We start from the raw sequence: 55689 nt of genomic DNA on the forward strand, positions 1-55689 counted from the left end.
CCCGAAGCGCTCAAGGCTCAGTCCGTGGCTGCGCGGACCTATGGCGTGCGGTCGATCACCAGTTCGCGCTACTACGACATCTGCAGCACCACCTCGTGCCAGGTCTACGGCGGCGTGCCCCGCGAGACCTCCGCCACGGACACCGCGATCAGGGCGACCGCCGGCAAGATCCTCACCTACGGCGGCTCACCTGCGTTCACCCAGTTCTCGTCGTCCTCGGGTGGCTACACGGCGCCCGGCAGCCAGCCGTACCTCAAGGCCGTCAACGATCCGTATGACGGCTGGTCCGGGAATGGGAACCACGCGTGGACCAAGTCGGTCACCGCCGCCACGATCGAGAAGGCGTATCCCGCGATCGGCACCCTGAAGCGGCTTGAGATCCTCAAGCGGAACGGATTCGGCGACTGGGGCGGGCGGGTCGACACGATGAGTCTGGTGGGATCGAGCCGGACCGTGACGATCTCGGGCAACGACGCCCGTTGGTCGTTCGGCCTCAAGTCGAACTGGTTCCGTTTCTAGGCGCCAACCCGCGGCGTCAGCCGATGCTGTTCGAGTCGACTCGGACGCCCCGAGTGGTGTGCTGAACACCAGGCGGATCTGGGATACTCAGACCATGCCTGCACTTGTGAAGTCGGTGGTGATCTCGGCCGTGGCCAACGCCGCTTCGCTGGCGTTCGCGGCCTGGATATTCGATCGGTTCAACATTCGGTTCGGGTGGTTCGTCCTCGCGGTCGTCCTGTTCACCGCTCTGACGGTCACCCTGCGGGGGATCGTGGTCAGCACGGTCAACCGATTCGCTCGCGGCTACACGATCGTGGGCGCACTCGTGCTGACCGCGCTGGGTCTGCTGCTGACAGATCTCGTGGTGCCGACGACCGGTTTCTCGATCGAGGGCGTCGGCACCTGGATCGGTGTCATCGTGATCGTGTGGGCGGCCGGCGTCGCGTACGGCGAGGTCGACAGCTCACCGCCGGCGCACCACCGGTAGTCGCTGACCGCCCTGCCTCACTCGGAGGGCTCGGAGTCCTTGATCTCGGTGATGACCTCGCCGGACGTGACGGTCGCACCGACCTCGGCACTGAGGCCGGTGATGACGCCGGCCTTGTGCGCGTTGATGGGCTGCTCCATCTTCATGGCCTCGACGACCACGATCTGGTCACCCGCGGCGACGGTCTGACCCTCGGTGACGGTGACCTTGACGACCGTGCCCTGCATGGGTGCGGTGAGCGAGTCGCCACTGGCAGCAGCGCCGGCGGACTTGCCGGCCTTGCGCTTGGCCTTCTTGGTCGTACTCGGCGCGGCCGACGCACCCAGGCCACCGGGCAGGACCACTTCGACCCGCTTGCCGCCGACCTCGACGACGACGCGCTCACGCTCGTCTGGCTCGTCGGTCTCGGAGGAGCCGGCGTACGGCTCGAGCTCGTTGACGTAGTCGGTCTCGATCCAGGTCGTGTAGACCCCGAAGCTGCCGTCGTCGGCGGTGAAGGCCGGATCGTCCACGACCGAACGGTGGAAGGGGATGACGGTCGGCATGCCGTCGACGACGAACTCGTCGAGGGCCCGTCGCGATCGGGCGAGAACCTGTTCGCGGCTGGTTCCGCTGATGACGAGCTTGGCGACCAGGGAGTCGAACGATCCGGGGATCGTCTCACCCTGCTCGTAGCCGCCGTCCAGGCGGACGCCGGGACCCGACGGGGGAGCCCAGGTGGTCAGCGTGCCGGGGGCAGGCAGGAAGCCACGGCCGCCGTCTTCGGCGTTGATGCGGAACTCCATCGAGTGTCCACGGATCTCGGGGTCGTCGTAGCCGAGCTCTTCACCGGCGGCGATGCGGAACATCTCGCGGACCAGGTCGATGCCGGTGACCTCCTCGGAGACCGGGTGCTCGACCTGCAGTCGGGTGTTGACCTCGAGGAAGCTGATGATCCCGTCGACGCCCACCAGGAACTCGCACGTGCCGGCACCGACATAGCCGGCTTCCTTGAGGATGGCCTTGGACGAGGAGTACAGGATCTCGACCTGCTCGTCGGTCAGGAACGGCGCGGGCGCTTCTTCGACCAGCTTCTGGTGGCGACGCTGCAATGAGCAGTCGCGGGTCGAGACGACCACGACGTTGCCGTGGGAGTCCGCCAGGCACTGGGTCTCGACGTGACGCGGCTTGTCGACGAAGCGCTCGACGAAGCACTCACCGCGGCCGAAGGCACTGACGGCCTCACGAACGGCGGACTCGAATTTTTCCTCGACCTCATCGAGCGTGTAGGCGATCTTGAGGCCACGACCGCCACCGCCGAAAGCGGCCTTGATCGCGATCGGGACGCCGTGCTCCTCGGCGAACGTGCGCACCTCGGATGCGTCGGCAACGGGATCCTTGGTACCAGGGACCAGCGGTGCTCCTACGCGCTGTGCGATGTGACGGGCCTTGACCTTGTCACCGAGGTTGTCGATCGCGCTCGGCGGCGGACCGATCCAGATCAGTCCGGCGTCGATGACGGCCTGCGCGAACTCGGCGTTCTCGGCGAGAAAGCCATAGCCGGGGTGCACGCTGTCGGCGCCGGACTTCTCGGCGACCGCGAGAATCTTCTCGATCGACAGGTAGGACTCCGCGGGCGTGGAGCCCTCCAGGGAGTAAGCCTCGTCGGCGAGCCGGACGAACACGGCATCCCGGTCGGGCTCGGCATAGACGGCGACGCTGCCGATCCCGGAATCCTTGCATGCACGGACGATGCGCACCGCGATCTCACCGCGGTTGGCGATCAGGACCTTGGCCAGGGGCTTGCTCACTGGATTGCTCTCCTTGTTCAGGACACTTCTGCCTGCCGCAGTCTAGGGCCTGGGGATTTGCCAAGGAGTACGAGGTTGGTTGACGCCACCGATCGATTGTGCGGGTTGGTTAACGGTTGTTAACATCGACCCATGACTTTCGCCCTCTCCAGTGAGCACGAGACCTTCCGCCGCAGCGTGCGTGAGTTCGCCGAAGCCGAGGTCGCTCCCCACGTGGGGCAGTGGGACAGGGACCATCACTTCCCCGTCGACGTCGTGCACAAGATGGGCGATCTGGGCCTGTTCGGACTCACCGCACCGGAAGAGTTCGGCGGAGCCGACGGTGACTTCACCAGCCTGTGCGTCGCGATCGAGGAGCTTGGCCGGGTTGACCAATCGATCGGGGTCACCCTCGAGGCGGGCGTGGGCCTGGGCATCACGCCAATCCTTGAGTACGGCACCCAGGAGCAGAAGGAGCAGTGGCTGCCAGAGCTCGTCGCCGGTCGCAGGGTCGCCGGCTTCGGCCTGACCGAGCCGGGTGCGGGCTCCGATGCCAGCGCCACCAAGACCAAGGCTGTCCTCGACGGTGAGGACTGGGTCGTCAACGGATCGAAGCAGTTCATCACCAATTCCGGCAGCGAGATCACCTCGCTGGTGACGGTCACAGCACGTACCGGTACCCGCGAGAACGGCAGCCCGGAGATCTCGGCGATCGTGATTCCGGCCGGGACTCCCGGTTTCGTCGCGGAAGCGCCGTACGACAAGCTCGGTTGGCACATCTCGGACACCCACCCGCTGTCGTTCACGGACGCACGGGTCCCGGCCAACCACCTCCTCGGTGAGCGCGGCCGCGGCTACGCGCAGTTCCTTGCCACGCTCGACGACGGACGGGTCGCGATCGCCGCGCTGGCGGTCGGCTGCATCCAGGCGTGCCTCGACCTGTGCGTGGACTACGCGGGGGACCGGACGACCTTCGGGGTGCCGATCGGGACCAAGCAGGGCGTCGCGTTCCAGATCGCCGATCTCGCCGTCATGGCCCAGGCCGGTCGTGCCCTCACGTACCAGGCTGCAGCCATGAAGGACGGTGGAGCGACGTCCAAGGAGTTCAAGCAGGCCGCGTCCATCGCCAAGCTGTACACGTCGGAGGCCGCCGTCACCGCAACGCGCATCGCGACCCAGGTCTTCGGCGGCTACGGATTCATGGAGGAGTACCCAGTTGCACGCTTCTACCGCGACGCCAAGATCCTCGAGATCGGCGAGGGCACCTCCGAGGTGCAGCGCATGCTCATCGCACGGGGGCTGGGTCTGCCGGTCGAGTAGCGGCCAGCTGCACGAAGACCTAGAGGTTGGTCATCTTGGCGCAGGGCAGCGGGATGTGCTTGACCTCGTCACCGAAGTCGACCTGGGCCGACATGGTGCCCTGCAGGCTCACGATTCGACCGAGACCGAAGGTGTCGTGGGAGACGCGGGCGCCCACTTCGTACACTTCGGCTGCGATTTCCGGCTTCGCCTGGAACGGACTGGACGGGTGGTAGCGGCGTCGCCGCGGTGAGGTTGCCATCGTCTGTCCAGTGTCCCACTATTTCGCGCCCGAGACTAACGAAGTCAGCGTTCGGTCGTCCGCCAGAGGTCGGTCCACGCGATTCCCAGGTCACCCACGAGGTCGCGGAGCAAGGGCAGCGAGAGGCCCACGACGTTGTGGTGATCGCCCTCGATTCCGCTGATGAATGCGCCACCCAGCCCGTCGATCGTGAAGGCGCCGGCGACCGCGAGCGGCTCGCCGGTCGCGACGTACGCATCGATCTCTTCGTCGCTGATGTCGGCGAAGTGCACGATCGTCGAGGCCGTCTCGACGAATTCCTGCTGGCCGCGACGGACGCAGTGCCCGCTGTGAAGCACCCCGCTGCGGCCACGCATGCGACGCCACCGCCCGGCAGCCTCCACTGGTCCGGCTGGCTTGCCGAACGTCTCACCCTCGAAGGCCAGGACGGAGTCGCAACCGATCACCAGTGCGTCGCCGTCGATCTGGTCTGCAACGGTGCGGCACTTGAGCTGGGCGAGCGCGGCCGCGAGATTGGCCGCGTCGGGTGAGGTGATGCGATCCTCGTTGACCCCCGAGACGATGACCTCGGGATCGATGCCGCCGGCTTGCAGCGTCGCGAGACGTGCAGGCGAGGCGGACGCCAGAATGATCCTCATCGCAGCCCCGCCTCGTCATACCGAGCACGCACGACCTCGAGCCGTGGCTCTGCCAGCAGCTCGGCGACCAGCGCGGCGGATCCGGCGACACCGGTCCAGGTGCTGTCGATGTTGGTGGTCACGAACCAGGCGTGATCGTCCGGCCACATCAGGTTCGGGCTGTTGATGTCGCGCGGCACCCCCTGGCCGTAGGACGCGGCGCCCCACTGGCCGGCCTGGTCCAGTCGGCCGGCGAAGAGGAACTGCTCACCCAGCAGCGGCCCGTCCATGACGTACGGCGGGAACGCCGGTGGCACCGGTGGCGGTGGCTTCTCCTTGGTGAAGATCCTTCCGGGCCACCGTGGCGGTCCGGAGAAGCTGGTCAGGAAGCCGACCGCGTCGCCGCCGTGGATGTCGCCGTAGCCCTCCCACAGGCCGAAGTAGCACGCTGCGGGGGTGGTCGTGTGTCGGCCCAGCACGGAGCACAGCGCCTGGAGCAGGTCATTCCGGAGATGCCCCTCGTCGCGCTCAGCGTCGCCGGGGCTCTGCTCCGCGTGGAGCACGCGGGCGTAGGCCTCGAACCCCGACGGGCCCAAGATGGTGCGCAGTGCACGGGGAGCAAGGTCGCTGGCGAACCAGTCGGCAGCGGAATGGTCGGCCAGCGGCGTCAGCGGCATCGTCAGCCGCCGAACGCCGATCGGCGCCATAGGTCGGGGCCGAATCGGTGCGGGAGGCGAGCCTGACGGGTGGGGTGGCCCCACTGCGAGCGAGCGGCGGGCCTGGTCCGAGCGGCTGCGTGGGCTGCTGCAGCGTTGCGGGCGGCGACCACGGCGACGAGTGCCGCGAGCTCCTCGGCAGTCAGGTCACCCTTGACGACTCGCAGGATCGGCTGGTGCTCGGTCGGAGGGCTCTCGGCGCCTTCTGCCGGCTCGGGGGTCACAGCGGGATGTTCCCGTGCTTCTTGGGCGGCAGTGTCTCCCGCTTGGTCTTGAGCAGACGCAGCGCCTTGACGACTTCGGCGCGGGTCTGGCTGGGCTCGATGACTGCGTCGATGTACCCTCGCTCGGCCGCGAGGTACGGGTTGCAGAGCTCGTCCTCGTACGCGGTCATCAGCTCGGCGCGGGTCGCATCCGGATCGTCGGAGGCGGCGATCTCCTTGCGGTACAGGATGCCGACCGCACCCGATGCGCCGACGACGGCGATCTGGGCCGACGGCCAGGCAATGTTGATGTCGGCACCGAGGTGCTTGGACCCCATCACGTCGTACGCGCCGCCGTAGGCCTTGCGAGTGATCACCGTGACGAGCGGGACGGTGGCCTCGGCATAGGCATAGATCAGCTTGGCGCCGCGACGAATGATGCCGTCCCACTCTTGTCCTGTGCCGGGCAGGAACCCGGGCACGTCGACCAGGGTCAGCACCGGGATGTTGAATGCGTCGCAGGTGCGAACGAAACGAGCGGCCTTCTCCGAGGCGTCGATGTCCAGGCAGCCGGCCAGCTGCATGGGCTGGTTGGCCACGATGCCCACGCTGCGGCCCTCGACCCGGCCGTAGCCGATCAGGATGTTGGGTGCGAACAGGGGCATGACCTCGAGGAAGTCACCGTCGTCGACGACCGACTCGATCACGGTGTGCATGTCGTAGGGCTGGTTGGCCGAGTCCGGGATCAGGGTGTCCAGCGCCAGATCGGTCTCGGTGGGCTCGAGATCGGCGACCTCGTCGTACGGCTCGGGCTCCTCCATGTTGTTCTGCGGCAGGTACGAGATCAGCGCCTTGACGTACTCGAGGGCGTCTTCCTCGTCAGCGCCCATGTAGTGCGCGTTGCCGGACTTGGTGTTGTGCGTGCGCGCTCCACCCAGGTCCTCCATCGAGACGTCCTCGCCGGTCACGGTCTTGATGATGTCCGGGCCGGTGATGAACATGTTCGAGGTCTTGTCGACCATCACGACGAAATCGGTGATGGCGGGGGAGTAGACGTGTCCGCCTGCGTTGGTGCCCATGATCAGCGAGATCTGCGGGATGACGCCCGAGGCGTGGACGTTGCGGGTGAAGATCTCGCCGTAGAGGCCCAGCGAAACGACGCCCTCCTGGATACGGGCCCCGGCGCCCTCGTTGATTCCGATGATCGGGCAGCCGGACTTGATCGCCAGTTCCATGACCTTGACGATCTTCTCCCCGTAGACCTGTCCGAGGCTCCCGCCGAAGATTGAGAAGTCCTGGCTGAAGACGCACACCTGCCGGCCGTCGATCGTGCCGTAACCGGTGATCACCCCGTCGCCCAGCGGCCGACTCTTGTCCAGACCGAACGCCGTGCTGCGGTGACGCGCCAAGGCGTCGAGCTCGACGAACGAGCCCTCGTCGAGCAGTTGCTCGATCCGCTCGCGGGCGCTCTGGCGGCCCTTGGCGTGCTGCTTCTCGGCAGCGCGCTCGGCCATGTCGACCGTGGCTTCGGTGTGCCGACGCTGGAAGTCGGCCAGCTTGCCGGCGGTCGTGTGGAGCTCGGGGTGGGCTTCGATCTCGTGTTCGGTCACGGGGGCCAGCGTAACGATCGAAGTTCGGGACCGGTATGTGAGGCTGTTCTCATGGCCTACCGTGACCTGGACCGACCGCCGCTCGACGCCTCCGTCCTGCGCGCGGCCCTGGTCGGAACGGGCCGGTTCTGGACCGACATCGTCGTGTCGGCGACGACGGGTAGCACCAATGCTGACGTCGCCGATGCTGCACGAGCCGGGGCCCCGGAGGGGGTCATCCACACGACGGACCTGCAGACCGCCGGTCGTGGCCGACTCGACCGGGTATGGGAGTCGCCGGTGGGGTCGGGGGTGATCGTGTCGGTGCTGCTGCGCCCAGAGGGCGTGCCGACGGCGCGGTGGGTGTGGCTCCCTCTGCTGGTCGGTCTCGCGGTCGACGCGACGGCGCGCGAGTGCGGGGTGGTCTCTGGCCTCAAGTGGCCCAACGACGTCGAGGTCGATGGCCGCAAGCTCGCCGGGATCCTGCTGGAACGCGTCAACACCCCCACTGGGGCCGCTGCGATCGTCGGCCTGGGCCTCAACGTGTCGCTGCGACGTGACGAGCTGCCGGTCCAGAGCGCGACCTCGTTGGCGCTGGAGGGCGCCAGTGAGACGGACCGGACGGTGGTGCTACGGGTCTTCCTACGCAATCTCGAGGCGCTCTATCGGGCCTGGTCGGCGACGGGTGGCGACCCTGCCGCGGGCATCCGGGAGTCGTACGCCAGGCGATGCGTCACGCTGGGCACGCGGGTCCGGGTGAGTCTGCCCGACGGGGGCTCACTGGAGGGTCAAGCCACCGGGATCGACGATCTGGGCCGTTTGCTGGTCGACGGTACGGCGATCAGCGCGGGCGATATCACCCACGTGCGACCCATGACGTGAGAAAATCAGCACATGAGTCTTCCTCGCAAGCTGATGATCGATGGCGAACAGACCGTTGCCAACACCCGCACGCACCTGAAGGTGCTGACGATCCCGTTCCTGATCCTGCTCGTCGTGGCGGGTGCGGGAGGCTTCTTGATCCATCAGGTGAGCGACTCAGGCAGTGGGATCCCGCGGTGGATCGTCATCGCCGGCATGGCGATCCTGATCCTGTGGGGCTCGGTGCTGCCATTCCTCAAGTGGCTCACCTGGACCTACACCTTGACCAACAAGCGCATCGTCGAGCAGAAGGGGCTGCTGACCCGCTCGGGTCGGGTCATCCCGCTCAACCGCATCAACGACGTCGCCTTCGAGAAGAACCTCAACGACCGGATCCTCGGCTGCGGCACGTTGATCATCCACGATGCCAGCGAGCAGGCTGGCCTGCAGCTCCGGGACATTCCGCATATCGAGGCGTTCCACCGAACGGTGTCCAACCTCGTCTTCGAGAAGCACGACAACACGCCGAGTGATGAATCGATCTGAGCTCCGTGATGATCTCGCCCGGCTGATCCTCGGCGGCGAGCTGAACCTCACGAGCACCGAGGTGGCGGACAAGGGCGGGCTGAGCCTCGAGGACGGCAAACGACTGTGGCGGGCTCTGGGCTTCCCCGACACCGGTGACGCCGTCGCCTACGGCGCCCCGGACGTCGAAGCAGTCGCCGCGGTGGCCGCATCGATCGAGTCCGGGCTCCTCGACGAGCAGACCGTGTTCCGGATGACGCGTGCGCTCGGCACCACGATGTCGCGGCTCGCCGACTGGCAGGTCTCGACGCTGGTCGATCAGGTCGAGCACGATGTGGGGGGCGGCAAGTCCGGCAGTCGTCTGGAGGCCGCCGTCGGCCTGGCCACCGGCGTCGCGCCAGGCCTGGAGGAGCTGATGATCTACGCCTGGCGTCGTCACCTGGCCGCCGCAGCCGCCCGGGTCGAGGCCCTCGGCGCGGCCGACGAAGAGCTGCTGTCCACGGTGATGACCGTGGGATTCGCCGATCTGTCCCGCTTCACCACCTTGTCCAACGAGCTCGACGACTCCACCCTGGGAATGTTGGTCGAGAACTTCGAGACGCGGTGCACGGACATCGTCACGGCGCACGGCGGTCGGGTCATCAAGACCATGGGTGATGCGGTTCTCTTCGTGACGGCCGAGGCGCAGGAGGGCACGCGCACAGCGCTCGACCTGGTCAGACAGATCGCTTCGCGCGATGACATGCCGGACATCTGTGTGGGGTTGGCGACGGGCTCGGCGATCAGCCGCCTGGGCGATGTTTTCGGCCCGCCGGTCAACCTGGCCGCGCGGCTCTCGCATGTCGCACGGAGCAATCGGGTGCTGATCGACGAGGCCACCGCCGCTTCGCTTGACGACGAGTTCGACACCCGTGCCCTGCCGCCCAGACCGCTCCGCGGGTTCGGCGTCGTCTCACCGATCACGGTGAGCGAACGCCGCGTCTTCCGCTCCCGATAGGCTGGCGCCGTGCCCCCACCCCAGCTCGCGGTCATTGGCGGAGGCCAGCTGGCTCGCATGATGCAGCAGGCCGCTGTCGGTCTCGGCATCCATCTCAGGCTCCTCGCTGAGGCCCCTGACGTGTCTGCGGCACAGGTCATCGTGGATCACGTCGTGGGCGACTACACCGACCTAGACACCTTGCGTACCGTCGTCGCCGCGACCCCGGTCGTCACGTTCGACCACGAGCACGTTCCCCCCGAGCACCTGCGCACCCTCGAGGCCGAGGGGCATGCCTGCCGCCCCGGGCCTGATGCGCTGCTGTATGCCCAGGACAAGAGCGACATGAGGAGCCGACTCAGCGGTCTGGGCGTCCCCTGCCCACGCAGTGCCGTGATCGCCTCGCGCGCAGACCTCGAGGAATTCGGCTTGCCGGCAGTCGTCAAGACCACCCGCGGCGGCTACGACGGCAAGGGTGTCTGGGTCGTTCGCGCGATGGCTGACGCCGATGCGGCATTCGATTCGGGCCGTGGTCTGCTGGCCGAGGAGCTCGTCGACTTTCGACGCGAGCTGTCAGCGCTGGTTGCTCGCTCGCCCTCGGGCCAGGTGGTCGCCTATCCAGTCGTCGAGTCCCGCCAGGCCGACGGCGTCTGCGCCGAGGTCATCGCGCCCGCACCGGACCTCGACCCGGCCCTCGACGCGCAGGCACGCGCCATGGCCGAGCGCATCGCGACCGAGCTTGGCGTCACGGGCATCCTGGCGGTGGAGCTGTTCGAGACGACCGACGGTCGCCTGCTGGTCAACGAGCTCGCGATGCGGCCGCACAACACGGGTCACTGGACCATCGACGGCGCTCACACGAGCCAGTTCGAGAACCACCTACGGGCCGTGCTCGACCTGCCGCTGGGACCGGCCGGCGCACGTTCGCCCTGGGCGGTCATGGTCAACATCCTCGGCGGGGCGGTCGACGACCTCGACGCGCAACGAGCTGTCGCGCTCGCCGCGGTGCCGGACGTCAGGGTCCACCTCTACGGCAAGGCGGTCAAGGCCGGGCGCAAGGTTGGCCACGTGACGGCGTACGGACCAGATCTCGACGACGCGCTCTTCCGGGCACGCCACGCAGCGCACCTCTTCACAGATGGAGTGACCTCATGACTGACCAGGCTCGCGTAGGGATCGTCATGGGGTCGGACTCCGACTGGCCGACCATGGAGGCGGCCGCGACGGCGCTTGCCGAGTTCAGCATCCCCTTCGAGGCAGATGTCGTCTCGGCGCACCGAATGCCCGACGAGATGCTGGCCTACGGTCGCGAGGCCCACGGTCGCGGCATCGAGGTCATCATCGCCGGAGCCGGGGGAGCGGCGCACCTGCCGGGCATGCTGGCGGCGGTCACACCGTTGGCGGTCATCGGTGTGCCGGTCGCGCTCAAGCACCTCGACGGCATGGACTCCCTGTTGTCGATCGTGCAGATGCCCGCGGGTGTCCCGGTTGCGACGGTCTCGATCGGCAACGCCCGCAATGCCGGGCTCCTGGCGGTACGCATCCTGGCCGCGGGCGATGCCGACCTCACCCAGAGGATGCTCTCGTTCCAGACCGCTCTCGCCGACTCGGCCCGGGCCAAGGGCGAGAAGATCCGAAATCCCGCAGGCAGCGCCGGCTTCCGCTAGCCGCGTCCGGTCGCATCGCGCGTGGTGACCGTGGCGACGAACGAACGACCTATCCCCGCACGTAGGACGTCAGCTCGGTGAGGGTGGGTTCTGCCGGCGCGGACGCGAATCCGAAGCGTACGGGCGGCATGACTGGTGCGAGCGCGCCCAGCTCCTCGCCCTCCCAGGTCGCTCGTGCCGCGGCGAGCCGGTGCACGTCGCGCGCGGCGTACCACTCGGTCCGCCCGCCACCGGCGGTTCCGTAGGTCTGAACGCCCGGCATCAGCCGGCCGGCGATCGGGTTGCAGACCTTGGCCCAGGTGGCAGATCGTCGCAGCGGTGCAGGCACCATGCCGAGGAGTGGACCGACCCACAGTCGGCCCCCGGGGGTGAACCGCAGCTGGAGCGAGCGCGTGTGCACCGACCACTCGGCACCAGGCTCGACCGAGACGGGCTCGATCCGCACCTCGTCGAAGGTGTAGGTCGAGGCGACGAAGTCCGCGACCTCCTGACGGGGGGCCAGCAGGGTCCGGTGCCCGACGGCGTCCTCGACCATGACGTCTGCGAAGGATCCGAACCGGCTCTGGTTCCACACCCCGACCACGATTCGCACACCGGAGGCTGTGCCGAGACCGGCTATGTGGCCGGTGAACGTGTCGATCATGGTCCCAGTGTGTCCGATGCCACGAAAACAGATGTGGAGCGTCATCCGCGAGCGGACTCATGTCGCGTCAGGTCGGTCCGAGCTCAGTGACAAGGACCGAACCGTCTTCGGTGCCGGTCGACTCAGGAGCGTTTGCGCCGGAGAATGTCCGAGCCGTTGCGGCGCAGCATCGAGACGGTGGTCTTCCAGGACGGACGATCCAGGTCGGGCTTCTTGCCGGCTCCGACGCGATGCAGCTGATCGGTGTGCCACTGCAGGTCGATGAGCCCGTCCAGCGCCTTGGTGTCCGCGACCTTGCCGATCAGTGCGGCGCCGGTGAGCTGGCGTCGGTGTGAATCGAGCGTGTCGACGACCTCGTCGAGGATCTGCGCCGGCGCATCGGGTGTCGTGGCAGCCGGTCGCCCGAGGCCGATCATGTTGCAGTCTCCTGATTGAAGCGCCGACTCCATGGCCACGCGGGAGCGAAATCCGCCCGTGACCGCCAATGGCACGTCAGGCGCCACCTCGCGCACCGTGGCGGCGTACTCGAGGAAGTAGGCCTCGCGCGCGACTGTCGAGGCACGGGCGCCCATCATCGCCGGCGCCTCGTAGGATCCACCGCTGATCTCGATCATGTCGATACCTTCGGCCGCCAGGCGCACCACGACGTCACGCGACTCCGTCTGGCTGAATCCGCCGCGTTGGAAGTCCGCCGAGTTGAGCTTGATGCCGACAGCGAAAGTCGGGGCGACCGTCGATCGGATGCGGCGCAGCACCTCGACCACGAACCGCATGCGCTTCTCGGGCGTTCCCCCCCAGTCATCCTCGCGCTGGTTGGACAACGGGGACAGGAACTGGGCGACCAGGTAGCCGTGGGCGCCATGGATCTGCACGCCGTCGAATCCGGCTCGCTCGGCCACCGCGGCGGTGGTGGCGAAGCGCTGGATGATCTCCTCGATCTGCTCCGCAGTGAGCTCAGCCGGCATCTTCGCGCCGGGGACTTTGAGGGCGATGGGGCTCGGGGCAACCGGCTGCGTGCGTCCGAACGGGTTCGACTGGCGGCCGGGGTGGTTGATCTGCATCCAGATCGGCACGCCGGCCTTGCCGGTCGAGCTCGCCCACCGGGTGAGTGCTTCGAGGTGGCGATCGTCCTCGATGGCCACGTTCCCGGCCTCGCCGAGCTGCTGCCGGTCGATCATGACGTTGCCGGTGACGATCAGCCCGTAACCGCCATCGGCCCACGTGGTGTAGAGCTGGTCCAGCTCGCGGGTGGGCGCGTGGTCGCGATCGCCAAGCGCTTCGCTGAGCGCCGACTTCATGAATCGGTTGGGCAGCACTTGTCCGCATGGGAGGGTGAGCGGCGTGTTGAGCAACGGCATGCGGAGTCCTCGAGATTTGAGATTCCATCGGTATCTGGATTGATCCAGCCTACGGGGTGCTGCGCCAGTCGCGCTCAGCGACTGCTGAGCTCGTCGCGGACTCTCGGGTCAGATGCCCGGCCCGCAGTTGTGGCGAGAGCACGCACAGATCCCCTCGCGCTCGTCCAAGCACGGCACTAGCGTGACGGCATGCCTCTGGTGACCTATAAGGCGTTGTGCATCGATGCTGCCGACGTGTCCGCGGTACAGGGCTTCTGGGCTCGCACGCTGGGCTACGAGTCCGAGACTCTCCAGGACGGTGACGGATACCTCCGGGGGTCGGGGCCAGGGGAGGAGATCTGGATCAACCTCGTGCCGGAGCCCAAGGTCGTCAAGCAGCGCGTGCACGTCGACGTCCGCGCCGACTCGCTGGAACCGTTTGCCGGTCTGGAGCAGCTCACTGGCGACGGCGAGTTCGCATGGACCACGTTCAGCGATCCCGAGGGTGGTGAATTCTGCGTGTTCACCTACGACGAGCCCCCTGCGAGGTGCTTGAAGGCCATCGCGATCGACTCGCGCGACCAGTCGTCGATCGCCGAATGGTGGGCCGAAATCATCGGCGGCACGCTGACGCACCACGACGACGGATACTCCTCCGTCGAAGGCATCCCCGGGTCGACCTTCGAGGGGTTCGACTTCGTGCCGGTGCCCGAGCCCAAGATCGTCAAGAACCGCATCCACTGGGACGTCAGGCTGCTCGACGGTTCGACGGTCGACGACCTGGTCGACGCGGGCGCAACGATCGTGGACGTCGTGGGCGAGCCGTTGCGCTGGACTGTCATGACCGATCCCGAAGGCAACGAGTTCTGCGTCTTCCCCACAGCGTGACGCCACCGCCACCGGCGCGCGTGGTGGAATGAACCTGTGCCCGTACTCGACCTGACCGCCGATCCCGTCACCCTCGCCGCCGCGCTCGTCGACATTCCTTCGGAGAGCCTGCAGGAGCAGGTCATCGCCGACGCCGTCGAGACCGCCCTGCTTGCCCTTCCGCATCTCGAGGTGGTCCGAGATGGCCACACGATCGTCGCCCGCACGTCACTGGGCCGTTCCGAACGAGTCGTGATCGCGGGGCACCTTGACACTGTGCCCGCGAATGGCAACCTGCCGTCCCGGCTCGTGGGAGACACCCTCCACGGACTGGGCACCTGTGACATGAAGGGCGGGGTGGCGATCGCGCTTCTGCTCGCTGCCTCGGTCTCCGCACCGGTACGCGACGTGACGTACGTCTTCTACGACGCCGAGGAGATCGCCGCGAAGTTCAACGGCCTGGGTCGGCTCGCGCGCGAGCGCCCCGAGCTGCTGGCCGGTGACTTCGCAATCCTCATGGAGCCCTCGAACGCCGGTGTCGAGGCCGGCTGTCAGGGCACCATGAGGGTCGACATCCGGACCGCGGGGGAACGGGCCCACTCGGCTCGCTCCTGGATGGGCAGCAATGCGATCCACGCGCTGGCGCCGGTGCTGGACGCCCTCAACGCCTACGTTCCGCGCGAGGTCGAGATCGACGGGCTCACGTACCGCGAGGGACTCAGTGCTGTGGGGATCACCGGTGGCGTCTCGGGCAACGTCGTACCGGACGAGGCCATCGTGACGGTCAACTTCCGCTTCGCCCCCGACCGGTCGGAGGAGCAGGCGCACCAGCATCTGCAGGAGACCTTCGAAGGCTTCGGACTCACCGTCACAGACTCGGCACCCGGTGCCCTCCCCGGGCTCGGGCATCCTGCCGCAGCGGCCTTCGTCGAGGCGGTCGGTGCAGAGGTGCATCCGAAGTTCGGTTGGACCGATGTCGCGCAGTTCACCGTCCTCGGCGTCCCCGCGGTCAACTACGGCCCCGGTGACCCGCTGTTCGCCCACAAGGCCGACGAGCACGTTCCCGTCGAGCACCTGCACCGGGTGCACGACCGACTCACGAAATGGCTGACCGCATGAGCAACCCCGAAGCGCCCCGTCCTGACCTGCATCACAAGGGTCCGGTCCGACTTAAGCGGTCGCAGCGACCCGACAGCACGACCGACCAGCGCCTGCTCGACTCCCGCGGTGCCACCGACTGGGTGCACACCGATCCGTGGCGGGTGCTGCGCATCCAGTCAGAGTTCGTGGAGGGCTTCGGTGGCCTGGCCGAGCTGGGACCGGCGGTGAGCATCTTCGGCTCGGCTCGCACCAAGCCCGACGACCCGATGTATGAAGCGGCCCGGCAGATCGCCGAGAAGATCTGCCGCGAGGGATACGCGGTCATCACCGGAGGCGGGCCTGGGGCGATGGAGGCGGCCAATCGGGGCGCGAGCGAGTGCGGCGGAGTGTCGGTGGGCCTGGGCATCGAGCTCCCGCACGAACAAGGCATGAACGAGTGGGTGGACCTGGGCATCAACTTCCGCTACTTCTTCGTCCGCAAGACGATGTTCGTCAAGTACGCCCAGGGTTACGTCGTGCTCCCGGGCGGCTTCGGCACGATGGACGAGTTGTTCGAGGCTCTGACCCTCGCGCAGACCCAGAAGATCACCTCATTTCCCATCGTCCTGTTCGGCACCGAGTACTGGGGTGGCCTGATCGACTGGCTGCGCACCACGATGCTGGTCGACGGCAAGATCGGTCAGAAGGACCTGGACATGTTGCACCTGACCGACGACGTCGACGAGGCGGTCGCCTGGTTCGTGGCCAAGGACGCCTAGGCGAGCCCCCGCCGGCTCACAGCGGGCGGCCGATCGCCGCGGACGGACGCGACGAGGTCGAGCACCTGCCGAGTCTCGGCCACGTTGTGAGCACGGAACACGCGGGCCCCCTGCCACGCCGAGATCGCCGTGGCGGCCAGCGTTCCGGGGAGGCGGTGGTCCTTGTCCAGGTCAAGCGTCTCGCCGACGAAATCCTTGTTGGACAGCGCGACGAGCACGGGCCATCCGGTCGCGACAAGCTCGTCGAGCCGGCGGGTCAGCTCCAGGCTCTGCCGAGTGTTCTTGCCGAAGTCGTGCGTCGGGTCGATCAAGATGCCGTCCCTGCGCACCCCGGCGTCGACTGCACGCTCAGCGAGCGCCGTGACGGTCGCGATCACGGCGCCGACCACGTCGTCGTAGGCCGAGCGGTGTGGATCGGTGCGCGGGCCGATGCCGCCGGTGTGACTGCACACCAGGCCCGCCCCGTGCTGTGCCGCGACCGCGGCGAGCTCGGGGTCGTGGCCTGACCAGGTGTCGTTGACCAGGTCTGCCCCGAGCCGGCACAGCTCGTCGGCTACCTCGCTGCGCCAGGTGTCGACGCTGATCACGAGGTCGGGGTACCCCGACCTCGCCTCCGCGACGAGATCGGCGGTGCGGCGGAGCTCCTCGGCGGCGTCGACCTCGGGGCCGTAGCCGGCTCGTACGCCACCGATGTCGACGATGTCGGCGCCGTCCCGCACGGCCTTGGCCAGTCGATCGAGCGCCGGAGCGAGGTCGAAGGTCGCGCCGCTGTCGTAGAACGAGTCCGGTGTGCGGTTGATGATCGCCATCAGCGCCAGATCGGTGGGCAAGAACGCGCGCGTGCCCAGACGCACGGTGTCCGGAGCAGGTGGCAGAGTCACACCCGTGAGCGTAACGACTGATCACGATCGCCTCGTGCGATGCCCGTGGGGCCACGATCCAGCCATGACCGACTACCACGACACCGAGTGGGGCCGCGAGCTGCGTGGAGACCGTGAGCTGTTCGAGCGCATGTCACTCGAGGCGTTCCAGTCCGGCCTCTCCTGGGCGATCATCCTGCGCAAGCGGGACCGTTTCCGTGAGGCGTTCGCGGGTTTCGATCCGGCCGCGGTGGCGGGCTTCGGTGAGACCGAGGTGGCTCGCCTGCTCGATGACGTCGGCATCGTGCGCAACCGGCTCAAGATCGAGGCCACGATCAGCAACGCGCGCACGCTGCAGGCGCTTGACGAGTCGTTCAGCGATCTGGTCTGGTCGTTCGCGCCCCCGCCCGCCCCGGCACCGTTGACGCCCGCCGATGTCCCGGCGACGACCCCGGAGTCGATCGCGATGGCCGCGGCGCTGAAGCGGCGAGGGTTCCGGTTTGTCGGGCCGACCACGGCCTACGCCCTGATGCAGGCCACTGGGATGGTCAACGATCACCTCGCCGACTGTCTGGCCCGCGACGCCAGCTGAGTCGTCGCGATTCAACCTCATGTGTCACACCGGACCCCGCTCGGTCAGGCGTGGCTCCGACGAATCAGAGCGTGGTGCGTCTACGCTCCGGGGCATGGCATCAACTCGGAGAACGCCCCGGTCCCGCAGGGTGGTAGGAGCCTCAGGTCTGCTGATCTCGGCAGGGCTGGCGGCTGTGGTGAGCATCATCGTCTCGACAGTGCCAGTGCTGGTCACCGGGACGATCTGGTCCACCTTGGCAGGACTGGGCGCAGCCCGGTTGCTGTCGGCAGAGCTCGTCGCACGACGTCGTGCCTGGTCGCTCGAGCGGACCGGCATGGTCCAGGACAATCGGCAGCTGTCCGTCGCGCGGTCTCGCGAGCACATCGAGTTCGCCGAACGGATGGGCTCGTCCCTGCGGTTGCGCGACGCTCAGCTCGCCACCCTTCGCGACTCGCTGGTCACCGCCGAGATCGAGCTGGCCCGTGCGCGCGAACGGATGTCGCAGGAGCGTGCGCGCAGCGCGGCGCTGCAGGCCGACGTCGAATCCGCGCAGACCGACCTGGAGTCGGCGCGGCTCGATCTTCGTCACGCCAGCGATGCACTGGCGGCGAGCGAGAGCGCGGAGCTGCTGGCCCGTGCAGAGGTCCTGGCCTGGCAGGAGTCCGCTGACCAGGCAGCCCGCCTCCAGGATCGCAAGCTCGCCTGAGTCAGCTCTACCCGCCTAGCGGCCGGTGAAGCTCGGCTTCTCCTTGGCCAGGAAGGCCTGCACGGCGGCGAGGTGGTCGGCCGACGCCCCGGTGATCCCCATCTTCTGTCCCTCGTGCTCCAAGGAGGACGGCAGGTCGTGCGTCGCAGAAAAGGCGAGTGCGCGCTTGATCGAGGCGAGCGCGAGAGTGGGGCCATCGGCCAGCGACCGGGCCAACGCGGCGACCTCGCCGTTGAAGGCCTCGTCGTCGACCACCGCGGTCGCCAGACCGAGCGTGTACGCCTCGTCGGCGGGAATCGTCCGCGGCTGCATCAACAGCTCGGTGGCCTTTCCGTGCCCGACCAGGCGAGGGAGGGTCCACGATGCGCCGGTGTCGCAGGACAGCGCGATGCCGGCAAAGGCGAGGTTGAACCCGGCCGAGCGACGCAGGATGCGAAAGTCCGCCGCGAAGGCGAGCGAGGCACCAGCACCGGCCGCGATGCCGTTGACGGCGGCAATCACCGGCTTGGGCATCGTGGCGATCGCCGTCACGGCCGGGTTGTAGTGCTCCGCCACGGTGTCACCCAGCGAGTGCGAGTCTCCGGTCAGCTCGGCGACGTGCTCCTTGAGGTCCTGGCCCACGCAGAACGCCCGTCCAGCACCGGTCAGGACGACGCAGCGCACCTCGCTGTCGGCCGCCGCAGCGTGCAGGGCATCCCGGAGCGCGACCTTCGTCGACAGGGTCAGGCTGTTCATACCATCTGGCCGGTTGAATGTCACCGTGCCGATGCCGTCGGCCACCTCGTACGTGACGGGTGCTGTGCTGGGATCGCTCATGGTGCCTCCAGTGGGGACTGCGGTCGGACGCGCTCGGGCCATAGGCGATAATAGGGTGCGCGCTCCCAACCGGATCGGTGGGAGCAACAGATCGAGAGGGGTAGCGATGGCGGCCATGAAGCCACGGACCGGAGACGGCCCGATGGAGGTCACCAAGGAGGGACGCTGCATCGTGATGCGCGTTCCGCTCGAGGGCGGCGGACGACTTGTTGTCGAGCTGAACAACGAGGAAGCGGCGACGTTGGGCGACCAGCTCAAAGCGGTCTGATGTACGGCCTGACCGTTCGCTGGTCGTTGGTCGACAGCCCGAAGGGGACCCTCAAGAAGTTGCGGGCGTACGTGGAGGAGGAGTCCTTCGCGAAGTTTGCGGGCCTCGACGGCCTGCGGTTCAAGTCGTGGCGCGTCCGCAAGCACGAGTGGTTTGAGGGCAGCTACGTCTTCGTCTCGGACGAGGCGCGGGCGGCGTTCCAGGCCGACTTCGAGGAGGTCGCCGCAAGTTCGGCTGGCTCGAAGATCATCGGTAGTGCGCCGATCACGATCGAGGCATGCGAGATCGTGGCAGTGGTTCGCGGACCAGCGGGCTTCCGCTCATCGTCCAACTTCGAGCACGAAAAGGACCTTGAGGACTGAATCGGTGCGGTGACGCCGATCAGAGCAGCTGAGCGGCCAGCAGGCCGTCGCCCACCGGCAGCAGCACGCTGCGCAGGCGCTCGTCGTTCTTGACGCGCTGCGCGACTTCGCGGATCGCGACGGTCTCCGGGTCGCGCTGGGCAGGATCGGCCACCCGGTCGTGCCACAGGACGTTGTCGAAGACGATGATCCCGCCGGGTCGCACGAGACGGAGCGACTGCTCCAGGTATTCGCCGTACTCAACCTTGTCGGCGTCGAGGAACACCACGTCGTAGCCCGCGTCGGTCAGCCGCGGCATGACGTCGAGACCTGATCCGGCGATGAGGCGGAAGCGCTGCGGCACGTAGCCGGCCTCGGTGAATGTCTCGCGGGCGAGTCGCTGGTGCTCGGCCTCCAGATCGACCGACGTCAGCACACCGTCGGGCTGCATGCCGCGCAGGAGCCACAGGCCCGAGACGCCGGTGCCGGTGCCGATCTCGGCGACCGCCTTGGCCTGTACGGCCGAGGCGAGGAACGACAGCGCAGCACCCGCTCCGGGACTGACCGGCACGACACCGACCTCGTCGGCGCGCTGCCTCGCAGCAGCGAGATACTCGTCCTCGCTCAGGAAGTCCTCGGCGTACGCCAGGCTGGCTGCGGTGGTGATGGTCGGCTCCTCGATTGGGGTGGTGGAGCAAATCCTATCGGTGGACGAGCCGGGAACTCGGGAGGCTCCGCTGACGAATCTGGGGAACAGTCAGGTGATTCAGTGCGTTCTCTCAGGTACGCGGGCAACGATTCAGTCATGAAGGTAGAGGACGTGGACACGGCAATGCTCAGCTGGGACAACATCGTGGCGGAGCACTCTGCCCGGGTCTACCGGCTCGCGTACCGCCTGACTGGCAATCGTCAGGACGCCGAGGACTTGACCCAGGACGTGTTCATCCGCGTCTTCCGCTCGCTGGACAGCTACCAGCCCGGAAACTTCCAGGGCTGGCTGCACCGGATCACCACCAACCTGTTCCTGGACCGGGTCCGTCGGAAGTCGCGCCTGCGGATGGATGGTTTCCACGAGGGCGCCGAGGAAAAGCTGCTGAGCTCGGAGCTCCTGCCCGAGTCGGCGGTGCACGATGCCAACTTCGATCCCGACATCGAGCTCGCGCTGGCCTCGCTGTCTGACGAGTTCCGTGTCGCGGTGGTGCTGTGCGACATCGAAGGATTGTCCTATGAGGAGATCTCCGACGTCCTTGGCATCAAGCTCGGCACGGTCCGCTCCCGGATCCATCGCGGCCGCACCCAGCTGCGGGAGGCGCTCGCGCACCGCGCTCCCCGGCAGGGACGTACTCGATTCGTGGGACCGGTCGGGATCTGATGGCTCATCTGGGTGCCGATGTTGCCGGCTTCGTTGACGGACAGCTGTCCGAGTCCGCGACGCGCGATGCGATGTCGCACCTGCAGGGCTGCGACAGCTGTGCCAGCGCTGTGCGCCAGCAGCGCCTGCTCAAGTCGCGAATGTCGACGGTCGCCAGCCCTGAGCCGCCTCAGGCGCTGCTGGCCTCACTGTCCGGATTGGCGACCGCTCCACCGCCCCGCGACCGCCGGTGGGAGCGGATCCGGCACTCGGCGCCGTTCCGGGCCTGTGTGGTCCTGGTGAGTGCATCTGCTGCGATGGTTGGTACGGCATATGCGGTCGGTGGCCTCGAGCAACGGATTGGCGACGAGGTCGCCCCGCCCTTCCATCGCTACCTGGCCGACTTCTCCGGACCGGCGACCGTGCAGGCGGGCAACATCTTGTCCCGAACGTCGATGGAGGAGCTGGATGGCTCGGGGTGGCCGTGCCACGTGACCCTCGCCGGCGATCTGCACCGCACCTCTGGCTCGTTGGCAGACCATCGTGAGATCGTCGCCCTGAGCTATACCAACGGCACCGTCAGGCTCAATCTGTTCGAGCAGAACGGCTCGCTGGATCCCGACAGCATCAAGGGCTTCGCGCCGACCCGGATCAGCGGCTCCGACGTGTTCGTTCGCGACGGGGTACCGATGCTGGTGACCTGGGACGATGACGGTGTCGTGTACACGATCGTCACCGATGCTGACGTCGAGCGAGTCGCCCGGGCGATCGCGAAGCTGCCCAGCGGGACCTATGACCAGTCGACGACGGAGAGGATCCGCGGTGGTCTCGACCGGATGACCACGTGGGTAGGCGTGGCCTGACGGACGAGCTACGTGGACTCCGGATCGTACGGCGGCGTCTCACCCGGTCGCAGAATGCGGCTCTCCTTGATCGCGGCCGGAGTCGTGTCGTCCTCGTCGAGGAAGTTGCGACGCACGATCTCCCGCGGATCCAAATCGCGGAGATTGAGACCGGACAGGTCCTCGCCGAGCTCGCGACCGAGGTCGTCCTTGGCATTGTCGGCCATTCGGCGCAGCGTCCGCACGAATCCGGCAGCCTGCTTGGCTAGGTCCGGCAGCCGGTCAGGACCGAAGACGAGCATGGCGACGACCAGGACGACTCCGATCTCAGGCAGCCCCATGCCAAGCACGTGGGACTGCCTACAGCCGTCCGGCTGGGGCGAGCCCCAGCTGCATGCCGGCCAGACCGCGGGAGCGGCCGCTGAGCCGGTCGGCTGCTCCTTGCAGGATCTTGGCGGCCTCGGAGTCGGGGTCGGCTTCGACGATCGGATTGCCGATGTCCCCACCTTCGCGAAGCTCTTGGTCGAGCGGGATCTGTCCCAGCATCGGGACGTCGTAACCGAATCGCGCGCTGAGTGCCTCGGCGACGCGGGTCGCTCCGCCGGAACCGAAGATCTCCATCCGGTCGCCGCCGGGAAGCTGAAGGTAGGACATGTTCTCGATGACCCCGACGACGCGTTGATGCATCATCGAGGCCATTGTGCCGGCTCGTTCAGCGATGTCCGCCGCGGCGGGCTGCGGAGTCGTCACGACGAGCACTTCGGCATTGGGCAGGTGCTGACCGAGGCTGATCGCGACGTCGCCGGTACCCGGCGGGAGGTCGAGCAGCAGCGCGTCCAGGTCGCCCCAGTAGACGTCGCTCAACATCTGCACGAGGGCACGGTCGAGCATCGGTCCGCGCCACGCGACGACCTGGTCCTTGCGGGGCTTGAGCATCCCGATGCTGATGACCTTGAGACCCTTGACCGGGACGGGCATGATCATGTCCTCGACCTGGGTGGGTCGCAGGTCGCCCACGCCGAGCATGTCGGGAATCGAGTGACCGTAGATGTCGGCGTCGATGATGCCGACCTTGAGGCCGCGCTTGACCATCGCGAGCGCGAGGTTGACCGTGACGGTCGACTTGCCGACGCCACCCTTGCCCGAGGCGATCGCGTAGACCTTGGTCAACGATCCGGCCTGGGCGAACGGGATCTCCTTCTCGGTGCGTCCACCGCGCAGCATCTCCTGCATGCTCTTGCGCTGCTCGTCGGTCATGACGCCCATGTCGACGACGACGGCGTGGGCCGGAGCGACTGTGGCGACGGCTGCGGTGATGTCCCGGTTCAGGGTGTCCTTGAGGGGACATCCGGACACGGTCAGCAACAGACGCACAGTGATCTGCGCTTCTTCGATCGTGACGCCGTCCACCATTCCGAGCTCGGTGATCGGCCGTTTGATCTCAGGGTCGTTGACCGTGCTGAGGGCTTCGCGGACTTGCTCTTCGGTGACCACAGACATGCCTCCATCGTACGTGGACGCACCGCGCGCCCGTCCCCGAGTGTGACCTAAGCGCCAGGGTCGGTGGAAGGATGAACGGGTGGGACACCTCGACCTCAACTCCGTCAGCTTCACGCTGTCCGATGGGCGACCCCTGCTCGACGAGGTCAGCCTTCGCGTTGGCGAAGGCACGAAGGTCGCGTTGATCGGACCCAATGGCAGTGGGAAGACGACACTGACCCGGATTGCGACGGGAGACCTGGACCCGCACGAGGGTGCCGTCACCATCTCCGGCGGACTGGGAGTCATGCGCCAGTTCGTGGGATCGGTGCGGGACGAGTCGACGGTCCGCGACCTGGTGGTCTCGGTCGCGCCGCCCGCCGTGCGGCATGCCGCCGCGGAAGTCGACCGCACCGAGCTGCTGATGATGGAGCGCGACGACGAGGCCGACCAGATGGCGTACGCGCAGGCGCTGGTCGACTGGGGTGACGCGGGCGGCTACGAGCACGAGGCGATGTGGGACGTGTGCACCATGGCGGCCCTGGGGGTGCCGTTCCAGCAGGCGCAATGGCGAGCGGTCACGACGTTGTCGGGCGGCGAGCAGAAGCGACTCGTGCTGGAGGCGTTGTTGCGCGGGCCGGAGCAGGTGCTGCTGCTGGACGAGCCGGACAACTATCTGGACGTGCCGGCCAAGCGGTGGCTCGAGGAGCAGCTCGTCGAATCACCCAAGACGGTGCTGTTCGTGAGCCACGACCGTGAGCTGATCGAGCGGGTGGCTGGACGGATCGCAACGCTGGAGCCGGGCGCGGCCGGAAGCTCGCTGTGGGTGCACCCCGGGCGATTCTCGACCTACCTGCAGGCGCGGATCGATCGCAACGCCAAGCTCGAGGAGCGGCGGCTGCGGTGGGACGAGGAGCGGACCAAGCTCAAGGCGTTGGTGTTGATGTACCGGCAGAAGGCGGCGTACAACTCCGACATGGCGGCCCGCTACCAGGCTGCACAGACCAGGTTGGAGCGGTTCGAGCGGGAGGGTCCGCCCGAAGCGGTTCCGATCGCCCAGAGCCTGCGGATGCGGCTGGAGGGCGGTCGCACGGCCAAGCGTGCGGTGACCGCCGATCAGGTCGAGCTGACCGGATTGATGCAGCCATTTGACCTGGAGGTGTGGTTCGGCGAGCGAATCGCGGTGCTGGGTAGCAACGGCTCGGGCAAGTCCCACTTCCTTCGGCTCCTCGCGGCCGGTGGTTCCCGACCCGAGATCGAGCACGAGCCGGTCGGCGACGTGATCCCACCGCCGGTCGAGCACACCGGCAAGGCCAGGCTCGGGTCCCGCGTGCGGCCCGGCTGGTTCGCCCAGACCCACGAGCACCCGTCCCTGCTGGGTCGGACGCTGCTGGAGATCCTGCACCACGGCGATGGGCACCGCCGGGGGATGGGCCACGAGGGATCTGCCAAGGCACTGGACCGCTACGGGCTCGCGAAGGCAGGCGAGCAGGTCTTCGAGCAGCTGTCGGGCGGCCAACAGGCCCGCTTTCAGATCCTGCTGCTCGAGCTGTCCCACGCCACCCTGTTGCTGCTGGACGAGCCGACCGACAATCTTGACCTGCATTCGGCCGAGGCGCTCGAGCAGGCCCTCTCGACGTTCGAGGGGACCGTCGTCGCGGTCACTCACGATCGCTGGTTCGCCCGCGGCTTCGACAGATTCCTGGTGTTCGGGGCGGACGGTCGGGTGTACGAGTCGGACGAGCCGGTGTGGGACGAGAGCCGCGTGCGCCGCGCTCGCTGACCGCTCCACCGGGGATCAGCTGTCGGCGTCGCGTTCGTCCAGGTCGGCCATCAGCCCGCGGAGCTCTCCGCGGATGAAGTCGCGGGTCGCGACCTCGCCGAGGCCGAGCCGCAGGCTGGCGACCTCGCGGGCGAGGAACTCCATGTCGGCGTTGGCCTGGGCCGTGGCGTCGCGCTCCTGCTCCTGGGTGACCCGGTCGCGGGCCTCCTGGCGGTTCTGTGCCAACAGGATCAGCGGCGCAGCGTAGGAAGCCTGCAGCGACAGGATCAGGGTCAGGAAGATGAACGGATAGGCGTCCCAGCGATGACGATCAGGGCCGTACGGCACGTTCCACACGATCCAGATCACCACGAACACGGTCATCCAGGTGATGAACCGTGCTGTGCCGAGGAAGCGGGCAGTCGACTCGGCGAATCGTCCGAACCGCTCCGGGTCGGGGTCGCGGCGGGTCCGGAACGACCGACGGACCTCGCGGGGCTGGTCCAGGCGAACGCGCTCAGCCATGAGCGACCATCCCCGTCTCCTGGTCGTCCTGCTCGCGCCAACCCTCGGGGAGAAGGTGATCGAGAACATCGTCGATGGTCACCGCCCCGAGCAGGTGGGCATTGTCGTCGACGACCGGCAGCGCCACCATGTTGTACGCCGCCAGCAGGTTGGCGACATGCTCCAAAGAGGCCTCCGGTCGGGGCCAGTCGATGTCGTTGTCGACGATCGCGCCGACCAAAGTCGACGGCGGCTCGCGCAGCAGGGCCTGGAAGTGCACGATGCCAAGGAACTTGCCGGTCGGGGTCTCCAGTGGCGGACGGCAGATGTAGACCATCGAGGCCAGCGCCGGGATCAGGTCGGGGTTGCGAATGCGAGCGAGGGCGTCGGCAATCGTCGCGTCTGGTGGGAGGGCCACGGGCTCGGTCGTCATCATGCCGCCGGCGGTCCGCTCCTCGTACGTCAGCAGGCGACGGACGTCCTCGGCGTCGTCGGGCTCCATCCTGGCGAGCAGCTGCTCGGCCGTCGCGGGCGGCAGCTCGCCGAGCAGGTCGGCGGCATCGTCGGGGTCCATCTCCGACAGCACGTCCGACGCGCGGTCGGGATCCAGCACACCCAGAATCTCGATCTGGTACTTCTCGGGCAGCTCCTCGAGCACGTCGGCGAGCCGCTCGTCGTCCAGCTCGGTAACGACCTCCATTCGGCGTTTGGGCGAGAGGTCACGCAGGGCGTTGGCGAGGTCGGCAGCCCGCATCTCGTCCATCGTGGCAAGAAGGTGGGTCGCCCCCTGCCCGGTCTCCTCGGTCGTGAGGCCCGTGACCTCGTCCCACTCCAGCACCTGGTGCGGGCCGCGGCGACCGAAGCGCTTGCCGCCACCTTGCACCGCCACCGCGCTGATGAACCAGTCGCGGCGCGAGTCCTGTTCCATCGCGATGTCGTAGACCGTGCCGCCGGAGCCGTCCGGTAGTTCGACCGTCCGGTCGAAGAGCTCGTGGATCGCGAGGGTCTCGGTGCGGCGTTTGACGAACTTGCGGACGTTCAGCACACCGGTCGTGATGATCTGTCCGGAGTCCAGCGACGTGACCCGGGTGATCGGCAGGAAGACCCGGCGTCGCCCGAGCACCTCGATCACGATGCCAAGCACGCGCGGGCGATGCTTCGTGGACCGCACCGCGACGACGACGTCGCGCAGCTTGCCGACCTGATCGCCAGCAGGATCGAAGACCGCCTGACCCACGACGCGGGACAGGAAAATACGACCAGGGGTAGCGCTCACGCTCGAACTCTACCGGGCTGGCCGGCGTGCGAGCGGTCATGAACCGTCATACCGTGACTCCTACGTCAGAGGCCCTTGGAGGGACCATGTCACTTGCCCTACTGGATCGACAGCACACCGTGGCGAAGCCTGGCTTCAATCGCTGGCTCATTCCACCGGCGGCGCTCGCAGTGCACCTGTCCATCGGCCAGGTGTACGCGACCAGCGTGTACAAGGCGTCGTTGGTGGACCACTTCGACTCCAACCTGACCAGGATCGGCGTGATCTTCTCGATCGCGATCGTCATGCTCGGCCTGTCCGCTGCGCTCTTCGGTACCTGGGTCGACACCGGCGGTCCGCGCCGCGCGATGGCGACCGCGGCACTGTTCTGGTCTGGCGGTTTCATGGTCGGCTCGTTGGGCATCGCGACCGACCAGCTGTGGTTGGTCTATCTCGGCTACGGCTTCATCGGCGGCATCGGCCTGGGCATCGGCTACATCTCCCCCGTGTCGACCCTGATCAAGTGGTTCCCGGACCACCCCGGCCTTGCCACCGGAATGGCGATCATGGGATTCGGCGGCGGCGCCATGATCGCCAGCCCGTTGTCAGCCAAGCTGCTGGGCATCTTCGACACCTCGTACGACCCGGCGGCAGGGATCGCGACCGGAGCGGCGGTGGCGAAGCTCTTCGTGACTCTCGGGCTGCTGTATCTGGTGCTCATGTCGTTCGGTGCCTGGTTGATCCGCGTGCCGGCCGAAGGTTGGCAGCCGCAGGGCTTCGACCCGTCCAAGGTCAAGAAGAAGGCGCTGGTCTCGTCCGACGACGTGTCGGCGGACAACGCGATCAAGACCCGTCAGTTCTGGCTACTGTGGGTCGTCCTGTTCTGCAACGTGACAGCGGGAATCGGCATTCTCGAGCAGGCGTCGCCGATGATCCAGGACTTCTTCCGTGAGGGGGACAGCACCACGGTGGGGGCTGCGTCGGCCGCGGGGTTCGTCGGGCTGCTCTCCTTGTTCAACCTGGCTGGCAGGTTCGGCTGGTCATCAGCGTCGGACGTCGTCGGGCGCAAGAACATTTACGTGGTCTACCTCGGGCTCGGCATCATCCTCTACGCGCTGCTCGCCTTCCAGGGCTCGGGCTCGACCACGCTGTTCGCGCTGCTTGCGGGGATCATCGTGAGCTTCTACGGTGGCGGATTCGCCACCGCTCCGGCGTATCTGCGGGACCTGTTCGGAACATTCCAGGTCGGCGCGATCCATGGCCGGCTGCTGACCGCGTGGGCCGCCGCCGGCGTGGCGGGACCGCTGATCATCAACCGCATCCTCGATTCCCAGGGCAAACCGGGCAGCCTCACGTCCGGCGACTACCGCCCGGCGCTACTGACGATGGTCGGCGTCCTGATGGTGGGTTTCGTGGCCAACCTGCTGATCAGCCCGGTGGACGAACGCTTCCACGAGCAGAGGACCGATGCGGAGCCGAGCTCCGAGACCCAGGCGGCGACGGCGAAGCACGACGTCCCGGTGGATTCGGCCGGACCGCTGATCGTCATCGCCTGGGTGGTGGTGTCGATCCCGCTGGCGTACGGAATCTACGAGACGGTGGCGAAGGCTGCGGACCTGTTCTGACCCGCCCACGAGGACGTCGGGCGGAAGCCGGACCTGGGCAGCGCCTCGGTCAGCTCAAGTGCCTGATCTGCGGGCTTGCCTTCTGATTCTCGTCGGCTCCGGTGGCGGTCTGGCTGTCGTACGATCCCGTGATCGTCCGACCCTGGTTCGCAGGGGAGAGGCTGATGACAACTGACTTGGAGGTGGGACAGTTGCTGTCGGTCGCGGTCGAGTCCAGCGGCACGAGGGGATTGGTCTCGGGATAGTAGGCGGCGACGGATCCGCGCGGGGTGTCGTACGGGACGATGCGGAAGTCCGGCGCGACCCGGTCGATGTCGTCGTCATCCCAGTGGGTGCTGAGGTCGACCATGTCTCCGGCTTTGAAGCCCAGCCCGGCGATGTCGTCAGGGTGCATGAAGATGACCCGCCGCCCACCCTCGATGCCTCGGTAGCGGTCGCTGAAGCCGTAGATCGTGGTGTTGAACTGGTCGTGGCTGCGCAGCGTCTGCAACAGCACGTGGCCCTCCGGCACGTGCAACATGTCGATCGGTGAGCACACGAATTCCGCCGCTCCCGACTTCGTCTCGAACGTTCGCGAGTCGCGCGGCGGATGCGGCAGCACGAAGCCGCCGGGGCGATCCACCTTCGCGGTGTACTCCTCGCAGCCGGCCACGACTCGGGAGATGTGATCGCGGATGATGTCGTAGTCGTCCCGCATGCGCGCCCAGGCGATGCCGTGGCGGTCGCCCAGCGTGGCCTCGGCGATGCCGCACAGGATCGCGGTCTCGGACCGCAGGTGCGGACTGGCCGGCTTGAGCACGCCGCGCGAGGCATGCACCGCGCACACCGAGTCCTCGACCGAGATGAACTGCTCCTTGCCGCCGCGGATGTCCTTCTCGGTGCGTCCGAGGGTGGGCAGGATCAGCGCAGTCTCGCCGCACACCAGGTGGGAGCGGTTCAGCTTCGTCGAGATCTGGACGGTCAGCCGAGTACTGGCCATGGCCTTCGTCGTGACCGCGGTGTCGGGCGCGGCGTGCACGAAGTTGCCACCCAGGCCCATGAAGACGTGCGCCTTGCCGTCACGCATCGCGCGCACGCTGTTGACGGTGTCGTGGCCGTGCTCCCGCGGAGGATCGAAACCGAACTCGGCCTGCAGGGAGTCCAGGAACGACTCGGGTACGCGTTCCCAGATGCCCATCGTGCGATCGCCCTGCACGTTGGAGTGGCCACGGATCGGGAACAGGCCCGCGCCGGGCTTGCCGATGTCACCGCGGGCGAAGGCGACGTTGCAGACCTCCTTGATCGTGGCGACCGAGTTGCGGTGCTGCGTCAGACCCATGGCCCAGCAGTAGATCGTCTTGTCCGACGCGCGGATCATCTCCGCCGCTTCGCTGATCTGGGCGCGAGAGAGCCCAGTGGACTGCTGCACGGTCGTCCAGTCGACCGCGGCGACGTGTTGCGCCCACTCCGCGAAGCCAGTCGTGTGACGGTCGATGAACTCATGATCGAGTGCATCCCACTCGACCAGGAGAGAGCCGAGTGCCTGGAACAGCGCCAGGTCGCCGTTGATCTTGATCGGAAGGTGCAGATCGGCGATCTCGGTTCCCGTGCCAATGATGCCGCGGGGTACCTGCGGGTTGCGGAAGTTGTGGAGGCCCGCCTCGCGCAGGGGGTTGACCGCGATGATTTTCGCGCCGCGGCGCTTGGCGATCTCGAGAGCGGACAGCATGCGCGGGTGGTTGGTGCCCGGGTTCTGGCCTGCGATCAGGATCAGGTCCGCGTCATAGATGTCCCGCATCGTCACGCTGGCCTTGCCGATGCCGATGGACTCGGCCAACGCGATGCTGGTCGACTCGTGGCACATGTTCGAGCAGTCCGGCATGTTGTTGGTGCCCAGCGCGCGGGCGAACAGCTGGTAGGTGAAGGCGGCCTCGTTCGAGGCTCGTCCCGAGGTGTAGAACACGGCCTCGTCGGGGCTGTCCAGTCCGTTGAGCGTCTCGGCGATGATCGAGAAGGCGTCGTCCCATTCGATCGGTTCATAGTGCGAGGCGCCGGGGCGCTTGATCATCGGATGGGTGATCCGGCCCTGCTGGCCCAGCCAGTGCTCGTCGTGGCTGTCGAGCTCGGCGACACTGTGGCGGGCGAAGAAGTCGGGGGTGGCGCGCTTCTTGGTGGCTTCCTCGGCGACGGCTTTCGCGCCGTTCTCGCAGAACTCTGCGGTGTGCCGGTCCTCCGGGTCAGGGTCGGGCCACGCGCAGCTCATGCAGTCGAAGCCGTCGGCCTGATTGAGCTTCAGCAGAGTCTTGGCCGTGTTGATGACTCCCATCTGGCCGAGCGCGCGCTGCATCGACACGCGAACGGCGGTGACTCCAGCGGCCGCATCCTTCGCGTCATGGACCCGCAGGTCCTTGTCGTGATGGTCGATCGTGTCGTCGCTCATGTCGCCCCTTCGTCCCGCTCGCTTTTCGGCTTCTTCGCCCATTGTGTCCCTGTGGGTTCGACACCGCATGTTCGCCTGGTCAGGTTGACAGGTGCGGTGCGGTGCGACCGAGCGTCGACGGGATCCCGTCGGGGAGGGTGACCTGGCCGGTGGGGACCAGCCGGACGATGACGGACTCGCGGTCCCAGCGCTCGATCGCATGGTCGCTGTCGACCAGGTTGAGCCGGCCGGACTTGAGCGCCGAGGTGGCGGGGGCCCAGTGCTCTGACTCGGGGCTGAGCACCTCGACCCGTGCCTCGGCTTGTGCGACCAGCGCGCGGCTGGACTTGCTGCGCAGGCTCAGGACAACGGTCTGCTGTTCGGTGATTCCCGGCAGCGGTTGCTCGGTGCCCCCGGACACGATGCACACCGCATCACCGACCCACTCGTGCCAGACGGCGTGGGTCCGGCCGGCATACGCGACCCAGACCAGCCCGGACTTCTTGGCCAGGTCTGCGACGAGGTCGGTGTTCACACGGCTCAGCGTACGACGGCTGTTTCGGCTCCGACGGACCGAGGGACCGGCGTGGCCACCGGTCTCGTACCGGTCGCCTCCCGCTCCATCAGTCCCCGGATGAATGTGCCGATCTCCTCGATCGCGGTGCGCGCCTCCGGCAGCCATGATGCGGCGGCCTGGAACACGTGCACCTGGCGGTCCCAGACCTGCAGCTCGCAGGCGACCCCGGCAGACACCAGCCGGTTGGCCATGAGCTCGGCATCAGCCATCAGCACCTCGCGCGAACCGATGTGGATCATCGCGGGCGGCATGTCCGTCAGCGGCATGTTGACCGGGTCGACACGGGGGTTCACCACACTGTGGCGGGTGTCCATCCGCAGCGACACCTCGGTGAGTTTGGCGACGGCACGCAGTGGGAAGGTCTGGCAGCGATGGGCGTTGCGATGCCCCTGCTTGCCCGCCGGGTCGAAGTCGAGCAGGGGTGAGATAGCCACGACTCCGGCAGGCTGGCCCCAACCCTGGTCCATGACGGCCCGGGCCACGCTGAACGCGAGATACCCGCCGGCTGAGTCGCCTGCGATCGTGATGTTCTGCGGAGCGTAGCCTTGATCGAGCAACCAGCGGAACGCTGACACGCCATCGCCGATGGACTCCGTGATCGGCTGGTGCGGCATCTGCCGGTAGCCGACGTTGAGGACGGGCTGGTTCGCGGCGTACGAGATGCGGGAGACCAGACGGCGGTGCGTGTTGAGCCCGCAGCTCAGGAACGCCCCGCCGTGGAAGTACAGGATCGCGTGCTCGTTGCCACCGTGGATGTCGGTGACGCCCTTGGCCTGCAACCACTCGCTCGGACAGGCAGTCAGGTCCACAGTGCGCCACATCGTCCCCTCGTGGACCGGCAGGAGCCGGGCGACGTGGTCGACCAGGTTGGGAGGGAAGACGTCGAATGGCAGGAGCGCCCAGGCTCCCAGGACGGGCCGAACCGTGTGGCGCAGCCCCAGACCAAGGAGGCGGGACTGCACACTCGCTCCGCGGAAGAACTGCGGTTGTGCTGCAAGAGTCAGGTGCGGTGCCATCGAGTTCCCTCCAAGTTTTGTTTCGGCTGCGCTTATCCTCAGTGAGCGCGAACCATCGTTCACGAACTCTTTACCCAGAGTGACTTGTGCCACACCCGTTCGTTAGCGTACTGCCAGTACGCCCCTCCCGCCCTAAGGATCGTCGAATGTCGTTCATGCCGCCCACCGACTCGATGTTCCTGCTCGGAGAGAATCGGGATCACCCGATGCACGTCGGCGGCCTTCAGCTGTTCGTTCCACCGGATGGCGCCGGGCCCGAGTTCGTGCGCGGGCTGCTGGGCGCGTTCCGGCAGACCGACCACATCTCGCCGCTGTTCCGCAAGCGGCCGGGTGAACCGATCGGGACGCGTTGGAAGGTCGATCCGACGATCGACTACGACCACCACGTGCGCCACTCGGCAGTTCCGGGGCCAGGGCGGATCCGAGAGCTGCTCGAGCTGACCTCGCGATGGCACGGGACGCTGCTGGACCGGCGCCGTCCGCTGTGGGAGGTGCACGTTGTCGAGGGCTTGCAGGACGGGCGGGTCGCGGTCTACACCAAAGTGCACCACGCGATGGTCGACGGCGTCTCTGCGCTCCGCCTGATGCAACGTTCACTGAGCGAGGACCCGGAGGCGCTGGACTGCCTGCCCCCGTGGTCCTTGCCGGCCCGCAAGTCCTCGGGCGGCTCGGTCGGTTTCAACCCGCTCGCTCTCGCGCGCTCCGGCGTCGGCGCCGTCAGTGACCTCACCGGGCTGGTTCCAGCCGGCTTGAAGATCGCCAACCAGATCCTCCGCGACGGTGACATCACGCTTCCGGGGGCGCCCAAGACGATCCTCAACGGAAGCGTCGGAGGAGCGCGCCGGTTTGCTGCCCAGTCCTGGGAGATCGAGCGGATCCAACGAGTCGCACGATCGTCTGCGACGACGCTCAACGATGTCGTCCTCGCGATGGTGTCCGGTGCGCTGCGGCAGTACCTCAAGGAGCAGCACGCCCTGCCCGATCAGCCGATGTCGGCCATGGTGCCGGTTTCGCTGGCCCTGCGGGCGGAGTCGGCAGGCAAGGAGGCCGCGACCGGCAACGCGACCGGCGCGATCATCGTCAACCTTGCGACCGACCGTGAGCACGGCGCGACCCGGCTCGAGGAGATCGCCTACTCCTCGCGGCAGGCCAAGAAGATCCTGCGCGATCTGTCGCCGACCCAGATCCTTGCCTTGTCAGCACTGCAGATGCTGCCGCTCGCGCTGACGCCGGTCCCGGGCTTCGTCAAGTACACCAACCCGCCGTTCAACGTCGTGGTCTCCAACGTGCCGGGCCCCAAGAAGCCGATGTACTTCAACGGCTCGCGGCTCGATGGCATGTATCCGGTCTCGATCGTGACGGACGGTCAGGCGCTCAACATCACGCTCACCAGCCGCGACAAGTATCTCGACTTCGGCTTGATCGGCTGCCGCCGCAGCGTCCCTCACCTGCAACGACTGCTGATCCATCTCGAAGACGCGTTGGCGGAGCTGGAGACTGCGTGGGGATGATCGTTGCGGCGTGCTGCAACGACTGCTGATCCATCTCGAGGACGCGTTGGCGGAGCTGGAAGCTGCGTGGGGATGATCCGCTCAGGCGGCGACTCCGGCGGCACGGCAGACTGTCCGGGTGAATGCGTTCCTGGCCCTCGTCGCCATTCTCGGTGTGTCGGCCTCAGGCCCGCTCATGGCCGGCGCTTCGGCCCCCGCCCTCGCCATCGGGTTCTGGCGCAACGCGCTCGGAACGCTTGCGATCGTTCCGTTCACGGGTGCGTCCGCGCGGGCCGAACTGACCGCGATGGACCGCCGCGGTTGGCAGACCACGGCGTTTGCCGGAGTCATGCTGGCGATCCACTTCGGCACGTGGATCACGGCGCTCAAGATGACGTCCGTCGCGGCGGCGACGGCGATGGTCAGCATGCAGGTCGTCTTCGTGGTCGTCATCGACCGGCTGCGCGGTGTGCGAGCTCCGGGCGCGGTTCTGGGCGGCATGGGCCTGGCGATCATCGGTGTGCTGATCATCACCGGGGTCGACTTCCAGCTGTCGGCGCGAGCGGTCACGGGCGACCTGCTGGCTCTGGCCGGGGGGCTGACCGCGGCTCTTTACCTGATGGCGGGCAGCCGGGTGCGTGAGCGGTTGTCCACGACGTCGTACACCGTGACCTGCTACGGGATCTGCGCCGTGGTCCTGGGCTTGGCCTGCGTCGTGGCCCAGGTCGAGCTGGTCAGCTTTTCCGGACGAACCTGGGCAGCGATCATCGGTGTCACGATCACCGCCCAGCTGCTGGGGCACTCCGTGCTCAACCATCTGCTGGCGGTCATGAGCCCGGGCGTGATCTCGCTCCTCCTGCTCCTGGAGGTACCCGGCGCAGCATTGCTGGCCGGCATCTTCCTGGGGCAGACCCCGCCCTTGGGGGTCTACGCCGGCCTTGCGCTGATCCTGTCGGGCCTGGTGGTCGTGGTGCTGCGCCGACCGCAGCCCGACGTCGTGCTCGCCGAGTGAGGGCGACGCCGGGTAAGCAATGTCACCTCGGTCACGACATGACGTACGCCTGACGTCTCGGTAGAGTCAGGAGGTCACCGCCGTAAATGATGAGGAGCCCTCATGGGTCGTCTTGTGTCCACCGAAGGTCTGACCGACATCCAGGAAGAGATCCTGAAGACGGTACGCACGTTCGTCGAGAAGGAGATCTTGCCGGTCGCAACCGAGCTCGAGCACAAGGACGAGTACCCGACCGAGATCGTCGAGGGCCTCAAGGAGCTCGGCATCTTCGGCATCATGATTCCCGAGGAGTACGGCGGACTCGGCGAGTCCCTGCTGACGTACGTCCTGGTCGTCGAGGAGATCGCCCGCGGCTGGATGAGCGTGTCGGGCGTCATCAACACCCACTTCATCGTCGCCTACATGCTGATGCAGCACGGCACCGAGGAGCAGAAGCAGAAGTACCTGCCCAAGATGGCCACCGGCGAGATCCGCGGCTCGTTCTCGATGTCGGAGCCCGGGCTCGGGTCCGACGTGGCCGCGATCAAGACCAAGGCGGTCAAGGGCGACGACGGCAACTACACGATCGACGGCCAGAAGATGTGGCTGACCAACGGTGGTTCGTCCAACCTCATCGCCGTGCTGGTCAAGACCGACGAGGGCGCGGACTCGGTCTACAAGAACATGACGACGTTCCTGGTCGAGAAGGAGGTTGGCTTCGGGGAGACCGCGCCCGGCCTGACGATCCCGGGCAAGATCGACAAGATGGGCTACAAGGGCGTCGACACGACCGAGGCCATCTTCGAGGGCCACCAGATCGCGGCCGAACAGATCCTGGGTGGCGAGTCCGGCAAGGGCTTCTACCAGATGATGGACGGCGTCGAGGTCGGCCGCGTCAACGTCGCCGGACGCGCCGTGGGCGTTGCCAACCGGGCGTTCGAGCTCGGCATCGCCTATGCGCAGCAGCGGGAGACGTTCGGCAAGAAGATCGCTGAGCACCAGGCCATCTTGTTCCGCCTCGCCGAGATGGGCACCAAGGTCGAGACCGCACACGCGATGGTGGTGAAGGCGGCCCGGCTCAAGGACTCCGGCCAGCGCAACGATGTCGAGGCCGGCATGGCCAAGTACATTGCCGCGGAGTACTGCAACGAGGTCGTCGCCGACTCGTTCCGCATTCACGGCGGATACGGTTACAGCAAGGAGTACGAGATCGAGCGCCTCTACCGTGAGGCGGCTTTCCTGCTCATCGGCGAGGGCACGGCGGACATCCAGAAGATGATCATCGGCCGCAGTCTTCTCAAGGAATACAAGCTCTAGGAGCACGCATGTCAGAAGTCTTCTCGCTCGAGTACCCCCAGTCGCTGGGATTGTTCGAGCAGTACGCCGACGCGCAGAAGGCCGTCGACTTCCTGTCGGACAACAAGTTCGCGGTGGAGAACGTCCTGATCGTCGGCACCGAGCTCCGTCAGGTCGAACGCGTGACCGGACGGCTGACGTGGTCTCGCGTGCTGATGGCCGGCGCGGGGTCGGGCGTGTGGCTGGGCGTGTTCATCGGCCTGCTGGTGAGTCTGTTCAGCGACGGCAGCTCGTTCCTGTCGGCAATCCTGGGCGGCATCATGCTGGGCCTGGTCTTCGGCCTCACCTCCGCGGCGTTCGGCTATGCCGCAACTCGGGGTCAGCGCGACTTCAGCTCGGTGAAGACCGTCGTCGCGACCAAGTACGAGGTGCTCGTCGAGCACAAGCTGCGCTCCCAGGCGCAGGAGCTGCTCGCGACGATGCCCGGCAACACCGCCAATCCGTTCGCCTAGCCCCATGACGAAGACGAACCCGGGCAACTTCTTCGAGGACTTCACCGTCGGCCAGGTGTTGGAGCACGCCACGCCGCGCACCGTGACCGAGGGCGACCGGGCACTGTACGGCGCGATCTACCCGAGCCGGTTCGCCGTGCCTTCGTCGGCGGAGTTCGCGGCCTCGGTCGGCCTCGCTCCGGCTCCGGTCGAGGATCTGGTCGCGTTCCACATTGCGTTCGGCAAGACCGTCCCTGACGTGTCGCTGAACGCCGTGGCGAACCTCGGCTACGCCGAGTGCCGCTTCCATCGTCCGGTCGTCCCGGGGGACACCCTGCGGACCCGTTCGGAGGTCATCGGCCTCAAGCAGAATTCCAACGGTCGTACCGGCGTCGTCTACGTGCGCTCCACGGCTACCAATCAACGTGGCGAGGTCGCCCTTGACTGGGCCCGCTGGGTCATGGTGCACAAGCGGGACTCCGGCGCGCCGGCGCCAGAGACTGTGGTGCCTGAGCTGGCACCTGTCGTGCCGGCGGACGACTTGATCGTTCCTGCCGGACTGGACTTCAGCGGGTACGACTTCGCCGCTGCCGGCGAGCCGCACCGGTGTGGCGACTACGAGATCGGCGAGACCATCGACCACGTCGACGGCGTCACGCTGACCGACCCGGAGCACATGTTGGCGACCCGGTTGTGGCAGAACACCGCCAAGGTGCACTTCAACGTCCAGGCGAGGCCCGACGGTGTCCGGCTGGTCTACGGGGGACATGTCATCTCGATGGCCCGCGCCCTGTCGTTCAACGGGCTCGCCAATGCCCAGCTCATCGCTGCGATCAACGCCGGGGCCCACGTCGCGCCGGCGTTCGCGGGCGACACGATCTACGCCTGGTCCGAGGTCCTGGACATCGCCGAGACTCCAGCGCCCGGGGTCGGAGCGCTTCGCCTGCGGCTCGTGGCGACGAAGGATCGAGACGAGTCGATGACGCTGCGCGGTGAGGACGGCAAATACGCTCCCGGCGTCCTGCTCGATCTGGACTACTGGGCGCTAGTGCCGCGATGAGCGAGGCGGCGAGCGCCGAGGTCGAGGACCAGCTCTGGATCGTGAGACACGGCGAGACCGAGTGGAGCAAGTCTGGCCGGCACACCTCGACGACCGATTTGCCGCTGACCGACGCCGGTGAGGAGGCCGCACGCGCACTGGCCGGGCCGCTGGCCGCCGTCGACTTCGTGCAGGTGCTGACCAGCCCGCGTCTGCGGGCGCGACGGACTGCCGAGCTGGCCGGATTCTCCACCGTCGAGATCGACGCCGATCTGGCGGAATGGGAGTATGGCGACTATGAGGGCTTGACGACGGTGCAGATCCGCCAGTCAGTGCCTGACTGGTCTGTCTGGACGCACGAGAGCCCCGGCGGCGAGACGGCAGAGCAGGTGGCCGAGCGGCTCGACCGCATCGTGGCCAGGGCCCGCGCAGTCGACGGCAAGACCCTGGTGTTCGCGCACGGGCATTCACTGCGTGCCCTGGCGGTTCGCTGGCTCGGTCTTGATGTGTCGGAGGGACAGCGATTCGCTCTGGACACCTCGACGATCTCGATGCTCGGGGTCGATCGCGGCACCCAGGTCGTCCGCCGCTGGAACGTCGAACCGTGACACTGCCCTAGGCTGGCGAGGTGAAGATCGACCTCCACACGCACTCCAACCGCTCCGATGGCACCGACTCGCCGGCAGACCTGGTCGAGAACGCCAAGGCCGCTGGGCTCGACGTCGTGGCGATCACCGATCACGACTCCACCGAGGGCTGGAAAGAGGCCGACCGGGCTGCCAAGCGCGTCGGCATCACGCTGGTGCACGGGATCGAGATCTCGACCCGGCTCGAGGGCCGGAGCATCCACCTGCTGGGTTACGAGTTCGACTCTCACGACCGGGCGCTACTGACCGAGCTTCGCCGAATCCTGGATGGCCGGGACGACCGGATGCCCAAGATCGTCGAGCGGCTCAACCACGAGGGCATCGACATCAGCGAGGACGAGGTGCGACACAAGGCGCGTAACGCCCGGGCTTCGGGCCGTCCGCACATCGCCGACGTCCTGGTCGACAAGGCCGTCGTCAAGGACCGCGGCGAGGCGTTCAGCCGATTCCTGATGCCGGGTCGGCCGGGGTACGTGGAGAAGTATGCGGTCGATCTGCCGACCGCGATCGGTCTCATCAAGTCCGCCGGTGGCACGGCGGTCATCGCCCACCCTTGGTCCCGGGGGAGCGATCGCGTGCTGACTCGAGCTCGGATCACCGAGCTCGCGGGCCTGGGGCTCGACGGGATCGAGGTCGATCACAACGACCACGACAGCGAGTCCCGCGCGCGGCTGCGGCAGATCGCTCGCGAGGTGGGGCTCATCCAGACCGGCTCGAGCGACTACCACGGGTCCGGCAAGGGTCCGGAGTTCAGCCTGGGCTGCAACACCACGCCGGCGGACCAATACCACCGCCTGATGTCCCGCTGAGTCATCCCGCGTCTATCACCTCCAACAGACCGTGCAGGAGCGGACGGCGGCCCACGCCGACCGCAACCTTGGTCCGCCGGAGCCTGATCCGCAGCCGAGCCTGACGGGCTGTATTCTCGGCCCTGATCTGAGAGGGTGTGTACGTGTCGGACGCATCAGCCAACGTGTCGGAGGGCTCAGACAGCGGTTTTGCAGGCGTCCTTCTCGGGGGTCGTTATCGCCTCGTCGAGGAGATCGGTCGCGGCTCGACGGGCACGGTTCAGCTGGCCAGGGATGAGTTTCTCGGCCGCGACGTCGCCGTCAAGCTCATCGAGCCACCGGTGGCGGACGCCGAGGCTCTGCGCCGAGACGAGGATGAGGTCAAGGTCCTCGCGCGAATGAACCACCACGGGCTGGTGACCCTGTTCGATGCTGGCGCGGATGTTTCGGACCCGCAGCGGCCACGGATCTACCTGGTGATGGAACTCATCGACGGGCATGACCTTCGTGGACGCCTCGCTCAGGGGCCCTTGCAGTCAGCGGACGTCGCCCAGATCGGTTACGACCTAGCCATGGCGCTTGGCTACGTCCATGACCGCGGTGTTATCCACCGGGACGTCAAGCCCGCAAACATCATGATGTTCGACTACGGCCACGACGCAGCCCGGTCGCGGGCCAAGCTCACCGACTTCGGGATCGCCGTCATGATGGAGGCCCCGCTCGGCGGAGATGCTGGCGCGTTCGTCGGCACGGCTGCCTATGTGAGCCCAGAGCAGGCCAAGAGTGAGCCGCTGGGGCCGTCCAGCGACATCTACTCCCTCGGACTGGTCCTGCTCGAATGCCTCACCGGCCAGAGGTCCTTTCCCGGCGAACCACTGCCCAGTGCCCTAGCGCGTCTGCTGCGTGGGCCGGACATCCCTGCACACCTCGGTCCGCAATGGCTGCGGCTGCTCACGGCGATGACGTCGAACGACCCGGCCTCGCGACCAACCGCTCGTGAGGCTGCCCTGGTGCTAGCCGAGATCATCGCCACTGAGAGAGGGGCCCGACTCGACGGAGCCGCCTCGGTTCGTGCTTCTGACGAGGCGGCCAGATTGGAAGCCGTTCGCCGCTATCAAATTCTCGACACCCCGCAAGATGGGGCCTTCGACCGGATCACTGCGCTGGCCTCGCGGCTGTTCTCGGCGCCCATTGCGATTGTCAGCGTGGTTGACCAGGACCGTATCTGGTTCAAGTCCCACCACGGGTTGGACGTGGAGGAGGTGGACAGGGAGCCGGGGCTGTGCGCCTCGGCGATCCTTCAGGATGAGCCATGGATCACCGAGGATGCCCGACTGGACTCGCGGACGATGGCCAACCCCTTGGTGGCTGGCGCGCTCGGGTTGCAGTTTTACGCGGGCATCCCGCTGCACACCCCGGACGGCTACAACCTGGGCACCCTGTGCATCATCGACCGTCATCCACGAACGTTGAGCCACGACGAGCTCACGACACTTGAAGACTTGGCTGCGATCGTCATGCACGACCTCGACCAACGGATGCAGAGCCGGCAGCCCGCCTGAAGGTGACCATCTCTAGAGGTACTCGCCCGAAGGGCCACCTGCGTGTGCGCCCGTCCGTCGCTCGGCTCAGCGGGACTCGCCCCACGTCTAGAGGGGGCGCGCTCTCCCGTGTCGTGCGTCTGGACACCATACGATGGGTCTTTTCCGTGCACCAACACCTCGAGGATGCCACTATGGCGCGCATGGCTCCGCACACGGTTGCGCTCCACGGCCACGACCTGTCGTACATCGACAGTGGCTCCGGCCCGGTCGTGCTGTTCATCCACGGCATCCTTGGGTCGCAGCAGCAGTGGTCCCACCTGGTCGATGCGATGGACGATGACCATAGGGTCATTGCGCCCGACCTGTTCGGACATGGCGAGTCGGCCAAGCCGCTGGGCGACTACTCGCTCAGCGCGCACGCCGCGGCGATGCGTGACCTGCTCGATCACCTCGGGATCGACAAGGTCACGCTGGTCGGACACTCCCTCGGTGGCGGTATCGCGATGCAGTTCTACTACCTGTTCCCCGACCGGGTCGAGCGCCTCGTGCTGGTCTCCAGCGGAGGTCTGGGACGCGAGGTGAACCTGATCCTGCGATCGGCGACCCTGCCCGGCGCCGCGCACGTGCTCAGCGTCATCGCCTCCGCGCCGGTGCTGTCACAGGTGGAGGCGCTGGGCCGGGGCGCGTCGAAACTCGGCTGGCGACCGAGTGCAGATGTCGGTGCGATCTGGCAGGGTTTCAGCTCGCTGGGGGACCGTGAAAGCCGGGCCGCGTTCCTCGCCACCACCCGTGCCGTGATTGACATCGGTGGTCAGAGCATCAGCGCCCACGACCACCTGGAGGACGCGCCACCCGTCACGACCCTGATCGTGTGGGGCTCGAAGGACCGCATGATCCCGGTCGCCCACGCCCTCACCTTGGAGCGCGAGCTGCCCGACTGCCGTGTCGAGGTATTCGACGGCGCCGGCCACTTCCCGCACCTGGACGACCCGGACCGCTTCGCCCGCCTGCTCCGGGACTTCATCGCGATGTGAGTGTGTCCTTCCACCGAGAAGGCTCGGCCAGAACTTGAAATTTGCGATAGAGATCACACATGTGTCGAATCCCGAATCGTGACGACGCTAGCCCGTGGGGCCGAACTGCTCGACGCGGACGATGTCGCTGCGAATCCCGGCCTCGCCGAGACTCCGACCGACAAAGCTGACGAAGCCCACCGATCCGCACACATAGGCCCGCTCGATGCCGCCGGATCGTTCGGCGAGCTCGTCGGGATAGATGTGCGCCGCGACGCGTTCGTTACCGACGGCGTCGACGTGGTTCTCGCGGGTCAGGGCGACGAGAGCACCGAACTTCTCGAGCTCCTCGATGTATGGGAGACGGGCCCGGGTCTGCGCCGAGGCCACGATGGTCAGCGCCGACGCGGTGCCCATGCGCCGCGCGTACCGCATCATCGAGACGAACGGTACGACGCCGGAGCCGCCCGCGACGCAGATCGACGGCACCGATCCGCCCCACACGAACCAACGGCCGATCGGTCCGCGGACCTCGAGCTCGTCACCGATCTCGACGACGCCGTGCAGGAACGACGAGACCTCGCCACGCGGCAGGCACTCCACCATCAGCTCGATCAGCGGGTCGGCAGGATCCGATGCGATCGAGTACGAGCGCTGAGCGGTGTAGCCGTCGGGCGCCCGGAGTCGGACGACGTAGTGCTGGCCGGGAACATGATCGTGGCGGTCAGCAACCTCGAGTCGGAGCCTGACGTACGAGTCGCCGAGTCGCTCGACCTCGCGGACCGTACCGGTCGTCCAGGAGCTGGCGACCGCCTCGACCTCGCTCACGCATCACCCTGATAGCGCTGCTCGAGCCAGGGGTCGCCACGATCGTGATAGCCGTTGCGTTCCCAGAAGCCCTGCTCGTCATGATCCATCAGGGTGATCCGGGTGATCCACTTGGTCGACTTCCAGAAGTACAGGTGAGGCACCAGCATCCGCACGGGCCCACCATGCTCGGCGGTCAGTGGCTTGCCGTCGAACTCCCACACGATCCAGGCCTTGCCGTCGGTGATGTCCTCGATCGGCAGGTTGGTCGTGTAGCCCGTCGTCGAGACCGCCAGGACGTGAGTCGCCTCCGACGTGGGCCGCGCGACCTCCAGCAGGGAGTCGACGCTGATGCCGGCGAACGTCGTGTCGAACTTGGACCACGTCGTGACGCAGTGGATGTCGCCGACGTACGACGAGCTGGGCAGGGTCTGGATGCCGGGCCAGTCCCACGTCGTTTCCTTCTCGACCAGCCCGTCGATCGTCATGGTCCACGTGTCGAGGTCAACGTGCGGAGTCAGCTCGGCGGACAGCACGGGCCACCCGCTGCCGGTGTCGTACTGGCCGGGTGGGAGTCGCTGATCGCCCCCACGTCGGGCACCGCCGGTGAAGCCGCGGGTGAATCCTGCCATCAGTGGACCTCCGGGCCGTCGACGTCGCTGTGCCGTTGCAAAAATGGTAGCCAGTCCTCGACGAGCCGGACGGGATTCTCCACGGCGGGGGAGTGGCCCGACGCCGGCACCACGAGCACCTCGGTGCCCAGCCGGCGGGCCATCGCGTCCTGGATCTCGTGCGGCCACGCATCGTCATCGGCACCCCGGCCGACCCAGACCGGAACCCGTGCCGCGGCAACCTCGGCGATGATGTCGGGTGCATCGATCAGGAGCTGAGTCATCGCCTTGAGCGACGCGGCATCGTTGGAGGTGAAGCGCCGAGCCAGGAACGCCGTGATCTGCGCAGGTCGTTTGATGCCCTGCTCCCGCAGCTGGTGCAGCTGCAACAGCGGCACCTTGCCGAGCGCCGCAGCCAGACGCTGGAGGGGTCGGGTCACGGTGTCGCCGAGCGCTCCGGGACCGGTGCACAGCAGGCCGAGACTGGCGATGGCGGTCGGCCGGAGCACCGCCGCACGCTGGGCGACCAACCCGCCGAAAGAATGTCCCAGGACATGACTGCTGCCACCGGCGGCATCGACGAGCCACAGCGCGGTGCGGGCGTAACCCTCCAGGGAGTAGTCCGAGCCCGGCGCGCTCTCGTACTGTCCCGGCTGGTCGTAGGCGTCGACGTCGAAGCCCGCGTGAGCAAGCAGCGGCAGGACCGGTGTGAAATCCTCCTTGCTTCCCGTCCAGCCGGGGATCAGCAGGATGTGCCCGCGACGCGGACCGCGGGTCTTCGCCGACAGCATCGCGATGTCACCGTCGGGGCCGACCGCGGTGACCGGCTCGACGCCAGGCGGCAGGTCCAGCGACTTGGGCACGCTCATGCGCAGGCCTGCCGGCGCCGGCGAGCCGCCACGTCAACGACCGCGCTTCGCGAATCGAGTGACCAGGCTGGTGGGGAGGTACTGCGCCAGCGTTGCGAGCACCTGGTAGCGCAACGAAGGGATCGACACCGTCTTGCCCTTGTCCAGGTCCTTGAGCGAGGCGGCGACGACCTTGTCGGCCTTGAGCCACATCCATCGGGGCACGCCCGACACGTCCATCTCTCCACGCTGGTGGAACTCGGTGCGCACGAAGCCGGGGCACAGGGCCTGCACCGAGATGTTGACGTCGCGGTAGTGGATGTTGGCCCACTGCGACAGGTTGAGAAGCCACGACTTGTGCGCGGAGTAGACGCCACGCGGAGTGAACGCCGCGACGCTCGAGACGTTGACGACCTGGCCTCCACCCCGGCCGGCCATGGTCTTGATCGCGGCGTCCATCAGGTGCATCGGTGCCCGCACCAGGAGGTTGAGCTGGTGGTCCTCGTCGGCGATGTCGGTGGTGCCGAACCATCCGGCCAGCGAGGAGCCGGCATTGTTGACCAGCAGGTCGATGGGTCGGGCCGAGTCGGTCAGCCGATTGACAGCGAGCGCGACGCCTTCGGTCGTCGCAAGATCGGCGGTGACGACGTCGACATCGACGCCGTGCTTGGTGCGCAGCTGCGCGGCGACGGACTCCAGCCGATCGGTGGTCCGGGCCACGATCACCAGGTCGTAGCCGCGGCTGGCGAGCTCCGCGGCGTACGCGTGACCGATCCCTGAAGTTGCCCCGGTCACCAGCGCACGACGTGTCATGGAGCAAGCATGCCAAACGACATGGCGTCGGAACATCGAGGTCGGTCGGCAGGTGACACAATGGCGACCGTGACGACGACGATTGCGGTGGCAAACCAAAAGGGTGGAGTGGCCAAGACGACCACGGTGGTGTCCCTCGGGGCAGCACTCGCCGAGCTCAAGCAGCGTGTTCTGCTGGTCGACGTCGACCCGCAGGGCAGTTTGACGTTCTCCTTGGGGATCGATCCGGAGGATCTCGACGTCACCGTCGCCGAGGTGCTGCTGGGCACCAAGCAGGCTGAGGATGCGATCGTCATCACCGACGACGGCATGCATCTGCTGCCGGCCAACATCACCTTGACCCAGGCCGAGGAGAGCTTGGTGGGCCGCACGGGCCGCGAGCAGCGGCTGCGGGTCGCTCTGGACAAGGTTTCGGCCGACTACGACTGGATCTTGATCGACTGCCCCCCGACGCTCGGCGTGCTGACCGTCGGAGCGCTGTCGGCCGCGCAGCAGGTCTTGATCCCGTTGCAGGCCGAGACCCTGTCGCACCGCGGGGTCGGACAGCTGCTCGACACGATCCACGACGTACGCCAGTTCATCAACTCCTCGCTCGAGGTCCTCGGGGTCCTGCCCACGATGTACGACGGGCGCACCAAGCACGCGCAGAACGTGCTGCAGGCGATCCGTGACACCTACGAGCTGCCGATCGTGACCCCGCCGATTCCCAAGACGATTCGCTTCGCCGAGGCGCCGGCGATCGGTCGCTCGGTCCTCTCGACGGCTCGCAACCACAAGGGCGCCGAGGCATACCGCCAGGTTGCGGCAGGAATGCTCGCGAACCACGCCGCGAAGTAGCGCAGCCGACTCGGTGAGCCCGCCGTAGGATGACGAGGTGTCCACGCATCGAGCCAGCCACCGGGCCGCTCGACGCAGCCGCATCGGTGTGCTGGGACTCGCGCTCGGGGTGACGATCGCGGTGGGCGGTGCCGCCGTTGGCGTCCTGCCGCAGCTCAAGGCCGAGCCGGCGGCAGCCGACGTAGCTGCGCTCGGACCGGCGGCGATCGAGACCGCGACGATCCAGACCGTCGCCACCCCGCGACCGACCCCCACGCGCCGGATGGTTGCCGCGAGCGTCAGCACTGAACCGGCCGTGCCGTCCAGCTCGGGCTCGGGGCGCCGGATCGTGTTCGACCAGGGCGAGCAGCGCGTGTGGCTGATCGACGGCGACGAGTCGGTCCGGCGCACGTATCGGGTCTCCGGCAGCCGGTTCGACAATCTGAGACCTGGGACGTTCAACGTGCTGTCCCGCAGTCGTCGCGGGACCTCGTTCGACTACTCGGGCAGCCTGGAGTACTTCGTCCGATTCACGACCGGATACTCCGCGCCGATCGGCTTTCATGCCGTACCGCGCTACAACAGCGGCGAGCTCGAGCAGACCAAGGCGCAGCTCGGCACTCCGTTGTCGGCTGGCTGCGTGCGTCAGTGGCTACCCGACGCGATCGCCCTGTGGGAGTTCGCCCCGGTCGGCACCCCCGTCATTGTCACACCCTGACCGCTGACGGGTCACTTACCGCGCGGTGACGGGTCACGTACGGTCCGGTGACGGGTCACTTACCGCGCGGTGACGGGTCACAAATGACACCGGCTGGTGACTGCAACTGACCCGCCAGCAGGCAATAAGTGACCCGTCAGCGGGGGTTAGTCGGTCTTGGCGACTGGCGTGCCACCGCGTGAGCGGTTGCGGCTACGGTTGCGACGGGGTCGTTGGCCGCCCTCGCTCTGCTTGTCGCCGCCGGCCTGCTGCGAGCTCTGCTCGCCGCCACGGCCGCCCTCGCCGCCTCGGCTTCCGCGGTCATCGCGACCGCCGGAGCGCCCTCCGCCGGAGCGTCCGCCGCCCGAGCGCCCGCCACCGCCGCGACCGTCATCCTTCTTCGGCTCGCGGGGCGATGCAGGCTTGAGGCGTCCCTTGACGTCCCGGCTGATACCGAGGTCATGGAACAGGTGGTCGGACGTGGAGTAGGTCTCCTGCGGCTCGTCGAACGGCAGGCCGAGCGCGGAGTTGATCATCTTCCAGCGCGCCAGATCGGCCCAGTCGACGAATGTCACCGCGATGCCGGAAGCGCCAGCGCGTCCTGTGCGACCGATCCGGTGAACGTACGTCTTGTCATCCTCAGGGCAGTTGTAGTTGATGACGTGCGTGATGCCGGCGACGTCGATGCCGCGAGCGGCAACGTCGGTCGCGACGAGCAGATCGATCTTGCCCTCGCGGAATCGGGAGAGCGCCTTCTCGCGGGCCGGCTGCGCCATGTCACCGTGCAGCGGCGAAGCCGGGAATCCGCGGTCGATGAGCTCGTCCGCGACACGCTGCGCCGTGCGCTTGGTGCGGGTGAAGATGATGATGCGACCCGCGTCGTCGGCCTGCAGGATGCGTGCGACGACCTCGGCCTTGTCCATCTCGTGAGCCTGGAAGACGAACTGCGCCGTCGCCGGCACCATCTGCGTCTCCTCGCCCGACTCCGCCCGGATGTTCATGGGGTGCCGCATGTGCTTGCGGGCCAGACCGACGATCGCGCCCGGCATGGTGGCCGAGAACAGCATCGTCTGACGGGTCTCAGGTGTCTTGGCCAGGAGCGACTCGACGTCGGGCAGGAAGCCCAGATCGAGCATCTCGTCGGCCTCGTCGAGCACCAGGGACTTGACGTGCGACAGATCGAGCGCGCCGCGGTTGGCCAGGTCGAGCAGGCGGCCGGGGGTGCCGACCACGATGTCGACGCCGGACTCCAGGGCGTCGAGCTGCGACTCGTAGGGGACGCCGCCGTAGATCGTGAGGTTACGGGTGCCGCGCCGCTTCGACGCGACCGCGATGTCGCTGGCGACCTGGATCGCGAGCTCACGGGTGGGAGCGACGATGAGGGCCTGCGGCTTGCCCGCGACGACCTGGTCGTAATCGGGATCGTGGGGCGCGACCGTGCGCTGGATGACGGGGATGCCGAAGGCCAGGGTCTTGCCGGTTCCGGTACGCGCTTGGCCGATCAGGTCGGTGCCCATGAGGGCGACGGAGAGCGTCATCTCCTGGATCGGGAATGGATTCTCGATGCCGACGTCAACAAGTGCGTCGGCGATCTCGGGCATGACGCCCAGATCTTTGAACGTAGTCAGGGTCTTCTCGAATTCTTCAGACTCATGGATTATCTGGGGTCAGTCTAACGGCTGGCCGGGCCGGGCCCGCGCTACGCTGCTCAGTCATGGCTTCCAACGACCCCACCACCCCGTCGAGGATCGACGATGCGACCTATCGAACGGGAATCGTCGAGCTGCTCGGACTGCTTGCATACGGCGAGATCAGCGCCTGTGAGCGTCTTGCTGAGGACGCCAAGCTGGCACCCGACCTCAAGAACAAGGTCGAGATCGCGGCCATGGCCACCGCAGAGTTCGGTCACTTCGAGAAGCTTCGGGATCGGCTGGTGGAGCTCGGTGAGGATCCGTACGAGACGATGCAGCAGTTCGCGACGATCTTCGAACGATTCCACAGCCAGACCAGTCCGTCGGACTGGCTGGAGGGGCTCGTCAAGGCGTACGTCGGTGACGGCCTGGCGGCGGACTTTTACCGCGAGATCGCGGCGTACCTCGACGCCGACACCCGAGCCCTCGTTCTCGACACGCTCAGCGGGACCGGCCACTCCGAGTTCGTGATCGACGCGATCCGCGGGGCTATCGAGCGTGACCATCGGGTGGGCGGCCGGCTCGCGCTGTGGGGGCGGCGACTGATGGGCGAGGCGCTGAGCCAGGCACAGATGGTCGTGGCCGAGCGCGATGCGCTGAGCGTCGTGCTGGTCGGCGGGGTCGACCATCCCGGGATGGATCTGGCGGGGATCGGCCGGATGTTCACCCGAATCACCGAGGCCCACGCGGCTCGCATGGCCAAGCTGGGACTGGCCGCCTGACCCTCAGCGTGTTGCAAGGGCACGGCACCGTGCCTCGTCGAGCGGCTGTCCCGCGCGCCGATAGACCTCCGCTGCCCGGGCGAAATGGTCTCGGCTCGCATCGGGGTCGTTCTCGGCGTGCTTGATGTGCCCGCGGACCTCGTCGAGGGCGGCGTACCAGGCGGGCAACCGCATCACGACATTCGCCAGATATTCCGTTGCCTGTTCGTACTTCGCGGCCCGCTCCATGTCGCCGGCGACGGCAGCAGCGATGGCCGCAGGAACAGTCAGGGTGATCCGGCAGCCGGGGCACGTCTCGTCCGGACCCAGCACCGCCGCCTCCGCCGCTTCGAGGGCCGCGATCGCAGCGTCGGGCGTCCTGGCGGCGACGATCCGGGCACCGTAGATTCGGTCGAACAGGTGGAAACCCACCTCGGAGTCCTGTGCGATGGCGAGCGCGTCGTCTAGCATCGTGCGGCTGTCGTCGTCCCGCCCTTGATGCAGCGCTGCCTCGGCCCACCGTTGCAGGGAGAATGCCTCCCCAGTGGAGGCAGCGATGCTGCGGTGAAGCCGGACCGCCGCGGCAAGGTCAACCTCGGCCTCGTCGAGGCGGCCAGCCAACAGCTTCGCCTCACCACCGATGGTGCGGGCGAAAGCGTATCCGCGCGCGGCACCGATTCGTTGGGCTTCCACCCCGAGCGAGTCCGCAAAGGCAATGACGTCGGCATAGGGTCTGGCCCCGTAGAGCAGACGCTGGGTGATGCAGAGCTGACCGTCGAAGACATTGACCGCCAGCTCCGGCAGATGCTGGGTCTCGGCGAGGTCGATTTGTACGCTGCCGCGCAGATCGCCGCGGGCGTGTGCGGCGGCAGCGTTGGCCCAGGACGCGATCACGAGCGACGCGGAGTCCCCAGACTCGAGCGCTAGTCGGCGGCTCTGCGAGGCCATGGCGGCACCGTTGGCCGCATCACCGAATCCGAGGGTGGCAGCGCCCGCGAGTGTCAGTGCCCGAGCGAGGCGGCCCGCGACGGTCACCGGTTCTGCTCCTTCGAGGGTGTGCAGGGCTCCCTCGGCGTCGCCCTGCTTGATCTGCGCCAGTGCCTGACGCGCCACGATCTCGTGCGCCCCCACTGCACCTGCGGCGCGGGCTGCCCGGGCGTATGCCTGCAGTGCTGCAGGATCGCCGAGTGCTTCGAGTGCCGTGGCCCGCAACAGCAGGGCCTCCGCGTGCGAAGGGTCGTGCCCCAGGAGGGGATCCAGGTAGGACAAGGCGTCTCGGAACGCGGCCAGCTCGACCGCCCGGCTCGCAGCGGACAGCAACCAGGGGAGGGCGAATTCGGGGCAGTTGCCGTCCAGCCAGTGCCGCGCGATCTGCCCGGGTGAGCCGCCCAGCTCGGCGAGTCGGCGGGCCGCATCTCGGTGAATGGCGATCCGGTGGTGTGGCGCGATCTCGTCGACCATGGACTGGCGCACCAGATCGTGGCTGAATCGGTAGCCGCCTTCGCTCACGACCAGAACGCCCGAGGAGATCGCTGCATCGAGCAGGGCAAAGGCTTCCACCTCCTCGGTCCCGGTCAGCGCCAGCACGGTGGCGAGATCGAGGTAGTTGCCGGCGAGCGCCAGTCGTTGCAACAGCTCGGTCGTGTGCGCGTCGAGGTCGCTGAATCGCGCGGCGATCGACTCCCGCCGGGTGTGCCCGATGTGCAACGATCCGCCGGCCGCGGCGCTCTTGGCCAGCTCGAGCACGAAGAACGGATTGCCCTCGGCCAGGTCGGTCAGCTTCGCGAGAATGTCTTCCCGATCGGTCAGACCGACTGCTTTGGCCAAGGCACGCGTCTCGTGGCGATCGAGGGGTGCGAGATCGATCTCGATGATCGCGCCGGCGCGCGCAGATCGCGCTGCTCCGTCTCGCAGGATCTCGGACGCGGCGGTCGGACGGTACGCCAGCACCGTGAGGATCGGGGCCGCCACCGCGCCGAGATGGAACAGGGTTTCGAGCGTCGCCGCGTCCGCGACGTGCGCGTCGTCGACGAAGATGACGATGCCGCGATGGCCCGCTGCTGCGGTGAGCAGGCGGCGTATGGCTCCGATCACCTGGTGCCGGGTGACCGGCGCCACCAGCTGCGTTGAACTCTCGACCAGCGGCGAAAGCTTCGCCAGGACGGCGCGGGTCCGTTGGCCCATGGCCTCGAGCGCGCCGGGGTTGGTCGTCACGATCTGTTCGATCACTGCGATCAGGACCGCGTAGGGACCTTCGGACCTGGAGGCTGCCGTGGTCACAGCTGCCCATCCCTCGGCGGTGGCGATCGTGGCCATCTGCCGACAGAAGGCGGACTTGCCGATGCCAGCCGGCCCGCGCACCGCGACGAGAGTCTCGGAGCCCGGTGTGCCGGGCCGCAGTCGAGCGGTCACGGTCGACAGCTCGAGCTGACGTCCGAGCAACCGTGACTCGGCTACCGCGAGCGTCTGGATGCACTCGCGGTAGACGGAGTCCGTCTCGGCGCTCGGCAGGATTCCCACGTCCACCCGCAGACTGGTGCGTAGCCGCCCGTAGCAGGAGATCGCCGCGTGCCGCCGACCTGCCGCCAGCGCCTGACGCATGACTTCTCGGCAGGCCTCCTCGTCGGTCGGGTCCGATTCCATCAGCTGGTCCCACTGGCGGCTCAGTCGCAGCAGGCCCAGATGGAGACCGCGGAGCCGTTCTCGGGATGCCTGGGTCCAGTCGTCGTACAGGGAGCCGGGCAGCAGCTCGCCGGGATAGGACTCGGCTACTGCTCGAGCCGTCTCGGTGTCCCCGGCCGCCAGCGCGTGCTCGGCCGCTGCCGTGAACTCGGCAGCATCTGTGGTGACTACCCTTCCCGGAAAAAGTGTCACGTGGCCCTGCTGGAGCGTCACGGCGGCAGGATCGCCCAGCACGCGGCGAGCGTGGTGTGCAGCCTTGCGAAGGTTGGCGGCTCCGGCAGCTGCGGAGAGGTGGGGCCACAGCGCCTCGACGACCTGATCGCGCAGCAGGCTGTGCCCGTTGGCCAGCGCGAGCAGCTGGACGAGGTCGGCGGCGCGTCGCCCCGGCCATCGGTCGCTGTCGAGCCGCTCACCATTCAGCCGCACTTCGAAGGCGCCGAGGAGCTGCACCCGCACCGGACCGGCCGTCATGGCGTACCTCCAAGACCCCGACAGTACCGAAGTCGGAGCCCGAAGCGGCGAGCCGAGGCTCGACATCGACCCGATCTGACAGGTGAGTCCTGCCTGGTACGGCCGAGGGGAACGTTTCAGGAACGCGAGCTGGCGAGACTCAGTACAAAGCCCTACTCACAGTTTGGAGAACATCATGGCTATGGCAATCAAAGACATGGACGTCGAGCTCTCGGCCGGCGATCTGGTGACCCGATACGTGGAGATGGGCGAGTCCGCCATCCGGCACGCGACGGTCCCGGCCGGCACCGATCTGGGTCCGGTCCTGCAGGGGCTGCCCAATGATCGGTGCCCCAGCCCGCACTGGGGAATCATCCTCGAGGGATCGATCGTCGTGGAGCACGAGGACGGCACCGTCGAGACCGCGCGAGCCGGCGAGGTCTACTACTGGCCGGCCGGGCACACGGCGCACACCGACACGGGTGCGGTGTTCATCGAGGTCGGTCCGGTCGGACCCATGAAGCAGTTCGGTCAGCACGCCCAACAGGCAATGGCCGGAGCATGATCCTCATGCGGGCCGTGTGCGCGGTCCTTCGCGGATACGGCCGGATCGCAGCAATGTGGCGTCGCGAAGAGGTGCCCGCAGTGCGCGGTCGACAGCACGCCACGTCGTGACGCGTCCGCGCCCTGCGGCGAGTGCCTACTTCGAGGCGGTGGCGACGGCCTCGCCGGCAGCCAGACCGAAACCGACCTTGCGGGCGGCATCCGACGTGAAGTCGAGGTAGGCGACCCTGGCCGCCGGAACGGCGACGGTCCGACCCTTGTCGTCGGTCAGGGTGAACACGGCATCGTTCTTGAGCGCGTCGTCGAGCAGCGCGAGCACCGCCGCGGGCTTCTCCTCGGTCGACACTGACAGCTCACGGGGCGCGTGCTGCACGCCGATCTTGACCTCCACGGTCACTCAACTCCTTGGGTGTTGTCATCTTCGTTGCGGGGAAATCCGCCGATACCGCGCCAGGCGAGCCCGGCGACGAGCTGGACGGCTTCGGCACGGGTGAGGGACGAATCCTGCGACAGCCAGTTGCGCGCGCCGACATGGCCCATGCCGACCAGACTCACTGCGAGAAGGTGGGACGCCGCGCCCGGAAGGCCGGTGTCCTCGCGGATGACCTCGGCGATGGCGGCGGCCGACTCCTCGATGACGCGGTCGACCTGCCGGCGGACCGACGGGTCACTGGTGAGATCGGACTCGAAGACCAGGCGGAACGCGGCACCTCGGTCGGCGACGTAGTCGTACCAGAGCTCCATCGTGGCCTGCACGCGCCGCCGATTGTCACTGGTCGAGGCCAGCGCGTTCTTGACGCCGGTGATCACGGTGTCGCACGACGTCTCCAAGAGAGCCAGGTACAGGTCGAGCTTGCCCGGGAAGTGCTGGTAGAGCACCGGCTTTGACACTCCAGCGCGCTCGGCGATCTCGTCCATCGAGGCGGAGTGGTAGCCCTGCTCGACGAACACCTCGAGCGCGACCTCGAGGAGCTGGGCGCGTCTCGCGGTCCGCGGAAGGCGACTCGTGCGCGGACGCAGCGGGATGGCTTCGGTCACGTACTCAACAGTAGTCGGTCGGTCCCGGGATCTGGACGCATGCCGCCGCCATTGCCTGCGCGGGGAACAATGGACGGTGGATCCGGCGTTATGTCGCCATCACCAGATTCACAGAGGAGAACTCGTGGTTGCCCCACTCGTGGAACCCGCCGACGAACTGACCATCGACGAAGTACGTCGCTACAGTCGCCACCTGATCATTCCTGACGTCGGGATGACCGGGCAAAAGCGGCTCAAGAACGCCAAGGTGCTCGTCATCGGCGCCGGCGGCCTCGGCAGTCCGGCTCTGCTCTACCTCGCCGCGGCCGGAGTCGGCACGCTCGGCATCATCGACGACGACGTCGTGGACGAGTCGAACCTGCAGCGGCAGGTCATTCACGGACAGTCCGACATCGACAAGCCCAAGGTGACCTCGGCTGCGGAGTCGGTCGCCGAGATCAATCCGTACGTCACGGTGATCCAGCACCACGTGCGGCTCGATACCGACAACGTCATGGAGATCTTTGCCGGCTACGACCTGATCGTGGACGGCACCGACAACTTCGCGACCCGTTACCTCGTCAACGACGCGGCCGTCCTGCTGGGCAAGCCGTACGTGTGGGGCTCGATCTACCGCTTCGAGGGTCAGGTGTCGGTGTTCTGGGCCACGGAGGGTCCGCAGTACCGCGACCTCTATCCCGAGCCTCCGCCGCCGGGCATGGTCCCGTCCTGCGCCGAGGGTGGCGTGCTGGGTGTGCTGTGTGCCTCGATCGGATCGATCATGGTGACCGAGGCGATCAAGCTGATCACCGGCATCGGCGACCCGCTGATCGGCAGACTGATGGTCTACGACGCGCTGGAGATGCGTTATTCGACGCTCAACATCCGCCGAGACCCGACCGGTGAGCCGATCACCGAGCTGATGAGCGACTACGAGGCGTTCTGCGGCGCGATCAGCGACGAGGCTGCCGACGCGGCGGCTGACTCGACGATCTCGGTCGGCACGCTCGACGGGTGGCTCAAGGAGCGCAACGACGGCGGGCGCGATTTCGTGCTGGTCGACGTGCGAGAGCCAGGGGAGTACGAGATCAATCAGATCCCGGGCTCGATCCTGATACCCAAGGGCGAGTTCCTGAACGGCAAGGCGCTGGAGCAGCTGCCGGACGACAAGCAGATCGTGCTGCACTGCAAGTCAGGCGTACGGTCGGCCGAGGCGCTCGCGGTGCTCAAGGGTGCCGGCTTCGCCGATTCTGTGCACGTCGGCGGTGGCATCGTGGCCTGGGTCAACCAGATCGACCCGAGTCAGCCCTCCTACTGACGCTTCTCCGTGTCGAGTCTGACGTTCTGGTCGGGACACGCCGTGCCCGGACGACCGAAACGACAGGCTCGACGCGTTGACTGGGTGGATGGGTCCTGAGTTCACCGAGCGGGTGCTGGACCTGGTCGACAGCATCCCGCGCGGCCGTGTCCTGTCGTTCGGGATGATCGCGGAAGTCCTGCAGGAGGGTGGGCCGCGTCAGGTCGGCCGGGTGATGGCGCTGGAAGGTGGTGCTGTCGCGTGGTGGCGGGTCGTTCGAGCCGATGGATCCCTGCCGTCCTCACTCATGGTCGGTGCGCAGGAGCACTACGCGATCGAGGGCACCCCGATGCGCGGCAACGGCTGGGCAGTCGACATGACGCGCGCACGGTGGCTGCTTGAGGACTGACTGTCACCCGCGTCTGGTGGGATGGGGACATGCCCGTCGAGTACGTCCTGCGTCCCGCGGCTCCGGACGTCGTCGACGCACCCGAGCTGGATCCCTCCCAGCGCACTGTCGTCGACCACCGAGGTGGACCGCTGCTCGTCCTGGCCGGGCCCGGCACGGGCAAGACCACGACCCTGGTCGAGCTCGTCGTCGATCGAGTGGCGAACGGCGTAGCGCCCGAGGACGTCCTGGTCCTGACGTTCAGCCGCAAGGCCGCCCAGGACGTGCGCCAACGCATCGCGCGCCGGCTGACCGGTGGAGTCGTCCCGGCCATGACGTTCCATTCCTACTGCTACGGGCTGGTGCGGGCCGACTCACAGCCTGAGGAGTTCGCCGATCCGCTGAGGCTGCTGAGCGCGCCTGAGCAGGAGTGGCGAGTTGCCGAGATCCTGTTGG

61 protein-coding genes (1 of these 61 only partly in view) are annotated in these 55689 nt (G+C 67.3%); 35 read left to right on the forward strand and 26 right to left on the reverse strand.

Features of this window, described 5'->3' with window-relative positions:
* Both WB461_RS07255 and WB461_RS07260 read left to right on the forward strand, forming a co-directional pair.
* On the forward strand, positions 1-519 hold a 519-nt coding region (locus WB461_RS07255; RefSeq protein WP_423852059.1), incomplete at its 5' end, for a SpoIID/LytB domain-containing protein.
* A gap of 94 nt (positions 520-613) precedes the next feature.
* Complete coding sequence (locus tag WB461_RS07260; protein WP_423852060.1) at positions 614-988, forward strand: hypothetical protein; 375 nt, start codon at positions 614-616, stop codon at positions 986-988.
* Between the two features lie 17 nt (positions 989-1005).
* On the opposite strand, the gene WB461_RS07265 is transcribed toward WB461_RS07260, so the two are convergent.
* Positions 1006-2766 (reverse strand): acetyl/propionyl/methylcrotonyl-CoA carboxylase subunit alpha, encoded by a 1761-nt coding sequence (locus tag WB461_RS07265; protein ID WP_423852121.1) that lies wholly within the window; start codon positions 2764-2766, stop codon positions 1006-1008.
* Positions 2767-2910: 144 nt separating this feature from the next.
* On the opposite strand from WB461_RS07265, the gene WB461_RS07270 reads away from it, so the two are divergent.
* The gene (locus tag WB461_RS07270; protein ID WP_423852061.1) at positions 2911-4077 is read left to right on the forward strand and encodes an acyl-CoA dehydrogenase family protein; all 1167 of its coding nucleotides are present in this window, start codon (positions 2911-2913) and stop codon (positions 4075-4077) included.
* A gap of 19 nt (positions 4078-4096) precedes the next feature.
* Here WB461_RS07270 and WB461_RS07275 read toward each other — a convergent pair whose 3' ends face one another.
* From WB461_RS07275 to WB461_RS07295, 5 genes are read right to left on the reverse strand one after another with little or no spacing between them, the layout of a single operon-like run.
* Positions 4097-4318: a hypothetical protein gene (locus WB461_RS07275; RefSeq protein ID WP_423852062.1), complete on the reverse strand. Its 222-nt coding sequence runs from the start codon at positions 4316-4318 to the stop codon at positions 4097-4099.
* Positions 4319-4362: 44 nt separating this feature from the next.
* A complete protein-coding gene (locus WB461_RS07280) occupies positions 4363-4956 on the reverse strand; it encodes a Maf family protein (RefSeq protein WP_423852063.1) in 594 nt (197 codons plus the stop codon).
* Entirely contained in the window at positions 4953-5612 is a 660-nt protein-coding gene (locus WB461_RS07285; protein ID WP_423852064.1) for a hypothetical protein, read from the reverse strand. The genes WB461_RS07280 and WB461_RS07285 overlap by 4 nt, the downstream gene beginning before the upstream one ends.
* Before the next feature lie 2 nt (positions 5613-5614).
* Positions 5615-5875 carry an acyl-CoA carboxylase epsilon subunit gene (locus WB461_RS07290; RefSeq protein WP_423852065.1) on the reverse strand — a complete coding sequence of 87 codons (261 nt, stop codon included), beginning with the start codon at positions 5873-5875 and terminating at the stop codon, positions 5615-5617.
* Complete coding sequence (locus tag WB461_RS07295) at positions 5872-7464, reverse strand: acyl-CoA carboxylase subunit beta (protein WP_423852066.1); 1593 nt, start codon at positions 7462-7464, stop codon at positions 5872-5874. Before WB461_RS07295 ends, WB461_RS07290 begins: the two co-directional genes overlap by 4 nt.
* 51 nt (positions 7465-7515) lie before the next feature.
* Here WB461_RS07295 and WB461_RS07300 point away from each other — a divergent pair, with 51 nt between their 5' ends.
* Genes WB461_RS07300 through purE form a run of 5 tightly spaced genes read left to right on the forward strand, consistent with a single transcriptional unit; the run spans position 7516 to position 11472 of the window.
* Positions 7516-8325, forward strand: a complete 810-nt coding sequence (locus tag WB461_RS07300) for a biotin--[acetyl-CoA-carboxylase] ligase (RefSeq protein WP_423852067.1) — start codon at positions 7516-7518, stop codon at positions 8323-8325.
* Between the two features lie 12 nt (positions 8326-8337).
* Positions 8338-8850 (forward strand): PH domain-containing protein, encoded by a 513-nt coding sequence (locus tag WB461_RS07305; protein ID WP_423852068.1) that lies wholly within the window; start codon positions 8338-8340, stop codon positions 8848-8850.
* The gene (locus tag WB461_RS07310) at positions 8837-9826 is read left to right on the forward strand and encodes an adenylate/guanylate cyclase domain-containing protein (protein WP_423852069.1); all 990 of its coding nucleotides are present in this window, start codon (positions 8837-8839) and stop codon (positions 9824-9826) included. Before WB461_RS07305 ends, WB461_RS07310 begins: the two co-directional genes overlap by 14 nt.
* Positions 9827-9835: 9 nt before the next feature.
* A complete protein-coding gene (locus tag WB461_RS07315; RefSeq protein ID WP_423852070.1) occupies positions 9836-10960 on the forward strand; it encodes a 5-(carboxyamino)imidazole ribonucleotide synthase in 1125 nt (374 codons plus the stop codon).
* Positions 10957-11472, forward strand: coding sequence for a 5-(carboxyamino)imidazole ribonucleotide mutase (gene purE / locus WB461_RS07320; RefSeq protein WP_423852071.1), 516 nt, complete (start codon positions 10957-10959; stop codon positions 11470-11472). The genes WB461_RS07315 and purE overlap by 4 nt, the downstream gene beginning before the upstream one ends.
* Before the next feature lie 49 nt (positions 11473-11521).
* On the opposite strand, the gene WB461_RS07325 is transcribed toward purE, so the two are convergent.
* Both WB461_RS07325 and WB461_RS07330 read right to left on the reverse strand, forming a co-directional pair.
* The gene (locus tag WB461_RS07325; protein ID WP_423852072.1) at positions 11522-12115 is read right to left on the reverse strand and encodes a hypothetical protein; all 594 of its coding nucleotides are present in this window, start codon (positions 12113-12115) and stop codon (positions 11522-11524) included.
* A gap of 122 nt (positions 12116-12237) precedes the next feature.
* On the reverse strand, positions 12238-13473 hold the full coding sequence (locus WB461_RS07330; RefSeq protein ID WP_423852073.1) for an NADH:flavin oxidoreductase/NADH oxidase family protein: 1236 nt from the start codon (positions 13471-13473) through the stop codon (positions 12238-12240).
* A gap of 189 nt (positions 13474-13662) precedes the next feature.
* On the opposite strand from WB461_RS07330, the gene WB461_RS07335 reads away from it, so the two are divergent.
* The 3 genes from WB461_RS07335 to WB461_RS07345 are packed head-to-tail and all read left to right on the forward strand — an operon-like array spanning position 13663 to position 16178.
* Complete coding sequence (locus WB461_RS07335; protein ID WP_423852074.1) at positions 13663-14340, forward strand: VOC family protein; 678 nt, start codon at positions 13663-13665, stop codon at positions 14338-14340.
* A 36-nt stretch (positions 14341-14376) separates the two neighbouring features.
* Positions 14377-15438: a succinyl-diaminopimelate desuccinylase gene (gene dapE, locus WB461_RS07340; RefSeq protein WP_423852075.1), complete on the forward strand. Its 1062-nt coding sequence runs from the start codon at positions 14377-14379 to the stop codon at positions 15436-15438.
* A complete protein-coding gene (locus WB461_RS07345; RefSeq protein WP_423852076.1) occupies positions 15435-16178 on the forward strand; it encodes a TIGR00730 family Rossman fold protein in 744 nt (247 codons plus the stop codon). The genes dapE and WB461_RS07345 overlap by 4 nt, the downstream gene beginning before the upstream one ends.
* Here WB461_RS07345 and folP read toward each other — a convergent pair.
* Positions 16175-16987, reverse strand: coding sequence for a dihydropteroate synthase (gene folP / locus WB461_RS07350; protein WP_423852122.1), 813 nt, complete (start codon positions 16985-16987; stop codon positions 16175-16177). The two genes, WB461_RS07345 and folP, sit on opposite strands and share 4 nt — an antisense overlap.
* Before the next feature lie 76 nt (positions 16988-17063).
* Here folP and WB461_RS07355 point away from each other — a divergent pair, with 76 nt between their 5' ends.
* On the forward strand, positions 17064-17630 hold the full coding sequence (locus WB461_RS07355; protein ID WP_423852077.1) for a DNA-3-methyladenine glycosylase I: 567 nt from the start codon (positions 17064-17066) through the stop codon (positions 17628-17630).
* Between the two features lie 178 nt (positions 17631-17808).
* Positions 17809-18318: a hypothetical protein gene (locus WB461_RS07360; RefSeq protein WP_423852078.1), complete on the forward strand. Its 510-nt coding sequence runs from the start codon at positions 17809-17811 to the stop codon at positions 18316-18318.
* Between the two features lie 15 nt (positions 18319-18333).
* On the opposite strand, the gene WB461_RS07365 is transcribed toward WB461_RS07360, so the two are convergent.
* Entirely contained in the window at positions 18334-19134 is an 801-nt protein-coding gene (locus tag WB461_RS07365; RefSeq protein ID WP_423852079.1) for an enoyl-CoA hydratase-related protein, read from the reverse strand.
* A gap of 106 nt (positions 19135-19240) precedes the next feature.
* Between WB461_RS07365 and WB461_RS07370 the strand changes: the two genes are divergently transcribed.
* Both WB461_RS07370 and WB461_RS07375 read left to right on the forward strand, forming a co-directional pair.
* Entirely contained in the window at positions 19241-19402 is a 162-nt protein-coding gene (locus tag WB461_RS07370; protein ID WP_082530405.1) for a DUF3117 domain-containing protein, read from the forward strand.
* Positions 19402-19764: a hypothetical protein gene (locus WB461_RS07375; protein WP_423852080.1), complete on the forward strand. Its 363-nt coding sequence runs from the start codon at positions 19402-19404 to the stop codon at positions 19762-19764. Before WB461_RS07370 ends, WB461_RS07375 begins: the two co-directional genes overlap by 1 nt.
* A gap of 19 nt (positions 19765-19783) precedes the next feature.
* On the opposite strand, the gene WB461_RS07380 is transcribed toward WB461_RS07375, so the two are convergent.
* Positions 19784-20410, reverse strand: a complete 627-nt coding sequence (locus tag WB461_RS07380) for an O-methyltransferase (protein WP_423852123.1) — start codon at positions 20408-20410, stop codon at positions 19784-19786.
* A gap of 138 nt (positions 20411-20548) precedes the next feature.
* On the opposite strand from WB461_RS07380, the gene sigE reads away from it, so the two are divergent.
* Positions 20549-21115 carry an RNA polymerase sigma factor SigE gene (gene sigE / locus WB461_RS07385; RefSeq protein ID WP_423852081.1) on the forward strand — a complete coding sequence of 189 codons (567 nt, stop codon included), beginning with the start codon at positions 20549-20551 and terminating at the stop codon, positions 21113-21115.
* Positions 21115-21957 carry an anti-sigma factor family protein gene (locus tag WB461_RS07390; RefSeq protein WP_423852082.1) on the forward strand — a complete coding sequence of 281 codons (843 nt, stop codon included), beginning with the start codon at positions 21115-21117 and terminating at the stop codon, positions 21955-21957. The genes sigE and WB461_RS07390 overlap by 1 nt, the downstream gene beginning before the upstream one ends.
* 8 nt (positions 21958-21965) lie before the next feature.
* Here WB461_RS07390 and WB461_RS07395 read toward each other — a convergent pair whose 3' ends face one another.
* Both WB461_RS07395 and WB461_RS07400 read right to left on the reverse strand, forming a co-directional pair.
* Positions 21966-22277, reverse strand: coding sequence for a sec-independent translocase (locus WB461_RS07395; protein WP_423852083.1), 312 nt, complete (start codon positions 22275-22277; stop codon positions 21966-21968).
* A 19-nt stretch (positions 22278-22296) separates the two neighbouring features.
* Positions 22297-23436, reverse strand: coding sequence for an Mrp/NBP35 family ATP-binding protein (locus WB461_RS07400; protein ID WP_423852084.1), 1140 nt, complete (start codon positions 23434-23436; stop codon positions 22297-22299).
* Between the two features lie 79 nt (positions 23437-23515).
* Here WB461_RS07400 and WB461_RS07405 point away from each other — a divergent pair, with 79 nt between their 5' ends.
* Complete coding sequence (locus WB461_RS07405; RefSeq protein ID WP_423852085.1) at positions 23516-25198, forward strand: ABC-F family ATP-binding cassette domain-containing protein; 1683 nt, start codon at positions 23516-23518, stop codon at positions 25196-25198.
* A gap of 15 nt (positions 25199-25213) precedes the next feature.
* Here WB461_RS07405 and WB461_RS07410 read toward each other — a convergent pair whose 3' ends face one another.
* Together WB461_RS07410 and WB461_RS07415 are read right to left on the reverse strand one after the other, a co-directional pair.
* A complete protein-coding gene (locus tag WB461_RS07410) occupies positions 25214-25702 on the reverse strand; it encodes a DUF1003 domain-containing protein (protein WP_423852086.1) in 489 nt (162 codons plus the stop codon).
* Positions 25695-26957, reverse strand: a complete 1263-nt coding sequence (locus tag WB461_RS07415) for a magnesium transporter MgtE N-terminal domain-containing protein (RefSeq protein ID WP_423852087.1) — start codon at positions 26955-26957, stop codon at positions 25695-25697. The genes WB461_RS07410 and WB461_RS07415 overlap by 8 nt, the downstream gene beginning before the upstream one ends.
* Positions 26958-27043: 86 nt before the next feature.
* On the opposite strand from WB461_RS07415, the gene WB461_RS07420 reads away from it, so the two are divergent.
* Positions 27044-28561 carry an OFA family MFS transporter gene (locus WB461_RS07420; protein ID WP_423852088.1) on the forward strand — a complete coding sequence of 506 codons (1518 nt, stop codon included), beginning with the start codon at positions 27044-27046 and terminating at the stop codon, positions 28559-28561.
* A 49-nt stretch (positions 28562-28610) separates the two neighbouring features.
* Here the strand turns inward: WB461_RS07420 and WB461_RS07425 are convergent, their stop codons facing one another.
* The 3 genes from WB461_RS07425 to WB461_RS07435 form a co-directional block, all read right to left on the reverse strand.
* Positions 28611-30980 carry an FdhF/YdeP family oxidoreductase gene (locus WB461_RS07425; RefSeq protein ID WP_423852089.1) on the reverse strand — a complete coding sequence of 790 codons (2370 nt, stop codon included), beginning with the start codon at positions 30978-30980 and terminating at the stop codon, positions 28611-28613.
* Between the two features lie 79 nt (positions 30981-31059).
* The gene (locus tag WB461_RS07430; protein ID WP_423852090.1) at positions 31060-31494 is read right to left on the reverse strand and encodes a hypothetical protein; all 435 of its coding nucleotides are present in this window, start codon (positions 31492-31494) and stop codon (positions 31060-31062) included.
* A gap of 5 nt (positions 31495-31499) precedes the next feature.
* Positions 31500-32552, reverse strand: a complete 1053-nt coding sequence (locus WB461_RS07435; RefSeq protein ID WP_423852091.1) for an alpha/beta hydrolase — start codon at positions 32550-32552, stop codon at positions 31500-31502.
* Positions 32553-32698: 146 nt separating this feature from the next.
* Here WB461_RS07435 and WB461_RS07440 point away from each other — a divergent pair, with 146 nt between their 5' ends.
* The 9 genes from WB461_RS07440 (at position 32699) to WB461_RS07480 (ending at position 41872) form a co-directional block, all read left to right on the forward strand.
* Positions 32699-34063, forward strand: coding sequence for a WS/DGAT/MGAT family O-acyltransferase (locus WB461_RS07440; protein WP_423852092.1), 1365 nt, complete (start codon positions 32699-32701; stop codon positions 34061-34063).
* 118 nt (positions 34064-34181) lie between these two features.
* Entirely contained in the window at positions 34182-35054 is an 873-nt protein-coding gene (locus tag WB461_RS07445) for a DMT family transporter (RefSeq protein WP_423852093.1), read from the forward strand.
* Positions 35055-35156: 102 nt separating this feature from the next.
* Positions 35157-36350: an acyl-CoA dehydrogenase family protein gene (locus WB461_RS07450; protein ID WP_423852094.1), complete on the forward strand. Its 1194-nt coding sequence runs from the start codon at positions 35157-35159 to the stop codon at positions 36348-36350.
* 8 nt (positions 36351-36358) lie between these two features.
* Positions 36359-36841 (forward strand): general stress protein, encoded by a 483-nt coding sequence (locus WB461_RS07455; RefSeq protein WP_423852095.1) that lies wholly within the window; start codon positions 36359-36361, stop codon positions 36839-36841.
* Positions 36842-36845: 4 nt separating this feature from the next.
* Positions 36846-37880 (forward strand): MaoC family dehydratase, encoded by a 1035-nt coding sequence (locus WB461_RS07460; RefSeq protein WP_423852096.1) that lies wholly within the window; start codon positions 36846-36848, stop codon positions 37878-37880.
* Complete coding sequence (locus WB461_RS07465) at positions 37877-38467, forward strand: histidine phosphatase family protein (protein ID WP_423852097.1); 591 nt, start codon at positions 37877-37879, stop codon at positions 38465-38467. The genes WB461_RS07460 and WB461_RS07465 overlap by 4 nt, the downstream gene beginning before the upstream one ends.
* Before the next feature lie 20 nt (positions 38468-38487).
* Entirely contained in the window at positions 38488-39315 is an 828-nt protein-coding gene (locus WB461_RS07470; RefSeq protein ID WP_423852098.1) for a PHP domain-containing protein, read from the forward strand.
* 143 nt (positions 39316-39458) lie between these two features.
* Positions 39459-40856, forward strand: coding sequence for a protein kinase domain-containing protein (locus WB461_RS07475; protein ID WP_423852099.1), 1398 nt, complete (start codon positions 39459-39461; stop codon positions 40854-40856).
* Between the two features lie 173 nt (positions 40857-41029).
* The gene (locus WB461_RS07480; protein WP_423852100.1) at positions 41030-41872 is read left to right on the forward strand and encodes an alpha/beta fold hydrolase; all 843 of its coding nucleotides are present in this window, start codon (positions 41030-41032) and stop codon (positions 41870-41872) included.
* A gap of 87 nt (positions 41873-41959) precedes the next feature.
* Here WB461_RS07480 and WB461_RS07485 read toward each other — a convergent pair whose 3' ends face one another.
* From WB461_RS07485 to WB461_RS07500, 4 genes are read right to left on the reverse strand one after another with little or no spacing between them, the layout of a single operon-like run.
* Positions 41960-42679, reverse strand: coding sequence for an FAD-binding oxidoreductase (locus WB461_RS07485; protein ID WP_423852101.1), 720 nt, complete (start codon positions 42677-42679; stop codon positions 41960-41962).
* Positions 42676-43290: a sulfite oxidase-like oxidoreductase gene (locus tag WB461_RS07490; protein ID WP_423852102.1), complete on the reverse strand. Its 615-nt coding sequence runs from the start codon at positions 43288-43290 to the stop codon at positions 42676-42678. The genes WB461_RS07485 and WB461_RS07490 overlap by 4 nt, the downstream gene beginning before the upstream one ends.
* A complete protein-coding gene (locus WB461_RS07495) occupies positions 43290-44138 on the reverse strand; it encodes an alpha/beta fold hydrolase (protein ID WP_423852103.1) in 849 nt (282 codons plus the stop codon). Before WB461_RS07495 ends, WB461_RS07490 begins: the two co-directional genes overlap by 1 nt.
* 33 nt (positions 44139-44171) lie before the next feature.
* On the reverse strand, positions 44172-44930 hold the full coding sequence (locus WB461_RS07500; RefSeq protein ID WP_423852104.1) for an SDR family NAD(P)-dependent oxidoreductase: 759 nt from the start codon (positions 44928-44930) through the stop codon (positions 44172-44174).
* A 60-nt stretch (positions 44931-44990) separates the two neighbouring features.
* Between WB461_RS07500 and WB461_RS07505 the strand changes: the two genes are divergently transcribed.
* Positions 44991-45767 (forward strand): ParA family protein, encoded by a 777-nt coding sequence (locus WB461_RS07505; RefSeq protein WP_423852105.1) that lies wholly within the window; start codon positions 44991-44993, stop codon positions 45765-45767.
* 37 nt (positions 45768-45804) lie between these two features.
* Complete coding sequence (locus WB461_RS07510; protein ID WP_423852106.1) at positions 45805-46464, forward strand: L,D-transpeptidase; 660 nt, start codon at positions 45805-45807, stop codon at positions 46462-46464.
* Positions 46465-46610: 146 nt separating this feature from the next.
* Here WB461_RS07510 and WB461_RS07515 read toward each other — a convergent pair whose 3' ends face one another.
* Positions 46611-48044, reverse strand: coding sequence for a DEAD/DEAH box helicase (locus WB461_RS07515; RefSeq protein WP_423852107.1), 1434 nt, complete (start codon positions 48042-48044; stop codon positions 46611-46613).
* Positions 48045-48157: 113 nt separating this feature from the next.
* On the opposite strand from WB461_RS07515, the gene WB461_RS07520 reads away from it, so the two are divergent.
* A complete protein-coding gene (locus tag WB461_RS07520; RefSeq protein ID WP_423852108.1) occupies positions 48158-48856 on the forward strand; it encodes a ferritin-like fold-containing protein in 699 nt (232 codons plus the stop codon).
* Between the two features lie 3 nt (positions 48857-48859).
* Here WB461_RS07520 and WB461_RS07525 read toward each other — a convergent pair whose 3' ends face one another.
* A complete protein-coding gene (locus WB461_RS07525) occupies positions 48860-51988 on the reverse strand; it encodes an AAA family ATPase (protein ID WP_423852109.1) in 3129 nt (1042 codons plus the stop codon).
* 181 nt (positions 51989-52169) lie between these two features.
* Here WB461_RS07525 and WB461_RS07530 point away from each other — a divergent pair, with 181 nt between their 5' ends.
* Positions 52170-52532 (forward strand): hypothetical protein, encoded by a 363-nt coding sequence (locus WB461_RS07530; RefSeq protein ID WP_423852110.1) that lies wholly within the window; start codon positions 52170-52172, stop codon positions 52530-52532.
* A gap of 135 nt (positions 52533-52667) precedes the next feature.
* Here WB461_RS07530 and WB461_RS07535 read toward each other — a convergent pair whose 3' ends face one another.
* Both WB461_RS07535 and WB461_RS07540 read right to left on the reverse strand, forming a co-directional pair.
* Positions 52668-52928: a DUF3107 domain-containing protein gene (locus WB461_RS07535; protein WP_423852111.1), complete on the reverse strand. Its 261-nt coding sequence runs from the start codon at positions 52926-52928 to the stop codon at positions 52668-52670.
* Positions 52925-53569, reverse strand: a complete 645-nt coding sequence (locus WB461_RS07540) for a TetR/AcrR family transcriptional regulator (protein ID WP_423852112.1) — start codon at positions 53567-53569, stop codon at positions 52925-52927. Before WB461_RS07540 ends, WB461_RS07535 begins: the two co-directional genes overlap by 4 nt.
* Positions 53570-53693: 124 nt before the next feature.
* Here WB461_RS07540 and moeZ point away from each other — a divergent pair, with 124 nt between their 5' ends.
* From moeZ to WB461_RS07555, 3 genes are all read left to right on the forward strand, one after another.
* Entirely contained in the window at positions 53694-54866 is a 1173-nt protein-coding gene (moeZ, locus tag WB461_RS07545) for an adenylyltransferase/sulfurtransferase MoeZ (protein WP_423852113.1), read from the forward strand.
* Between the two features lie 88 nt (positions 54867-54954).
* Entirely contained in the window at positions 54955-55254 is a 300-nt protein-coding gene (locus WB461_RS07550; protein ID WP_423852114.1) for an MGMT family protein, read from the forward strand.
* A gap of 29 nt (positions 55255-55283) precedes the next feature.
* Positions 55284-55689 carry the 5' portion of an ATP-dependent helicase gene (locus tag WB461_RS07555; protein WP_423852115.1) on the forward strand. It continues 2774 nt past the right edge of the window, so 406 of the gene's 3180 nt are visible here — the first part of the coding sequence; the start codon lies at positions 55284-55286; the stop codon falls past the right edge of the window.

This window comes from Aeromicrobium sp. (assembly GCF_049587115.1).
In the GTDB taxonomy this organism is placed as follows: Bacteria; Actinomycetota; Actinomycetes; order Propionibacteriales; family Nocardioidaceae; genus Aeromicrobium.

Coding starts and splice junctions, on each gene's coding strand:
- WB461_RS07260 (WP_423852060.1), top strand. CDS start 614: ATGCCTGCACTTGTGAAGTCGGTGGTGATCTCGGCCGTGGCCAACGCC.
- WB461_RS07270 (WP_423852061.1), top strand. CDS start 2,911: ATGACTTTCGCCCTCTCCAGTGAGCACGAGACCTTCCGCCGCAGCGTG.
- WB461_RS07275 (WP_423852062.1), bottom strand. CDS start 4,318: ATGGCAACCTCACCGCGGCGACGCCGCTACCACCCGTCCAGTCCGTTC.
- WB461_RS07280 (WP_423852063.1), bottom strand. CDS start 4,956: ATGAGGATCATTCTGGCGTCCGCCTCGCCTGCACGTCTCGCGACGCTG.
- WB461_RS07285 (WP_423852064.1), bottom strand. CDS start 5,612: ATGCCGCTGACGCCGCTGGCCGACCATTCCGCTGCCGACTGGTTCGCC.
- WB461_RS07300 (WP_423852067.1), top strand. CDS start 7,516: ATGGCCTACCGTGACCTGGACCGACCGCCGCTCGACGCCTCCGTCCTG.
- WB461_RS07305 (WP_423852068.1), top strand. CDS start 8,338: ATGAGTCTTCCTCGCAAGCTGATGATCGATGGCGAACAGACCGTTGCC.
- WB461_RS07310 (WP_423852069.1), top strand. CDS start 8,837: ATGAATCGATCTGAGCTCCGTGATGATCTCGCCCGGCTGATCCTCGGC.
- purE (WP_423852071.1), top strand. CDS start 10,957: ATGACTGACCAGGCTCGCGTAGGGATCGTCATGGGGTCGGACTCCGAC.
- WB461_RS07325 (WP_423852072.1), bottom strand. CDS start 12,115: ATGATCGACACGTTCACCGGCCACATAGCCGGTCTCGGCACAGCCTCC.
- WB461_RS07330 (WP_423852073.1), bottom strand. CDS start 13,473: ATGCCGTTGCTCAACACGCCGCTCACCCTCCCATGCGGACAAGTGCTG.
- WB461_RS07335 (WP_423852074.1), top strand. CDS start 13,663: ATGCCTCTGGTGACCTATAAGGCGTTGTGCATCGATGCTGCCGACGTG.
- WB461_RS07345 (WP_423852076.1), top strand. CDS start 15,435: ATGAGCAACCCCGAAGCGCCCCGTCCTGACCTGCATCACAAGGGTCCG.
- folP (WP_423852122.1), bottom strand. CDS start 16,987: ATGGCGATCATCAACCGCACACCGGACTCGTTCTACGACAGCGGCGCG.
- WB461_RS07365 (WP_423852079.1), bottom strand. CDS start 19,134: ATGAGCGATCCCAGCACAGCACCCGTCACGTACGAGGTGGCCGACGGC.
- WB461_RS07370 (WP_082530405.1), top strand. CDS start 19,241: ATGGCGGCCATGAAGCCACGGACCGGAGACGGCCCGATGGAGGTCACC.
- WB461_RS07375 (WP_423852080.1), top strand. CDS start 19,402: ATGTACGGCCTGACCGTTCGCTGGTCGTTGGTCGACAGCCCGAAGGGG.
- sigE (WP_423852081.1), top strand. CDS start 20,549: ATGAAGGTAGAGGACGTGGACACGGCAATGCTCAGCTGGGACAACATC.
- WB461_RS07390 (WP_423852082.1), top strand. CDS start 21,115: ATGGCTCATCTGGGTGCCGATGTTGCCGGCTTCGTTGACGGACAGCTG.
- WB461_RS07395 (WP_423852083.1), bottom strand. CDS start 22,277: ATGGGGCTGCCTGAGATCGGAGTCGTCCTGGTCGTCGCCATGCTCGTC.
- WB461_RS07400 (WP_423852084.1), bottom strand. CDS start 23,436: ATGTCTGTGGTCACCGAAGAGCAAGTCCGCGAAGCCCTCAGCACGGTC.
- WB461_RS07410 (WP_423852086.1), bottom strand. CDS start 25,702: ATGGCTGAGCGCGTTCGCCTGGACCAGCCCCGCGAGGTCCGTCGGTCG.
- WB461_RS07420 (WP_423852088.1), top strand. CDS start 27,044: ATGTCACTTGCCCTACTGGATCGACAGCACACCGTGGCGAAGCCTGGC.
- WB461_RS07425 (WP_423852089.1), bottom strand. CDS start 30,980: ATGAGCGACGACACGATCGACCATCACGACAAGGACCTGCGGGTCCAT.
- WB461_RS07435 (WP_423852091.1), bottom strand. CDS start 32,552: ATGGCACCGCACCTGACTCTTGCAGCACAACCGCAGTTCTTCCGCGGA.
- WB461_RS07440 (WP_423852092.1), top strand. CDS start 32,699: ATGTCGTTCATGCCGCCCACCGACTCGATGTTCCTGCTCGGAGAGAAT.
- WB461_RS07450 (WP_423852094.1), top strand. CDS start 35,157: ATGGGTCGTCTTGTGTCCACCGAAGGTCTGACCGACATCCAGGAAGAG.
- WB461_RS07455 (WP_423852095.1), top strand. CDS start 36,359: ATGTCAGAAGTCTTCTCGCTCGAGTACCCCCAGTCGCTGGGATTGTTC.
- WB461_RS07460 (WP_423852096.1), top strand. CDS start 36,846: ATGACGAAGACGAACCCGGGCAACTTCTTCGAGGACTTCACCGTCGGC.
- WB461_RS07465 (WP_423852097.1), top strand. CDS start 37,877: ATGAGCGAGGCGGCGAGCGCCGAGGTCGAGGACCAGCTCTGGATCGTG.
- WB461_RS07480 (WP_423852100.1), top strand. CDS start 41,030: ATGGCGCGCATGGCTCCGCACACGGTTGCGCTCCACGGCCACGACCTG.
- WB461_RS07490 (WP_423852102.1), bottom strand. CDS start 43,290: ATGGCAGGATTCACCCGCGGCTTCACCGGCGGTGCCCGACGTGGGGGC.
- WB461_RS07495 (WP_423852103.1), bottom strand. CDS start 44,138: ATGAGCGTGCCCAAGTCGCTGGACCTGCCGCCTGGCGTCGAGCCGGTC.
- WB461_RS07500 (WP_423852104.1), bottom strand. CDS start 44,930: ATGACACGTCGTGCGCTGGTGACCGGGGCAACTTCAGGGATCGGTCAC.
- WB461_RS07505 (WP_423852105.1), top strand. CDS start 44,991: ATGGCGACCGTGACGACGACGATTGCGGTGGCAAACCAAAAGGGTGGA.
- WB461_RS07515 (WP_423852107.1), bottom strand. CDS start 48,044: ATGCCCGAGATCGCCGACGCACTTGTTGACGTCGGCATCGAGAATCCA.
- WB461_RS07520 (WP_423852108.1), top strand. CDS start 48,158: ATGGCTTCCAACGACCCCACCACCCCGTCGAGGATCGACGATGCGACC.
- WB461_RS07525 (WP_423852109.1), bottom strand. CDS start 51,988: ATGACGGCCGGTCCGGTGCGGGTGCAGCTCCTCGGCGCCTTCGAAGTG.
- WB461_RS07530 (WP_423852110.1), top strand. CDS start 52,170: ATGGCAATCAAAGACATGGACGTCGAGCTCTCGGCCGGCGATCTGGTG.
- WB461_RS07550 (WP_423852114.1), top strand. CDS start 54,955: ATGGGTCCTGAGTTCACCGAGCGGGTGCTGGACCTGGTCGACAGCATC.